This is a genomic window from Natrialba hulunbeirensis JCM 10989, assembly GCF_000337575.1.
Classification (GTDB): Archaea; Halobacteriota; Halobacteria; order Halobacteriales; family Natrialbaceae; genus Natrialba; species Natrialba hulunbeirensis.
In genome coordinates, this window is record NZ_AOIM01000039.1 from 1 (window position 1) to 56,566 (window position 56,566).

Annotated in this window: 55 protein-coding genes, 1 tRNA gene and 1 pseudogene (1 of these 57 cut by a window edge); 22 read left to right on the top strand and 35 right to left on the bottom strand. The window is 63.1% G+C overall.

What is annotated here, in order from left to right; translation table 11 throughout:
- Positions 1-80: 80 nt before the first annotated feature.
- The 4 genes from C483_RS15305 to C483_RS15325 all read right to left on the bottom strand — a co-directional run bounded on the left by C483_RS15305 (position 81) and on the right by C483_RS15325 (position 4,032).
- A complete protein-coding gene (locus tag C483_RS15305) occupies positions 81-938 on the bottom strand; it encodes a class I SAM-dependent methyltransferase (RefSeq protein WP_006654270.1) in 858 nt (285 codons plus the stop codon).
- Positions 939-1,027: 89 nt separating this feature from the next.
- Complete coding sequence (locus C483_RS15310) at positions 1,028-1,927, bottom strand: thiamine-phosphate synthase family protein (RefSeq protein ID WP_006654271.1); 900 nt, start codon at positions 1,925-1,927, stop codon at positions 1,028-1,030.
- Positions 1,928-2,589: 662 nt separating this feature from the next.
- Positions 2,590-3,189, bottom strand: coding sequence for a dCTP deaminase (gene dcd / locus C483_RS15320; RefSeq protein WP_006654273.1), 600 nt, complete (start codon positions 3,187-3,189; stop codon positions 2,590-2,592).
- Between the two features lie 222 nt (positions 3,190-3,411).
- A complete protein-coding gene (locus C483_RS15325) occupies positions 3,412-4,032 on the bottom strand; it encodes a DsbA family protein (protein WP_006654274.1) in 621 nt (206 codons plus the stop codon).
- Between the two features lie 224 nt (positions 4,033-4,256).
- Between C483_RS15325 and pth2 the strand changes: the two genes are divergently transcribed.
- Positions 4,257-4,595: a peptidyl-tRNA hydrolase Pth2 gene (pth2, locus tag C483_RS15330; protein ID WP_006654275.1), complete on the top strand. Its 339-nt coding sequence runs from the start codon at positions 4,257-4,259 to the stop codon at positions 4,593-4,595.
- Positions 4,596-4,769: 174 nt separating this feature from the next.
- Here the strand turns inward: pth2 and C483_RS15335 are convergent, their stop codons facing one another.
- Together C483_RS15335 and C483_RS15340 are read right to left on the bottom strand one after the other, a co-directional pair.
- Entirely contained in the window at positions 4,770-5,189 is a 420-nt protein-coding gene (locus C483_RS15335; protein ID WP_006654276.1) for a DUF7344 domain-containing protein, read from the bottom strand.
- A gap of 159 nt (positions 5,190-5,348) precedes the next feature.
- Positions 5,349-5,648, bottom strand: coding sequence for a hypothetical protein (locus tag C483_RS15340; protein WP_006654277.1), 300 nt, complete (start codon positions 5,646-5,648; stop codon positions 5,349-5,351).
- Between the two features lie 116 nt (positions 5,649-5,764).
- On the opposite strand from C483_RS15340, the gene truD reads away from it, so the two are divergent.
- Positions 5,765-7,201 carry a tRNA pseudouridine(13) synthase TruD gene (gene truD, locus C483_RS15345; protein WP_006654278.1) on the top strand — a complete coding sequence of 479 codons (1,437 nt, stop codon included), beginning with the start codon at positions 5,765-5,767 and terminating at the stop codon, positions 7,199-7,201.
- Between the two features lie 106 nt (positions 7,202-7,307).
- Here the strand turns inward: truD and C483_RS15350 are convergent, their stop codons facing one another.
- The 4 genes from C483_RS15350 to C483_RS15365 all read right to left on the bottom strand — a co-directional run bounded on the left by C483_RS15350 (position 7,308) and on the right by C483_RS15365 (position 10,350).
- The gene (locus tag C483_RS15350; RefSeq protein ID WP_006654279.1) at positions 7,308-7,949 is read right to left on the bottom strand and encodes a 30S ribosomal protein S3ae; all 642 of its coding nucleotides are present in this window, start codon (positions 7,947-7,949) and stop codon (positions 7,308-7,310) included.
- The gene (locus C483_RS15355; protein ID WP_006654280.1) at positions 7,942-8,394 is read right to left on the bottom strand and encodes a KEOPS complex subunit Pcc1; all 453 of its coding nucleotides are present in this window, start codon (positions 8,392-8,394) and stop codon (positions 7,942-7,944) included. Before C483_RS15355 ends, C483_RS15350 begins: the two co-directional genes overlap by 8 nt.
- A gap of 2 nt (positions 8,395-8,396) precedes the next feature.
- A complete protein-coding gene (locus tag C483_RS15360; RefSeq protein ID WP_006654281.1) occupies positions 8,397-9,782 on the bottom strand; it encodes a hypothetical protein in 1,386 nt (461 codons plus the stop codon).
- A 97-nt stretch (positions 9,783-9,879) separates the two neighbouring features.
- Positions 9,880-10,350, bottom strand: a complete 471-nt coding sequence (locus tag C483_RS15365) for a 30S ribosomal protein S15 (RefSeq protein WP_006654282.1) — start codon at positions 10,348-10,350, stop codon at positions 9,880-9,882.
- A gap of 364 nt (positions 10,351-10,714) precedes the next feature.
- Here C483_RS15365 and C483_RS15370 point away from each other — a divergent pair.
- A tRNA-Ala gene (locus tag C483_RS15370) sits at positions 10,715-10,786 on the top strand.
- Positions 10,787-11,062: 276 nt separating this feature from the next.
- Here C483_RS15370 and C483_RS15375 read toward each other — a convergent pair.
- Together C483_RS15375 and C483_RS15380 are read right to left on the bottom strand one after the other, a co-directional pair.
- A complete protein-coding gene (locus C483_RS15375; protein ID WP_006654283.1) occupies positions 11,063-11,458 on the bottom strand; it encodes a PIN domain-containing protein in 396 nt (131 codons plus the stop codon).
- Positions 11,455-11,652 carry a DUF7557 family protein gene (locus C483_RS15380; protein ID WP_006654284.1) on the bottom strand — a complete coding sequence of 66 codons (198 nt, stop codon included), beginning with the start codon at positions 11,650-11,652 and terminating at the stop codon, positions 11,455-11,457. The genes C483_RS15375 and C483_RS15380 overlap by 4 nt, the downstream gene beginning before the upstream one ends.
- A 323-nt stretch (positions 11,653-11,975) precedes the next feature.
- Between C483_RS15380 and C483_RS15385 the strand changes: the two genes are divergently transcribed.
- Positions 11,976-12,902: a hypothetical protein gene (locus C483_RS15385; RefSeq protein ID WP_006654285.1), complete on the top strand. Its 927-nt coding sequence runs from the start codon at positions 11,976-11,978 to the stop codon at positions 12,900-12,902.
- Between the two features lie 167 nt (positions 12,903-13,069).
- Here C483_RS15385 and C483_RS15390 read toward each other — a convergent pair whose 3' ends face one another.
- The 9 genes from C483_RS15390 to C483_RS15425 all read right to left on the bottom strand — a co-directional run bounded on the left by C483_RS15390 (position 13,070) and on the right by C483_RS15425 (position 26,255).
- Positions 13,070-16,663, bottom strand: coding sequence for an ATP-dependent helicase (locus tag C483_RS15390; RefSeq protein WP_152419894.1), 3,594 nt, complete (start codon positions 16,661-16,663; stop codon positions 13,070-13,072).
- Positions 16,656-17,666 carry a hypothetical protein gene (locus tag C483_RS15395; protein WP_006654287.1) on the bottom strand — a complete coding sequence of 337 codons (1,011 nt, stop codon included), beginning with the start codon at positions 17,664-17,666 and terminating at the stop codon, positions 16,656-16,658. The genes C483_RS15390 and C483_RS15395 overlap by 8 nt, the downstream gene beginning before the upstream one ends.
- Entirely contained in the window at positions 17,663-20,131 is a 2,469-nt protein-coding gene (locus C483_RS15400) for a hypothetical protein (protein WP_006654288.1), read from the bottom strand. The genes C483_RS15395 and C483_RS15400 overlap by 4 nt, the downstream gene beginning before the upstream one ends.
- A gap of 300 nt (positions 20,132-20,431) precedes the next feature.
- On the bottom strand, positions 20,432-20,578 hold the full coding sequence (locus C483_RS19640) for a DUF1328 family protein (protein WP_004215463.1): 147 nt from the start codon (positions 20,576-20,578) through the stop codon (positions 20,432-20,434).
- Between the two features lie 312 nt (positions 20,579-20,890).
- Positions 20,891-21,295: a helix-turn-helix transcriptional regulator gene (locus C483_RS15405; RefSeq protein WP_006654289.1), complete on the bottom strand. Its 405-nt coding sequence runs from the start codon at positions 21,293-21,295 to the stop codon at positions 20,891-20,893.
- A gap of 259 nt (positions 21,296-21,554) precedes the next feature.
- Complete coding sequence (gene surE, locus C483_RS15410; protein WP_006654290.1) at positions 21,555-22,379, bottom strand: 5'/3'-nucleotidase SurE; 825 nt, start codon at positions 22,377-22,379, stop codon at positions 21,555-21,557.
- Positions 22,380-22,480: 101 nt separating this feature from the next.
- A complete protein-coding gene (locus C483_RS15415; protein WP_006654291.1) occupies positions 22,481-24,076 on the bottom strand; it encodes a small ribosomal subunit Rsm22 family protein in 1,596 nt (531 codons plus the stop codon).
- Positions 24,073-24,930: a prephenate dehydrogenase/arogenate dehydrogenase family protein gene (locus tag C483_RS15420; protein WP_006654292.1), complete on the bottom strand. Its 858-nt coding sequence runs from the start codon at positions 24,928-24,930 to the stop codon at positions 24,073-24,075. Before C483_RS15420 ends, C483_RS15415 begins: the two co-directional genes overlap by 4 nt.
- A 134-nt stretch (positions 24,931-25,064) precedes the next feature.
- Entirely contained in the window at positions 25,065-26,255 is a 1,191-nt protein-coding gene (locus tag C483_RS15425; RefSeq protein ID WP_006654293.1) for a M24 family metallopeptidase, read from the bottom strand.
- 137 nt (positions 26,256-26,392) lie between these two features.
- Between C483_RS15425 and C483_RS15430 the strand changes: the two genes are divergently transcribed.
- The 6 genes from C483_RS15430 to C483_RS15455 all read left to right on the top strand — a co-directional run bounded on the left by C483_RS15430 (position 26,393) and on the right by C483_RS15455 (position 33,688).
- The gene (locus tag C483_RS15430) at positions 26,393-27,562 is read left to right on the top strand and encodes a LolA family protein (protein WP_006654294.1); all 1,170 of its coding nucleotides are present in this window, start codon (positions 26,393-26,395) and stop codon (positions 27,560-27,562) included.
- Between the two features lie 132 nt (positions 27,563-27,694).
- Positions 27,695-28,990, top strand: a complete 1,296-nt coding sequence (gene aroA, locus C483_RS15435; protein WP_006654295.1) for a 3-phosphoshikimate 1-carboxyvinyltransferase — start codon at positions 27,695-27,697, stop codon at positions 28,988-28,990.
- Between the two features lie 56 nt (positions 28,991-29,046).
- Positions 29,047-29,880, top strand: coding sequence for a bile acid:sodium symporter family protein (locus C483_RS15440; protein WP_006654296.1), 834 nt, complete (start codon positions 29,047-29,049; stop codon positions 29,878-29,880).
- Positions 29,881-30,038: 158 nt separating this feature from the next.
- The gene (locus tag C483_RS15445) at positions 30,039-31,493 is read left to right on the top strand and encodes an alkaline phosphatase family protein (RefSeq protein ID WP_006654297.1); all 1,455 of its coding nucleotides are present in this window, start codon (positions 30,039-30,041) and stop codon (positions 31,491-31,493) included.
- A gap of 161 nt (positions 31,494-31,654) precedes the next feature.
- A complete protein-coding gene (gene aroC, locus C483_RS15450; RefSeq protein WP_006654298.1) occupies positions 31,655-32,806 on the top strand; it encodes a chorismate synthase in 1,152 nt (383 codons plus the stop codon).
- Between the two features lie 99 nt (positions 32,807-32,905).
- Positions 32,906-33,688: a PHP domain-containing protein gene (locus C483_RS15455; RefSeq protein ID WP_006654299.1), complete on the top strand. Its 783-nt coding sequence runs from the start codon at positions 32,906-32,908 to the stop codon at positions 33,686-33,688.
- Positions 33,689-33,763: 75 nt separating this feature from the next.
- On the opposite strand, the gene C483_RS15460 is transcribed toward C483_RS15455, so the two are convergent.
- Complete coding sequence (locus tag C483_RS15460) at positions 33,764-34,192, bottom strand: VOC family protein (RefSeq protein ID WP_006654300.1); 429 nt, start codon at positions 34,190-34,192, stop codon at positions 33,764-33,766.
- 544 nt (positions 34,193-34,736) lie between these two features.
- Between C483_RS15460 and C483_RS15470 the strand changes: the two genes are divergently transcribed.
- Both C483_RS15470 and C483_RS15475 read left to right on the top strand, forming a co-directional pair.
- Positions 34,737-36,641, top strand: a complete 1,905-nt coding sequence (locus tag C483_RS15470; protein ID WP_006654302.1) for a 2-oxoacid:acceptor oxidoreductase subunit alpha — start codon at positions 34,737-34,739, stop codon at positions 36,639-36,641.
- 9 nt (positions 36,642-36,650) lie between these two features.
- Positions 36,651-37,586, top strand: coding sequence for a thiamine pyrophosphate-dependent enzyme (locus C483_RS15475; protein WP_006654303.1), 936 nt, complete (start codon positions 36,651-36,653; stop codon positions 37,584-37,586).
- A gap of 208 nt (positions 37,587-37,794) precedes the next feature.
- Here C483_RS15475 and C483_RS21275 read toward each other — a convergent pair.
- Positions 37,795-39,009: pseudogene (locus C483_RS21275) on the bottom strand (LolA family protein).
- Between the two features lie 55 nt (positions 39,010-39,064).
- Positions 39,065-39,382 carry a hypothetical protein gene (locus C483_RS15485; protein ID WP_006654304.1) on the bottom strand — a complete coding sequence of 106 codons (318 nt, stop codon included), beginning with the start codon at positions 39,380-39,382 and terminating at the stop codon, positions 39,065-39,067.
- Positions 39,383-39,523: 141 nt separating this feature from the next.
- Here C483_RS15485 and lrpA1 point away from each other — a divergent pair, with 141 nt between their 5' ends.
- Positions 39,524-39,952 (top strand): HTH-type transcriptional regulator LrpA1, encoded by a 429-nt coding sequence (lrpA1, locus tag C483_RS15490; RefSeq protein ID WP_006654305.1) that lies wholly within the window; start codon positions 39,524-39,526, stop codon positions 39,950-39,952.
- A 171-nt stretch (positions 39,953-40,123) separates the two neighbouring features.
- Here lrpA1 and C483_RS15495 read toward each other — a convergent pair whose 3' ends face one another.
- The 5 genes from C483_RS15495 to C483_RS15515 form a co-directional block, all read right to left on the bottom strand.
- A complete protein-coding gene (locus C483_RS15495; protein WP_006654306.1) occupies positions 40,124-40,507 on the bottom strand; it encodes a DUF7511 domain-containing protein in 384 nt (127 codons plus the stop codon).
- 314 nt (positions 40,508-40,821) lie between these two features.
- Positions 40,822-41,481, bottom strand: a complete 660-nt coding sequence (phoU, locus tag C483_RS15500) for a phosphate signaling complex protein PhoU (RefSeq protein ID WP_006654307.1) — start codon at positions 41,479-41,481, stop codon at positions 40,822-40,824.
- A gap of 97 nt (positions 41,482-41,578) precedes the next feature.
- Complete coding sequence (gene pstA / locus C483_RS15505; RefSeq protein WP_006654308.1) at positions 41,579-42,565, bottom strand: phosphate ABC transporter permease PstA; 987 nt, start codon at positions 42,563-42,565, stop codon at positions 41,579-41,581.
- Positions 42,562-43,563 carry a phosphate ABC transporter permease subunit PstC gene (gene pstC, locus C483_RS15510; RefSeq protein WP_006654309.1) on the bottom strand — a complete coding sequence of 334 codons (1,002 nt, stop codon included), beginning with the start codon at positions 43,561-43,563 and terminating at the stop codon, positions 42,562-42,564. Before pstC ends, pstA begins: the two co-directional genes overlap by 4 nt.
- A 21-nt stretch (positions 43,564-43,584) precedes the next feature.
- Entirely contained in the window at positions 43,585-44,613 is a 1,029-nt protein-coding gene (locus C483_RS15515; RefSeq protein ID WP_006654310.1) for a PstS family phosphate ABC transporter substrate-binding protein, read from the bottom strand.
- Between the two features lie 411 nt (positions 44,614-45,024).
- Here C483_RS15515 and C483_RS15520 point away from each other — a divergent pair, with 411 nt between their 5' ends.
- The 4 genes from C483_RS15520 (at position 45,025) to C483_RS15535 (ending at position 48,438) form a co-directional block, all read left to right on the top strand.
- A complete protein-coding gene (locus tag C483_RS15520; RefSeq protein ID WP_006654311.1) occupies positions 45,025-46,029 on the top strand; it encodes a phosphate uptake regulator PhoU in 1,005 nt (334 codons plus the stop codon).
- A 115-nt stretch (positions 46,030-46,144) separates the two neighbouring features.
- The gene (locus tag C483_RS15525) at positions 46,145-46,675 is read left to right on the top strand and encodes an SRPBCC family protein (RefSeq protein ID WP_006654312.1); all 531 of its coding nucleotides are present in this window, start codon (positions 46,145-46,147) and stop codon (positions 46,673-46,675) included.
- 134 nt (positions 46,676-46,809) lie between these two features.
- Positions 46,810-47,439: a nitrous oxide reductase accessory protein NosL gene (locus C483_RS15530; RefSeq protein WP_049912820.1), complete on the top strand. Its 630-nt coding sequence runs from the start codon at positions 46,810-46,812 to the stop codon at positions 47,437-47,439.
- Positions 47,440-47,529: 90 nt separating this feature from the next.
- Complete coding sequence (locus tag C483_RS15535) at positions 47,530-48,438, top strand: DMT family transporter (RefSeq protein WP_049912822.1); 909 nt, start codon at positions 47,530-47,532, stop codon at positions 48,436-48,438.
- 28 nt (positions 48,439-48,466) lie between these two features.
- Here C483_RS15535 and C483_RS15540 read toward each other — a convergent pair whose 3' ends face one another.
- Positions 48,467-48,808, bottom strand: a complete 342-nt coding sequence (locus tag C483_RS15540; protein WP_006654315.1) for a cupin domain-containing protein — start codon at positions 48,806-48,808, stop codon at positions 48,467-48,469.
- Between the two features lie 142 nt (positions 48,809-48,950).
- On the opposite strand from C483_RS15540, the gene C483_RS15545 reads away from it, so the two are divergent.
- From C483_RS15545 to C483_RS15560, 4 genes are read left to right on the top strand one after another with little or no spacing between them, the layout of a single operon-like run.
- Positions 48,951-49,859 (top strand): ABC transporter substrate-binding protein, encoded by a 909-nt coding sequence (locus C483_RS15545; RefSeq protein ID WP_006654316.1) that lies wholly within the window; start codon positions 48,951-48,953, stop codon positions 49,857-49,859.
- Positions 49,856-50,956 carry an ABC transporter substrate-binding protein gene (locus C483_RS15550; RefSeq protein ID WP_006654317.1) on the top strand — a complete coding sequence of 367 codons (1,101 nt, stop codon included), beginning with the start codon at positions 49,856-49,858 and terminating at the stop codon, positions 50,954-50,956. Before C483_RS15545 ends, C483_RS15550 begins: the two co-directional genes overlap by 4 nt.
- A complete protein-coding gene (locus tag C483_RS15555) occupies positions 50,953-51,984 on the top strand; it encodes an ABC transporter substrate-binding protein (RefSeq protein WP_006654318.1) in 1,032 nt (343 codons plus the stop codon). Before C483_RS15550 ends, C483_RS15555 begins: the two co-directional genes overlap by 4 nt.
- Positions 51,985-51,992: 8 nt before the next feature.
- Positions 51,993-52,421, top strand: coding sequence for a VOC family protein (locus tag C483_RS15560; protein WP_006654319.1), 429 nt, complete (start codon positions 51,993-51,995; stop codon positions 52,419-52,421).
- 69 nt (positions 52,422-52,490) lie between these two features.
- Here the strand turns inward: C483_RS15560 and C483_RS20085 are convergent, their stop codons facing one another.
- From C483_RS20085 to C483_RS15575, 3 genes are all read right to left on the bottom strand, one after another.
- On the bottom strand, positions 52,491-52,943 hold the full coding sequence (locus tag C483_RS20085; RefSeq protein ID WP_152419895.1) for a hypothetical protein: 453 nt from the start codon (positions 52,941-52,943) through the stop codon (positions 52,491-52,493).
- 17 nt (positions 52,944-52,960) lie between these two features.
- On the bottom strand, positions 52,961-53,920 hold the full coding sequence (locus tag C483_RS20090; RefSeq protein WP_152419896.1) for a hypothetical protein: 960 nt from the start codon (positions 53,918-53,920) through the stop codon (positions 52,961-52,963).
- Positions 53,921-54,274: 354 nt separating this feature from the next.
- Positions 54,275-54,706 (bottom strand): methylated-DNA--[protein]-cysteine S-methyltransferase, encoded by a 432-nt coding sequence (locus C483_RS15575; RefSeq protein WP_006654321.1) that lies wholly within the window; start codon positions 54,704-54,706, stop codon positions 54,275-54,277.
- Between the two features lie 139 nt (positions 54,707-54,845).
- Between C483_RS15575 and C483_RS15580 the strand changes: the two genes are divergently transcribed.
- Complete coding sequence (locus C483_RS15580) at positions 54,846-55,562, top strand: molybdenum cofactor guanylyltransferase (RefSeq protein WP_006654322.1); 717 nt, start codon at positions 54,846-54,848, stop codon at positions 55,560-55,562.
- 30 nt (positions 55,563-55,592) lie between these two features.
- On the opposite strand, the gene C483_RS15585 is transcribed toward C483_RS15580, so the two are convergent.
- Both C483_RS15585 and C483_RS15590 read right to left on the bottom strand, forming a co-directional pair.
- Positions 55,593-56,435, bottom strand: a complete 843-nt coding sequence (locus C483_RS15585) for a BKACE family enzyme (RefSeq protein ID WP_006654323.1) — start codon at positions 56,433-56,435, stop codon at positions 55,593-55,595.
- On the bottom strand, positions 56,432-56,566 hold the 3' portion of the coding sequence (locus C483_RS15590; RefSeq protein ID WP_006654324.1) for a hypothetical protein. The gene runs 114 nt beyond the window's last position; only the last 135 of its 249 coding nucleotides appear in the window; the start codon falls outside the window, past its right edge; its stop codon occupies positions 56,432-56,434. Before C483_RS15590 ends, C483_RS15585 begins: the two co-directional genes overlap by 4 nt.

Consider the following 56,566-nt stretch of genomic DNA (forward strand, 5'->3'; position numbering starts at 1 on the left):
GAGAAAGGCCGACGAGCCGAGAACTGAGAGTCTCGAGGTGCAAACCGCAATCCGAACACCGCGAAAACAGCTATGTTGTGTCAGCGTGGGAGTTCGCCACCGGTGAGCCGAACCACGCCGAAGACGTGTGTCTCGTCGGCGATAGCGCGTGAATTCTCTCTGAGTCGGGTGTGTGCCGCGTCGATCCGGTCGTCGAGTCGCAGGTGCGGTTCGGTTTCGTAGCGCAGTTTGGACGTCGGCGGCGTCGAGAGAACGACAATCGCGCGGAAGACGGCGTTAACCGGGAGCGAATACCAGCGACCGTCGTCGCAGCGAGCGGCGTTCGCGAGGACGACGTGGCCGCCGGGACCGACGAGGTTACACCAGTCGTCGACCGCGCCGGCAGGGTCGTCGAGCATCCCGACGACGAACGTCGCGAGGAGTGCATCGATGTCGGTCCCGTCGCCGTTTTTGTCGTCACTGGTATCGGTATCGGTACCGCTACCGATACCGGCGCTGGGACCCACTCCAACGTCAGCGACGGCCGCGAACGGCGACTGCGTTGCATCGCCGCGGACCACGTGAACATTTTCGTACCCGCGGTCGGCGATCATCGCACGCGCCCGCTTGAGTACCGGCCGCGTGAAGTCGACCCCGATGACGGTTCCCTCGGGGCCGACCTGCTCTCGGAGGTACGGCAGGTTCGCCCCGGTTCCACAGCCCATTTCGACGACGGTGTCGCCGCGATCGAGTCGGCAGGCAGCGGCTGCTCGTCGTCTGAGGCGTGCGATGCCAGGTGTTCGGCGGGCGATCAGGTCGTACAGTCGCGCCCAGCGGCCGTAGAACTCCTGTGCAGACTCGGATTCGGGCCCCGATCTGGACTGGAATGTGGATGCGGAGCCGGAGCCAGAGTCAGAGCCGGATCCGGAACCGGAGTCAGAATCAGAATTAGAACCCATCGACATGGTATCGGTGCTCTGCTCGCGGAGTTCAACGACCGGACAAATAAATCGTCGTTTCGAATTGCCGCTCTGCGAAACCGCGAACGCTAGAGCAGTGACCGCACGTCGTCTGCGACGGATTCTGCATCGGCACCGAGGACGTAGATCAGCGGTTCGATCCCGGTGCCACCGGTCTGGTACAGCACGGTTGCCTCGGGTTCGTCGTCGATCGCCGCGCCAACGCTCGAGGCGATGTCGTCGACTTCGTCGAACTCGGCGGCAACGTGACCGCGTTCGGTGAGCGCAGCGAGGAGGTCGTCCTCGTAGGCGATGTTGATCGCCGCCGAGGCGTCCGCGCCGTGGCGACGCGCGGCCAGTAACACGGTCGCAACGTGTTCGGAGACGCCGAACTCGGGACCAGCGGGGACCGTCGTTCGCCCCTTTACGTCGAAGATACGACCGGGGACGCCGGCCACGTCGTCGATATCTTCCGCGTCCGGCGTACAGGCGACCAGGTTCGACCCGACTGCCGGGATGAGACGCGCGAAGCCGCTCGCATTTTCGAGAATCCGCAACCCGCGGCGCAGCGACGAGACGACGCGCTCGCTGGTCCGCAAGTCGCTTTCGGGGTCGTGTACCCGGAAGCTCGCGCCGTGATCCGCGAGTTCGGGCACCGCCTCCTCGTGGAGTTGGGCGAGCAAGTCGCCGCCCGTCTCGAGTTCGCGCACGAGAACCTCGAGTTCGATGAGCGCCTGGACGGGCGTCACGTCGCCGGTCGAGAGGCCGTCGGCGAGTTCCTCGATGGTGGCGCTGACGCGCTCGTCGTCGGCGATCCGTTCGTTGATCGTGACGTCGCCGTGGGCGTACTTCGAGACGGCACTCTGACTGATTCCGAGGACGTCTGCGACGTCGCTCTGAGTGAGGCCGCGCTCGCGGAGTTCGCCTGCCAACAACGACCGGATCGTCGGCAGGAACTCGTCGACGACGATCTCTTCGACGAATTGCATCTGTTAACTGTGCGTACGACCGCGTGGGGAATAACTTGTGGGTCTCGTTGTGCGTCTCGTCGGTCTCGTTATGCGTCGATTATCGACCTCGCGAGTGCGCTGGAGAACTCGCGGGTCTCGCAGGCGACTGGCGTCTCACAGTGGCACGACGGATCATTTATACGGTCGTCGCCGAAACCTACGAGAAACGGATGACAGACACTAGTTCGGCGCCTGTCCCCGCGCCCGCACTCGCGATCGCGTCCGGTTTCGCAACGTTCATCGTCGTTAGCGCTGCCGTCGAAGGACTCATCACACACATGATTGCGTTCTCGATGCTCCTCGCGCTGCCGATCGGGACGCTCGCGGGTGCAATTGCGGTCGCCGGCGTCGTCGCCGGACTCACCGGAGAGGTCTNGTGATGCATAGCCGGTCATCGGTCACGGTGTGAAAATCGTCGAGAAACATGCGCTTATGCCCGCTCAGAGATGTGTATAAGAGACAGGGCTGTCATCGCAGGTGTGAGTTGGGAGCTGTTTTCCGTCCCCTCCAGTCCCGGCTCCATCCAGACACCAGTGACGCGTTGGATTAGCGCTCGCCCGCAGACGATCTGCTATACGGTATTCTCAGAGCAATTGCGAACCATCCCACCGTTTTCCAGTACATCGGTACCGCAGCCCGACTCAGTCGCGATTCAGTTGGTCGCCGCCGAACTCGTGGTCGCTCTGAATACGCGAGGCCTGCGGTCCGTCCTGGTCCTGATACTTCGAGCCACGTTCACTGCCGTAGGGTCGCTCCGCTTCCGTCTTGAGCTCTGTAAACGTGAGCTGTGAGATCCGCATTCCCGGCGTGAGCGCGACCGGCGCACTGCCAAGATTCGAGAGTTCGAGCGTGATCTGTCCGCGGTAGCCTGGGTCACAGAGCCCCGCAGTGGCGTGGACGACGACTGCGAGTCGGCCCAGCGAGGACCGTCCCTCGACGTGGGCGATCAGGTCCGCCGGGATCTCGACGCGCTCGTAGGTCGTTCCGAGCACGAAGTCGCCCGGGTGGAGAATGAAGTCGTCGCCGTCCTCGACGACCGTCTCGGTGACGTACTCGTCGACCTCTCGCTCCGAGGTCGGGTGGATACACGGAATGTTCGTCCGCTGGAACTCGAGGAACTCCCGTCCCAGTCGGAGGTCGACACTTGCCGGTTGAATCTGCAGTTCGGGGTCGTCGAGCGGGTCGACGACGAGGTCGCCTTCCTCCAGTCGTCGGAGGATATCCGCATCGGAGAGGATCATATCCGACGAGTCGAACGGCGGGTGTGTAAACTGTTCGATCCAGCGTTTGGATAGGGGTGAGAGTTGGCGGCACTCGAGTAGCTGCTTCGGGGCAAGAGCAGGTGACAGCGGCAGAGTACGGACGGCTGGGTGTGACTGGCGAGGGACAGATTACAGTAACGGATTGCAGTAACGGATTGCAGGAACAGACTGCAAATACAGGCAACAGGCAAGCGCAGACAGTTACTCGAGTGCCGCGTCGATCGCCGCGGACGTCTCCTCGAGTGCCATCGCTTCGAAGTCCTCGGACTCGTAGAACTCGACGGCGTCGCCGTCGACGAAGACGGCGGGGGTGCCGCCGACGCTGTTAGAGTCGCCATAGGAGCGGTCCGCTTCAATCGTCGAGCGGTGGCTCTCGTCTTCGGCGGCCTCGCGGACTGCGCTTCCGTCGGCTCCGACCTCGTCGGCGACGCCCTCGATGGCACCGTAGTTGTACGACCCCTGGTAGGCGTAGATCTCGGTCGTAAACTCCCAGAACGCGTCGTTACCCGCACTCTCGAAGACCTCGCGGGCCGCGCTCGGAATCTCCCAGGACCACGGACTGTCGATGACGGGGAAGTCACGGTGCTCGTACCGAACGTCGCCTGGTTCGAGGTACTGCTCCTCGAGCTCGGGGAAGACGCCGAGTTTGAAGTCCCGACAGAACGGACAGGAGAAGTCTTCGTACACCGTCACGGTGACGTCTGCGTCCGGATTGCCGGTGACTGGTGGCTCGGGCGGATCCTCGCTACCGAGACAGCCGGCAACGACCCCGAGACCGACGGCGGTCGTCGTCCCGAGGAAGGCACGGCGCGTCTGATTCATGCTCGCGACTAGCGATGCTGCCCCCAAGTGTGTATCGTCTCGCACGACGGGATGAGTACGGGTCTGGATGCTGATGCTGACACCGGCACTTGCACCGGCACCGGAACTGGTACCGCCACCAGCACCGATACCGATACCACTACCACCACCACCGGCGACGGCAACAAGGGCGATAGCTGCCAACGATCGTCGCTGCTTTATCGGTTGCACTCGAGTACGGAGACATGAAGCAGGCCATTGTCGCCCGTACGGACATCGGCATGGGACAGGGAAAGCTCGCCGCGCAGGTCGCACACGCGTCGCTGTCGGCCTACGAAAAGGCGGATTCGCAGCTGCGCGACCAGTGGAAGCGAAACGGGCAGAAGAAGGTCGTGCTCAAGGGCGAGAGCGAACGGCAGTTACACGAACTCGCCGAGATCGCCGAGCGCGACGGCGTGCCGACCGCGGTGGTCCGCGACGCTGGTCACACCCAACTCGAGCCCGGGACGGTGACGGCGCTCGCAGTCGGACCGGCAGGTGACGACCGAGTCGATAGTATCACGGGCGAGCTCTCGCTGTTCTAGCGGTCGCGTCGAGACGGTCGAGAGGCCGTGTGAGGTAGGATGAGGGGCTGTGGTTCTGGCACCGGTATTGGAGTCAACGTCGGTGCTGATACGATTGTGGTGCCAGATTTGGTACTGGTACGGCTGTTAGTGTTAGTATTAGTGCCAGTGTCGGTACTGGTACCGCTATTGCTATCAGTCGGTGCCGGTGTCAGCATCGTTGTCGACGCCGACATCGAGAGTCAGGTGGTCGATATCAGCGAGTTCGAGATATGGGACGAGGACGTGCGAGTCGACGAGTAACTCGACGAGTTCGGTATCCGTATCGTACTGGAGCAGGCCGATATCGGCCAGTTTCGGGAGGTGAACGTGACAGAGGGCGACCAGCACGCGTTCGTACTGGTCGTCCGTCGAGTACGGTCCGGTTGGGGTCTCCCGCTCTTGTCGAGCGATGTACGCGGCGAGGTCTGTGATTGAAACCGGGACCCGGTGTTGTGTGAGATATGCGAGCGCGTACTGTCGCCGGCGGGCAGCAAATGCATCGAACAGGTCGGTCGTGTCGATCAATCGCGTCTCTGTTGCTTCATCAGTAGGATTGCGTGTCTGGGTCTTCATACTCGCTCCGTACTTCACCTACACTGCTCCCGGTCGCCGACAACTCTCTCCGTCCGACTTCAGCAGAGTACATGTGCCCATAGACGAGGAGCGATATAACCTTTATTGTCTCTATCTACACCGGAAAGAAATAGTCACGGCGAGTGAAGGGTTCGCTCATTACTCGACCGAAAAGCGGTCGTGCGGTGGATCAGAGTTCAAATCCTCGCGTTCGATCGTGACGATCCAGTCGGGTGCGTCCTCGATCGGCGTTTTGATCACCCACGTCGCCTCAATCGTCGCTCCGCGCGCGAACCCAGTCGTGACGAGCGTCTTTAGTTCGGACTCGAACGCATCAGTTGCGTCAGTCTGGTCTTCCGGAGAGTGGTTTGTGTCCATGATGGGGTTTCCAAGACAGATCGGCAGTCCGTAGTCGGTAGCCGGTAGCCGGTAGTCGATCGCCTGTCGCTGTGAGACCACCAGTAGTAATAACCGTATCGGCGATTCTACCATCGGTAGAGCGAGCAGGGTGGACCGAACGCCGATCACCGATAACGAACCGATTTACCGTCGGCACCCGAAGCCCCGCCATCAGCATGCGCCCAGCACACCCCACGGAACAGGCCGTCGGAATGCAGGCCTACGTCACCGACACCGACGGCGTCGGCGGCCGCCTCCGCGCGGCCGACGACCACTTTCGCGTTCGCGAACGCGAGCGCTTCTCGACCGAACCGATTGACGCCCCGACCGATGCCTACCCACACCTCGTCTTTCGTGCAACCCTGCGCGGCTGGGACACCAACGACTTCGCAACCCGCCTCTCGGACGCACTCGGCATCTCCCGCGAGCGCGTCAACTGGGCCGGCACCAAGGACAAGTACGCCGTCACGACCCAGCTCTTCTCCGTCTACGATACCAGCAGCGATACCGGTGCCACCGCGCTCCCCGACATCGACGGCGCCGACCTCGAGGTCCTCGGACGCGCCGGCCGGTCACTCGAGTTCGGTGACCTCGCGGGCAACGCGTTCGAGATCGTGGTGAGCGACGCCGACCACCCCAAAACGGCCTCGCAGATCGCAGATGAACTGTGTGAGTTTGGCGGTCTCGACGCCGCTACGGCCGGCGATAGTGGATCAGCAACGGAAACAACACCCGTCGGCGTCCCCAACTTCTTCGGCCAGCAGCGCTTCGGTAGCCGCCGGCCGGTCACCCACGAGGTCGGCCTCGAAATCGTCCGCGGCGACTGGGAGGGCGCGGTAATGGCCTACCTCGGCGCGCCGGCCGACGCCGAACCCGAGGGCACCCAGGAAGCTCGCCGATTTATCGAGGAGACGCGAGACTGGCAGGAGGCCCTCGATCGGTTCCCGAACCGACTGCGCTACGAGCGCTCGATGCTCCACGAACTCGCGGAGTGCACGGCCAGCAGCGACGGAACCGGCGACCCCGACCCCGCCGATTTCCGCGCCGCACTCGAGCGTTTGCCCTCGAATCTCCAGCGGCTGTTCGTCCACGCCGCCCAGTCGTACGCGTTCAATCTGATGCTCTCCGAGCGACTCGAGCGCGGGTTGCCGTTCGACCGCCCGGTCGCCGGCGATGTCGTGTGTTTCGCCGATACCGGCGACGACGTGCCTGAGGAACTCGTGCTTCCGGATACGGACCGCCTCCAGCGCGTCGACGAGCGCCGTGTTCGGTCCGTGACGCGTCACTGCGAGCGCGGCCGAGCGTTCGTCACCGCGCCGCTGGTCGGCACCGAAACAGAACTCGCCGATGGCGAACAGGGCGAGATCGAACGCGCCGTACTGGACGACCTCGATCTCGCACCCGAGGACTTCGACCTGCCCGGAGAGTTCCACTCGACTGGCACGCGGCGGGCGGTCCTCGTGCAGACTGAACTCGGGGTCGAGACGGCCGGAGATGAGCAGTCCGAGGCGACAGCAGACTCGCTCACCCTCTCGTTCGCACTGCCGAAGGGATCGTACGCGACTGTCGTTCTTCGGGAGTTCATGAAGGTCGATCCGATTCACCTCGGATAGGGGCTGCGACGGTTGAGTTGATCGACAGTCGTGCTGGACCTGCCGCTGTGACTTCAGTGTAAGAGCCGCGAAAAAACGAAATCGTCTCGAAACGGGACTCGAGTAGTTAGTCGTCGGCCGCGACGTCTTCGTCGTCGACGTCGACGGAGGTCGCTTCCTCTTCAGCGACTTCCTCAGGGTGAGCCTCGAGCGTTGCCTTCTGAATCTCGACGCGGCGCAGCGGGTAGATCGTCTTGGCTTCGCCGTAAATTGCCGAGGAGAGTCGACCTTCGACGACGCTGTCGATCAGTTCCTCGAAGGTGCGCTCTTCGGCTGCCTCTTCGATCATCTGCACCATCTGGTTGCGGATGGCCTTCTCCTGGCTCGCGTCGGCCTTCTTCGTCGTGAAGGCGACGGGCTGGATCTGGACGCGGTAGTCGTCCGTCGTGAGGACGGTGACGTAGGCCTCGATCTTCGAGGCACCGCGGCGGACGAGCGAGCGCAGGTAGTCACGGGTCAGGGAGTGTTCCATGAACTCCGTGTACGCGGCGTCGCTGCCAACGTCAGTGATCTTGAAGGTCAGCTTCGTGTTGTTCTCGCTGGCGTTGTTGTTGAGGTCGCCAAGCGTCGTTTCGATGGTTCGGTCGTAGACCTTTTCCGGTTCGTCAGCAGGGGTCTCGCCGAGCTCCGTCCGGTCGAACTGCTCCGGAGCGAGCACGGTGTACCACCGCTTTTCCTGTTTCGCACGTGAGACTGAACGTTCACTCATTGGTATCGTGTGTGTTGTCGGTGTCTGTGTCGGACACAGTACCCGTGTCCGTCGGGTTGTCGCGCTGTTCGTCGGCCGCGTCTGCGTCTGCGTCTGCATCCGAAGTGGATGAAGCAGCTGAAGCGGCTGAAGTGGCTGAAGCAGGTGGTGCTGGAGACTGCGCAGTCGCGTCAGTAGCAACGCCGGCCTCGCGTGCCGTACGAGCAACGTCGACTGCAACCTCGAGATTGACGACGTAGTCGTCGACCGTCGAGTGCAGCCCACTCGTCGACTCGCGCTCGATTCGCGTGACGACGCTGTCGCCGTCCGTGACGGTCTCCATCTCGTCAGTGTTGTCCGGGCGTAGCGCCCGCGCAACGAGATCGGGATCGTCGTGGGACGTGCGGATCGTCGCCGTCGCGCGTTCGAGCGAGTCGTCCGTATTCGTGTTCGTGTGTGCCGGCATGGTCAGTAGTGTCCTCTCACTGCCGCGATGATCGTCGATTCGTCCACCACTGCGTCCTGCGGGTCCGGATCGGCATCCGACGCTGGCTCCGACGCCGACTCGGCTGCACCGAAGCGCAGATAGCCACGTCGGTGACCCACGTCGTACGTCGCCTGTGCGCCATCGTCGGCGAGGTCGCGAACGATCGCCTCCACGGTGGCTCCGATCGATCCCGAACCCGGCCCCGACTCGCGGGTCGCAAGCGCCGCCTCGCCCGAGCCCACGGCGAGCACCGTTGGCTCCGGCGAGCGGTACGCGAGTGCGATCTGTGCGACCGCTTCGACCGGCCCGTCGTCGATTCCGACGACGAACAGCCCGTCGTAACGTCCCATCGAGGCCGACTCGAGTGCGGCGTGTGCGCGCGAGCCGTGTGCGCGCCAGGCGGCGAGTGCCGGCTCCCGAGCGTCGAGTCCCATCGCCAGCGCGGCTCCCGTGCCGGGTTCCGCGCGAGCAGTCGCCTCGAGGACGGCGGCGTAGCCGCCGACCGTCGCGAACGCGTACTCGTCACTCGTGATCGCGTACGGCCGGAGAACGCGCTGGATCGACGTCGCCGCCGTTTCCGTCGCGTCGTCCGCGCCGACGACATCAAGTGCGACGAGCGAACCGAGCGTCCGGTGGTCGTCCGCGTCGAACGTCTCGGGCTGGTCGAGATCGAGTCCGGTCGGCGAGAGCGCCTCCCGAGTCGCCTCGAGGTCGCCTGACCACGGTGCACACAATCGGGTCGAGTGTGCCAGCCCGTCGACCGGGTCCGCGGTCGGCACCGCGACGCCCGACCGGCGTTCGACGAGTCCGCGTTCGCGTGCGGACTCGAGTACCCACTCGCTCTCGCCGGCACCGGGATCGACCCCGGCGGCGACGAGACCTGCGAGTGCGAGTACCGGATCGAGTGTGGGCTCGGGTCCGGGTGGTTCGTCGGTCGGTGTCCCGGCCGGGCTACTCGAGTCGCCCGAGTCACCCGAACCGAGTTCGCGAACCGTATCCGCCGCGGCGAGTGTGGCCGGCCGCTCGTCGGAATCGAGGCGGATGGCGTGCTCGTGCGCCGGCTCGTCGACCGTGCCGAGGACGACGGTCAGTTCGTCACTGGCGTCCCCAGCATCGGCGTCGGCGTGGCGCGTTGCGCGCTCAGTTCGGTCGGCAATCGTCCGACCGACGGTCACCTGAAACGGCGTGTTCGTCGCCGAGAGTGCTGCTGTAAGCAGGCCGCTGGCCGCGAGCGCATCGCCGTCGGCCCGCGTGATGACGCGGACGAAGCCGGCGCTCTCGATGGCGGTGGCGGCTGTCACAGCGATGTCGGCGTCGGAACCGAACTCGGTGTCCGATTCGTGATCCGGGTGGCCGTTCGTGGACATTGTGGGTGTCGTGTTCGCGGTCGCGGTTACCTACAGACTACGGACGCGGCGTCTAGGTTCCAGCTCCTCCCGTCTGCCGTCGCTCCCAGCTCAGAACTCAGTGCTCCTCGAGGAGGTCGACTGCAACCTCGTAGGAGTACGTGAAGTCCGGCTCGAGCTCGTTGCCTCGGTAGTAGTCGACGAGGCGGCGAACCTTCGACTCCGTGTTCTGCAGCGCGCGCTTGTTCTGGTAGTCCTGTGGGTTCTCCTGGACGTGCTCGCGCAGTCGGACTGCACGCTCCATCAGGTTCCGAAGGTCCTCGGGAACGTCCGCCTTGGCGTCGTTCTCCTCGAGAATCTCGGTGATCTTCTTGTCGGTCACCAGCTTCACGTCAGGGACGGGGGTGCCGGTGACGCCTTCGTCACGCAGCTTGATGCCGATCTGACTCGGGTCGTGCCCCTGTGCTGCCAGTTCGACGACCCGTTCTTCGACATCTGCTGGGTCGACGTCGCTCCACTCCGGTGGTTCGTCTGCCGATGGCTTGTCCGAACCGGACGAGCCACGACGGCGGGTATGCATTCGTGCCATTGGTGAGGATAGGAACCGCACTGACCGCTCGGAAGGATAGTGGTCGCACTGGATCGCATGACCCAGTCGACCGCAATCCGGCTCCGTGCAAGATGCACTTCCGCAATCCCAAGCCACCCAAGCGAGTGGCACTGTCAGATTTGCGGCCGTGCGCTTCCCACCGTCGCTTCCCGCGGCACGGACTAAAGGGTTTCTAGACAGCGGTCACAGTCGGTGTGGGTTGTAAACCGGACACCGTCGTGGGCGTGGTTGGGATGTGGGAAACGGTGGTGTACTCGAGGTACCCCTGTGTGACAACGACAGGGCCGACCCGACGATTTCGAGGGGTTTATCTATTCCCGTGGGAAAGTGCGTATTGCGAAGCGGGCTCGTAGATCAGAGGTAGATCACTCCCTTGGCATGGGAGAGGCCCCGGGTTCAAATCCCGGCGAGTCCACTATTCTGCGGCGCGAACAAATTCGTGAGTGTCGCAAATCGCCGTCGACACCGGGACTTGAAGCTCTGAAAGTCACAGCGTGAACGGATCGAGCGGCTCTCCCTGTTGAATTCCGGTGTGCCCTATATAGGGTCAAACACCACGTCTCATATGATCCTGAAGATACAATCCTCACCTGTAGACCATGTCATACTAAAGTACATACTAATGAGGATCTCTATCCCGAATTAACCCCTGAAGAGGTTCCGCCAGATCGGCAGTACAGGTAGGAATACTTCAGCCGACTCGAAGATTCGTGACTTCCATCTTATCTTCGAGCGCGACAGTCTGAAAATCCGAGTCAGCAACGACGAGTTGGTCACCGGTTGAGCGCGCGGTCGCTGCGATCATGAGGTCGCGAACGGCCAGCCGCTCACCGTCGGCGAGCAATTCATCCTGTAGTCGGGCGGCCTCGAGTGCAATTTGCTCATTGAACTCGAGTGCGCGGACGCCACCGAAGCGCTGTCGCTCCTCTCGTACGTCCGTCTCGCCGCGGCCGAGTGTCCCCGCGAGAACCTCGTAGACACAGATCGACGACGTAAGATACGGGGTGTTCTGTGATTCGACGTAGGCGACGGTGTCGTCAACTCCTTCGAGCATGTCGATAATAACCGACGAATCGAGAAACGTCATCGTTCGAAACTATCTCGTGATCGGGTGATAGCGTCACGAGCGCGCTCAGCGGTGTCGGAATCCCACGACCCAATTACAATCGGTTCTTCGTCGTCCGCTAATCGCTCGAGTAACTCGTCGAAACTCTCGTCGTCCTGCTTGAGACGATTGAGTTTCTCTTTCGTCTCTTCGGAGACACGAATTGACGTGCTCATATGTATGCAGAGTGTATGCAGAATCTAAGCCTTTTCGACGAACTCCAACGTTGCTAACAGCAAGCGCATCGACGAGGTGTACCACGACCGGAATCTGCTCGCGATTGCGTTCGCGAGAGCAATCCGTCTCACCTGGGGATCGGACACCGCAGGCTGGTACTGGCACAAGGATTGGCCGGTGATCAGGGTCGACATCATAAGGCAGGGACCGTGACGAGAACGGATTCGACACCCCTGAGCAGGCAACGACTCTCTCACAGAGAACTTAAAGAGGCGATAGGCTTCGGGATCACTACGAACGACGCTCGCGTCAACTGTTCAGTATGGACGTTCGACCGTGGGTACGCCGGAGCATCATTCTCGGAGCACTCGCCGCCGTCAGCTATGCGTGGTATCGCCGGCGGGTCGCGTCGACAGCGCACGAATCCCAGAACATCACTGAGCGCCACGCGAGCGCATTTCTCGTCCGTCGGTCCATCGACGGAGGCCGTCTTGAGCCCGTTCGCGAGGCAGTCGCCGAGCGCTGTGTCGACCCCGACGACCCGCGACCGCTGCTCGGGCTCGAGGGCGCGGCCACGGCGACGCTGTTTCTCGACGCTGGCGACGACCCGGAGCTGATCTGGTACGTCGAGGTGCCACACACCACGATGGCCGGCTGGGAGAATCCAGAATCACGAATCGAGGCGGCGTTCCCACTCGAGGACGACGCGCTCGTCGCCGAGGAAGCCCGCGTCGACCGCGAGCTGCTCGTCCACGCGGTCAACCCACACCGACCTCGGACCGCGACGGGGACCAACGACGGCCCCCTCGTCGTCAGCGGTGCAGCACTCGAGAACGGGGTCGATGTCGACCTCGTCCAGTTGCACCTGAAACCGGGACTGGCCGAACGGCTCGCGGACCGATTCGCCGGACTCTCGCGGCGCGTCACAGCAGGTGAGATCGAGCTCGGCTCCGTCGAGCGGTGGAGCGCGGCGATGCTCGAGGCCGAATCCATGTACACTGAGTCGGTGGTGCTCGAGCGACGACCCGAAGGGTATGTGCTCTGTGGGTACATGGAAACTGCGGAGATGGCGGGCGTCTACGACGCCTACTACGATACCTGGAACCCGGTCGCACGAGCGTCTGAGCTGGTTTTCGGACGCGTGCTTGAGGAGCCGGCGGCAATTCTCGAGTACCCGCTCGGGACAGGACTCGAGGTGCTTGCGCACGCGGTCGATCCGGACCGACCGCGTCGGCCCGAGAATAGTTGAATCGGGGTGTCCGATACGGCGTCGTCGTCGTAGTTGTAGTAGTTGACAGGACAAGTTCGATATGCAGAGCAGGTCGGACAACTCGAGTTGGTGCTGTTAGAGCCGCGGTGAATTTGACCGGACATGGAGAAGATAGCCCGCAGAAACGAACCTAATCAGTCCAACGCTCACAATCCATCGATCTGGAACGCATCCAGAGACGGTGACTCGTCCTCGCCCTCGGAACAGCCGAGCGACCGATGCGGACAGAACTGACAGTGCGGCCCCGGTGTCGCGTTCGCGAACGACGAACTGTCCGCTGCCGACAGGTCCTCGAGTACCGACTCCCACAGCGTGGCCAGTTCGTCGACCGAGAAGAGCTGGACTGCTGGTCCGGCGTCACCGACGTAGACGTAGCCGGCGTGGCTGATCGGCTCGTCGAAGCGGTCCCGACAGGCGCGGACGTAGAGCTCGAGTTGGTGGCTCGTCTCGAGTTCCTTCTGGGCCTGGCTTGTCTTGTAGTCCAGTACGACGAGGCCACCGTCTGGGTGGCGGCGAACGCTGTCGACGTAGCCGGTTACGTCGCCCTCGATAGCCGCGATGCCGTCGTCATCGTCGTCCACAGCCGTGATGTCGCCGTCCACCTCCGCAATCTCGTCGCCATCGACAGCAATCGGCACCTCGGCTCCGACCGCCGGCCACTCCGGCACGTCGGTCTCGAAGTAGCGGTCGATGCACTCGAGTGCTGGCTCCAGCGCGTTCGTCAGGTCGCGGCTGCGGGCAACCCACTCGCAGGCGTCGCGCCACTCGGTTTTGCTGTCGTAGCCGCGCCAGTAGGCGAGTTCGGCGACGTCGTGGAAGAGCGAACCCACGTCGGCTTGCGTCACTTCTGCTGACCCCCCGGTAGCGGGGGTTGGGTCGGGGAACGCATCCACCACGTGATCGAGGACGTGCTTTCGCTCGCAGTTGCGGACGGACTCGAGTGCGGTGTGGCTGTGCTGGCGGGCGAGTTCGACGTCGACGCTGGTGCCGAGGGGGGCGTCGGCGAAGCGGGCGGTGTTCGAATTTAAGGCACTGTCGCCATCAGCGAGCGTCCCGGCGACGACCCTGTCGGCGAACTCGAGTACCGTCTCGAGCGCTTCGTCGGTCGAGACCTCGGTCTGGTAGTACGTGATCGTCCCTGGGTCCTCGTCGACGCCGCGGTTGACGGCGTCCGTGTAGTCCCGGACGGCGTCGGGTGTGTCGGCCGCAATCTCGTCGTAGCTATCCATGAGGGCGTCCCAGACGGGGAACCGTGGTCCCTCGGCGGACCAGTGGATCGGCGTCTCGCTACGCTCGCCGGGCAGGTGCTCGTCCAGCATGTCGGCACCGGGGCCCTGCTCCTCGACGTCGTTACCGAAGAGGAACAGGTGCTCCTTCGCTCGGGTGAGTGCGACGTGGAGGACGCGCCACTCCTCTGCGATCTGGTCGTCGCTGCAGTCGGCCCGCAGGGGATCGGCCAGTTCACCCTGCACGTCGTCGACGAGCACATCGTAGCGGTAGAGATCTCGCTGGTAGTTCGCGAGGGTGATATGGCCGAACTCGGATTCGGTGAGGAACGGCAGCAGAACGGTGTCGAAGTCGAGCCCCTTCGCCTGGTGGATGGTCATGACGTCGACGGCATTCTCGGACTGCGAGCCGGGGCTGGTCGCCGTTTCGTCGTCGGCCGAGAGCAGGTGGGCCTGGCGCTCCAGGTAGTCGACGAACGCCGGCGTCAGCTCGGACTGGACAGGGCTGTCGTTGAACGCCTCGATCAGGCGCTCGACGTTGGCGAGGGCGTCCCGGTCGTGTTCCCGGAGGAACCAGTCGATACGCGTCTCTCGCTTGAAGTGGCGGTAGAGCTCGGAGATCGAGTGAGTGTCCGAGACCGAGCGAAGCGTGTCGTAGTCCGTGAGTGCCTCGCGAACACGGTCGGGACAGCGAAATTCGGCGGCCGGCTCTGCGAGCGCGTCGTACCCCGCCGGAACGGTCTCACCGGCTCGCAGCAATGTATCCACATCGGCCTCGGGGACGCGATAGAGATGCAGGAGGACGCGCTGCCAGCTCACGTCGTCGCCGGGTTCGATGAGAACCCGGAAGTACGACAGCACCGTCCGCACGCCGTGGCCGAGCTCGCCAGAGGCGTCACTCGACAGAGTGTAGGGAATGCTGTCTCGATCCAGCTGGGCCGCGATATCGCGGGCGTTCTGATTCTGGCGGACGAGCACCGCGATATCCTCGAGTTTGCGCTCTGGAACGTCCTCGAATCGACCCGTGAGGAGGTGTGAAATCGTCGTGCTCACCTGCGCCGGCGTGCGCTCGCCCTCGCTGTCGACTGTGACGACGCTGGGCGGGTTCGGCTCCTTGTACGCCTCGATTTCGTTCTTTTCGGGATCGAGATTCGTCGCCAGATCGAGAATCGGCTGGCGCGACCGGAAGTTCAGGTCCAGACCGATCTCCTCGAACGACTCGGGCAGTTTCGACATGTTCTCGGGGTCCTGCCCGCGCCACTCGTGGATGGCCTGATCGCTGTCGCCGACGACCATGATGTCGAGCCCGTCGCGCAGTTCCTCGACCAACTCGAGTTGGGACTCGTCCGTGTCCTGGAACTCGTCGCAGTAGACGGCGTCCCACTCGGCGAGGATGTCGTCGCGGACCTGCTCGTCACGAAGCAGGTCGACGGTCCGGTGGATCAGTTCGTCGTAGTCGAAGGCGTTGCGCTCGTCCAGCGCCTCGAGATAGGCCTCGTACGCGCCGACGAACGCCCGCGCCCGCCGGAGCATGTGGACGTAGTTCGACAGTCTCCCCATCGGTGTCTGCGTGATCGAGGTCAGTGGCCCGCACTCGCCCTCGAACATCGCCTCGGGGAGCCGAAACGCCTGCCACTCGAGTTCGGATTCAGTCCGGAGGTGGTCGGCCATGTTCTCGGCCGTTTCGGCCATTGCTTCGAGATGGGCGCTGACGGCGGAGTGAACCCGACCGTCGCCGTCGAACTGGCGGGCTTTCGCGCGGTAGACTCGCGGCAGGCGGTCACAGCGGTCGGCGAGCTCTTCGTCTTCCCACATAATGCCGTTCGCGTCGACGTTGATGACCTGATGGGCCATCTCTTCGAGGTCGGTGACGAGACCGAGCAGATCTCGCAGGTCCTCGTCGCTGGGGAGATACGAGCGAATATCGGCCGGGGTGACGGCCTCGCGGCGCATCGCCTCGATGAACGAGGTGAGCGCGGAGAGCGTCTGGTCGCTCGTGCCGCCGGCGGCGGGCGAGCCGGCTGCGACGAACGAGAAGTCGACCGCCTCGTAGACGGACTCGATCAGCTGCGGACGGTCTTCCTCGGTGACGAGGTCGAACTCGGGCGAGACGCCGACGTGGTAGGCGTACTCGGTCAGAAGCGTCGAGCTGAACGAGTGGTAGGTGTAGACGTCGATATCGAAGGCGACCTGCGGACCGAGCGCTTCGCGGAGTTTCTCCTGAATCGTGTGGGCGGCCTCGTTCGCGAAGGTGAGCACCAGCAGGCGGTTAGGCGCAACGTCGCGCGCCTCGATTTCGGCCTGCAGGCGCTTGACCATCGTCGTCGTCTTGCCGGAGCCGGCGACGGCCTCGACGGTGTGTGCGCCGCCGGTCGCGTCGATGACGGCCGGCTGGTTGCCCTTTGGCTCGAGAGCTGCGGCGTCGGGTTCGGCGTCCGTCTCACTGGTCGGTGCGACAGCGTCCGCGGTATCAGTCGTTGTCTCACGCTCACTCATTGTCTCACGCTCAGTCATCGATCTCACCTCGCCCACCACACTCACCGCGAGTCGGCTCCCGATCGACAAACGCGAGCTCGGCACCCATCCGATCGGGACAGGCGTCCTGATAGGCGCAGTACTGGCAGGCTGAGTCGATGATCTTCTCGAACCGCCACGCTCGCGGGTCGGTTTTCCCGTCGCCAATTGCTGTGGCTCGCTCCTCGATCAGGTCCACGAGATCCCGCGTCTCCTCTTCGAAGGCATCCTCGAAGTGCCGTTGCTCCACGTCGACACGCACGCCCGACTCGGACTCGTAGGCCGGCCGGCTCTCAGCCAGCGGCGCGACGTAAGCGAAGTCACAGGGCAGATCGAAGCCGTACTCGGCCTTCAGGCCCCGAATCGCAACGCCGGCTCTGACGAAGCTACCGATCTGTTGCGGGTAGTACGACTGGCCATCCACGAACTCCCGGACGTGCGTGTCAGACCAGCTCACCTGCAACACGCCGTGTAGCGTCGGGACGTACCTGATGCCGAGATAGCCCCTGTCGCGCTCGACCACGGCGTCAACGGTCGCCTCGTACCGGATACCGTCGCGCTCGTAGCTGACCACGCTATCCGCCTCGACCAGCCGCTCGGCGTGCTCGTGTCCGCCGTTCGCGAAGTACGCCTCGACTGCAGCCGCCAGCGCGTCTGCATCGTACTGCTCCTGTGCGTCTGCAATGTACGGCTGCCGGTCGCCGGCGCTGGCCTGTCGCCACTCGTGATCGAGCCACTCGAGTGCGGCCTCGACACGCCCGTCCTCCGTTCCTGCGTCTGATCGGAGCCCAGCGATGATCGACCGCCGGAGGAGTTGCCGACGACGGTCACGAACCCGGTCCGTACTCGTCTCGCGCGCCGAGAGCGGGCGTTCGAACGCGAACTCGTACTGGCGCGGGCAGACGATGTGCGTCGCGAGCGCGTCGGCGGTGACGACGGGCTGGTCCGCTTGCGGATCCGACTCGCCATCTCGCTCACTCTCAACAGACGGGGGCGGCGTCATCGCGTCTCACCTCCGCCGTTTCCGCTCCGTCCATGTTCGTCCGCTCGCCCGCTCTCGCCACTCGCCGGCCGAATCGCCCCTCTCGCCAGATCGAACTGCGTCTCGACCGCCCGCTCGAATCGCGGGTCCACGTCATCGCTCTCCTCGAGTACCCGCTGGATCGCGGCCAGCGTTTCTTCGGTGGACTCGAGTGCGACCTCGCCGCCGGTGCTGGCTTCGGCCTGGACCGTCTCGAGGGCGTTCCAGGGCTGGGACAGGATTTCGGCGGAGGCGCTGCCGAGGGTGTAGAGGTCGCGCGGCGGGATGGTCTCGTCCTCGTCCTCGCCGTCGCCGTCGCCATCGGCATCACTTTCGCCCTCGCTGTCGCCCACTCCGCCACCGCCGAGCGTCGACAGCGAGAGCGCGGGATGTGGGTGTTCATCAATTGCGTGGAGATAGCGCGAGCGGTGTTGGAAGCGGCCGACCGAGCCGTCCGTCTGGCGGTAAGTACAGAAATAGAGGTACTCCTCGGCAGCGCGCGCCCCGATCGCGAGCTGGCGGCGCGTCCGTTCGGCGTGATAGCGTTCGAACGCGTTGTCCGTGATCTCGTCGGCGTCGACGGTCGCGTACGTCTCCGCGACGGCCTCCGGACTCGGATTCGTGACGGCCGGGTAGCCGTCCATCCGTTTGATCCAGGCGGTCGGAAAAAGCGGCGAGAGCGGTTCACTTCCCGGGTACTCGCCGTCGACGACGTTGAGCAGGAAGACGGCGGACCGGCTATCGTGTTTCACGAGCCCCACGTCACCGACGGTGACACCACCTTCGGGGACGGCGACCTCGGCGGTATGAGCGTAGGGCGCGTCGTAGGTGATCGCCCGCTCGAGCATGGTGACGAACTGGATCCAGTCGCCCGCGAGGATATCCTGTTCGTCGACGAACTCGGCAATCGAGAGGAGTCGGGAGACGTTTCGGAACTGCTCTCTGGCGTCGATCGGGTCGGCGTCCTCGGCGATCCGTCGTTTGAGGTTCGTCGTGACGATCCAGCGCTTCAGACTCTTCGAAACCGAGTTCCTGACGACACAGCGCTGGACGAGGTCCTCGGTGAGATCTGGAATTCGCGCCGCGAGCAGGTCGTAGGCCCGCTCGCGGTCGTCGATGTGGTACTGGGCGAGCGCGTGCAGTTCCCGGACCGCGAGGTCCTGTTCGAGGCCGTTGACGCCCGCTGAGGCCGTCGGCACGCCGGCGTGCTGGAGGACTCTGCGAACGCGCGGCGCGGGGTTTCCGATGGATCGGAGCAGGACGGCTACGTCCTCGTATTCGAACCCGTGCTCCTGTCGGAGATACTCGATTTCGTTCGCGACGGTCTCGACTTGCTGGTCGAGCGTGGGTTCGCTGATCACGCGCGCAGCAGTGGTTGAATCGTGGCTTTCCATTTCTGCAGGCTCGCCGTTCTCTCCCCGGGGAGTCAGCCGCCCGGTCGCCAGAAACGCGCCGAACGGCTGCCCGACTCGTTCCGGTTCGGATACGGCAGTCGGCTGTGCTGCTGCCGTTCCCCCATCCGAGGCAACACCGGGTATCGCGTCAATATCTCGCTCTCCTGCCCCGTCAGCGGTGTGATCGACGATCTCGAGTTCGTCCGCGAACCGCCGAACCGATCCCGCCTCGGTCTTCGTCCGCTCGATACTCGCGTGCACCTCGGCGACACAGATCAGGTCGACGTTCCGGGTGAGCGTGCGCAGGTACTCCCGGTCGAGGTCGCCACACTCCTCGTACTCGACCACGAGCACCGCGTCGAACTCGCGCTCGATCCGCTCGCGAATCGCCTCGCGCTCGAGTGCCGCGATCGCGCGTTCGATCGTCTGGGCCTGCTCGGCAAGGTTGCGCTCGGCGAGGTGGTCGTGGAAGGAGGCGTTGACGTCGGCCAGCTCTCGGAGGTAGTCGTCGTAGTCGTGACCGTCGTCTGTGTCGGCGTCGTCGCTCTCACTGGCATCATCACTCTCGGTGTCCGCAGCCCCATCGGCATCCACACCGAACCCACCGTTCCACGTAGCATCCAACAACAACTGCCCCACGTCCCGACCGAACGAATCGTGCTCGCTCGCCCGCTCGAAGTACGACGACCAGTCGTAGCCATCGAGCACCCGCGCGAGAAACTCGATCCGCTCCTCGTAACTGAGTCGGGTCAACTCCGGTTCTGCCTCCTCCACGACCGCCGTCGCGTGCCGGGGCAACGACTTCACGTTCGGCCGCCCTTCGAGCCCGACTTCCTCGCGCAACGACGCCGCAAACTCGTCGATCGACGTCGGCAAGCGCTTGAGCACCAGGACGTTCCGCGGGTCACCAGCGACTGCGTCGTGATCGAGGGTACTCGAGTAGATTTCTGCGACACGCGCGGCGAGCGAGCCGCCGCCGAAGGGGAGGATGTGGAGCGTGCCGGTGAGGGGAGGGGCTGCTGTGTCTGAAGCGGGTGGTTGAGACTGAGACATGTGGGGACGAAATCGTATTCGTCCGGACGGTCGGCTGGCGGGTACTTATTGATTCGGGAGAAACTCGCGGTGGACAGATGCTCGTGTCTAACGCCCATAGTCGACGTTAGCGCGGGTGTAGGCGACTGGAGAGCCAGTTATTGCTGACTGTGCCAGTGATACTGTGACCATGAAAAGGAGAGTTTGGTATCGCAAGTATCGATTTATGACGCCCCCTCGCAGGTTGGTGAGCGGTACTACGGGTCCGATAAAAGCAGTCGCTATGGGTGTGTACGGACACGGTAGCGCGGGTGGTGCCGGTCAGAGCAGCAACGACACGACGGCCAGCACCAGGAACAATAACACGAGCCACTTCGCGATCGACATCGTCAGTCCGGCGACGCCACCTGCGCCGAGTGCACCGGCGATGATCGCGATCACGAAGAACAGGAGTGCAAGTTCTAGCATGGGGAGACATATGCCAGAGACGTGGATATGAATTCGGCATGCATACGCCAAACCACTGGACATCACTGCTATTCTGTTCTCGGTCGGCGTTCTCTCACGTACTGAGGGGTACTCGAGAGGAACTCTCTGCAGCGGCTGACTCTCTATAGAGGAAACCAAAGCGAGACACGTCTATTCGAGGTGGTGTCGGGAGGCGTCATCCGATAATACAGAAGATCGAAGAAATCGTTTGCAGACGAGTAGCGCTGTGCCGCGTGTCTCGTTCCACCCGTTGAGTAATTCAGGGCGTTCTACGCGTTGTCTGCTGTCGGTTCACTCACCGAGGTGTGACCGATACCCCTTCGGCTCGAAGCCGCGCCGGCAAATGACGCGCTTTCGGCCGACCGTGATCGCGCTGATCTGGTCCTCGTCCTCCATGCGATCGATCACCGACTCGAGTCGGTCGGCGGACCAGCCGGTTTCCTCGCGGACGGTCGACTCGTCGACGCGCCCGCCGCGTTTGACGAGGAGTCGAAGAACCTTGTCCTCGTCAGGCAGGTCGCGCTCGTCGACGCCGTACTCGATTTCCTCGGCATAACTGAGTGTCTCATTGTCGCTCTCGTCTGTCGATTCGTCGGTCGCAGTCGATGTCGATGTGGACTCGCGTGCGTCGCTCTCGTCCGTCGAGTCCCCCTGCCAGAGAGACGAGAGGCGAGCCCAAAGTGTACTGAATACCATTGTCGATCACCCATTTCGTAGGTTTCGGAGCTGCGTGTCGCGCACCGTTGTCGGTACTCTCTTCTTCTGTCCTATCGGTTATATATCTGTGCTCTGCCCGAGCAACGCGGCTGTCTGTCGGCCGCGTGTAGCGTCCGGTGGTTTTCGCCGCTGCGGTGGTTGAACACCGACGCCACTCCCACGATAAGTACGGTATCTGATACGATTGTGGGCTACGCCCGTGAGAGTCGTGTTCAGACGGAAGTCATCGGGAAACCCCTCAGTCACCAGCCGTCGCAACGCGGTCGTGGTAGGTCTCGGCGAGGTCAGTGAGCACCTCGTGGTGGTTCGTCGAGTGGGGCGCAGTGAGCGGAGAGATACTGATGCGGCCTTCGGCGACCGTGCGGCGGTCGGTTCCCTCGGGGTCCGGAATCGTCTCGGGATCCATCGACTCCCAGACGCGGTCGTAGAGGGTGACCTGGTCACCATCCGACTCGGCGTCCATCTCGTAGCGCTTCGAGGGTCGCGTGATCTCGATCGGTGCAGGGCCGTCGTTGGCGTCTGCCATCGGGACGTTGACGTTGAGATACGCCGCGTGCTCGAACGCACCGGCAGCGAGAGCGTGCTCGGCGAGATAGGTCGTCACGCGCTGGGCCTCGCGGAAGTCGTCGACCGTAAGTTCGATCTCACCGAGTGGCACGTCGTTGACTGGGACGTACATCGAGGTCGCAATTGCAGGAACGTCGAAGAACGCGGCCTCGACGGCGGCGCTGATCGTCCCCGAACGACCGAGGACGTACTCGCCGAGGTTCGCACCCCGGTTGCAGCCAGCAACGACGAGGTCCGGGTCGGGGCCGAGTTCTGCGAGACCGGCGACGACACAGTCCGCCGGGGTCCCCTCGACGGCGTAGCCGAGTTCGTGGTCAACGAGTCCGATCTCGCCGTTGTGAGAGAGCGAGCGGCCACAGGCGCTCTGGTCGCTCGCGGGCGCGACGACGGTGACGTTCGCGTTCACGTGGTCGACGAGTGCGTCGTGAATCGCGCGGATACCGACGCTGTCGATCCCGTCGTCGTTGGTCAGCAGGATCTCGAGGGAGTCGCTCATATCGGTGGGTTGGAGGCCGGCGCGAAAAGCACTCTGGTTTCGGAGATTCGCTCGCTCGGTTCCGGCTGAACACCAGCGACGAGAGCCTGATTCTGGACCGCTCAGCCGATTCGGTCGACGATCGTCTCCTCGTCGACCACCAGATTGTACGCCTCCTCGTCGTCGTTCCAGAGCGCGAGAATCTGTTCGAACGAACAGACCTCGCCGTACTCGGCCTCGAGTAGGGGTCGGTTGAGCGAGGTCTCCTTCGTGAGGACGGCGTAGTGGTCGGTCGCCTCGCTGCCGTCGCTGATCTTGAACAGCGGGTTCGACGAACTGCCGTACTCGGCGTCCTCGTCCGAACTCAGCGAGTGGCTCAGCTTCGCCGCGACGAGGTCGATCCGGTTCGGAACGTGGCGCTCCATATCGGCCATCTTTGCCCAGTCACCGTCGTCGAGTTCGAGGTCGATCCGGCGAGTGCCGTCCAGGCGCAATAGCGAGTGTGAGAACTGCACGTCGACGTTGATGAACTCGCCGGGTGCGTGCTCCTCGTCGTCCGCAGGGGTCGCTTCGTCCAGTTGGCGCTGAAACTCGGGAACCTCGAGGTCGGGGCGGACGTCGAACGACCAGCCGCGATCCGTGGGCCGCTCGTCGGGCCAGAGGCGAACGGTCGGGCCGTAGACGGTGACGAGCCCGTGGCGGTCGTCTCGGCCGGCGGCGGTCGCACTCTCATCGTCATTATCACCGTCACCGTCACCGTCACCGTCACCGTTGCCGTCGCCCTCATCCGACTCCTCCGAGAACTCGCTCGCGTCTCGAATCCGCTCGTCCTCGAGTGTCCGCTCGAGTTCGCGCAGGCCGACGCTCGTGTTCTTGTCGGCCGGCTCCATCGCGAGGACGGTGCCATCGGGGGCGAGTGCGTCGAGCAGCGAGCGAGCGACAGTCGTGGGATCTGCGAGCTCGTTGAGGACGTTGCAAGCGAGGATGAGGTCGAACGGTTCATCGTCACCCTGCGTAGTAGTGCCGAGCGCTGCCGGATCTACGTCTTCGATCGCTTCGCGGTGAATCGTCGTATGAATGTTCTGCCCCGTCTCTGCGAGCAGGGACTCGAGTACATCGGCGGCGGCGCTCGGCTCGACGGCGTGGTACTCGACGAGCGCGTCGTCGGGGAGGTAATCACAGAGTCCGAGCGCGGGGCCGCCGACGCCTGCACCGACGTCGAGGACGCGGAGGGTGCGGTCGAGCAGTCCGCGTTCGGCCAGGTCATCGAGTGCGTACTGGATCGCGGCGTAGTAGCCCGGCAGGTGGTAGATCGCGTAGCCCGATGCCACGTCCTCGTCGTACGTCACTGCTCGGCGTTCGAGGTACTGGGCTTTGAATCGGCGGATCGTCGACCGGAGGAGGTCGCCCACGCTGTCCGTGTGCCAGTTCACACCGTAGCGCTCGACGAGGAGGTCCTCGAGTGCTCGCGCGTAGCGGTCCGGGAACGCCTGAACTGGCCCCCGGTTCGGTGGAATTTGATCGTCCGAGACGGGGACGAACGTGCCATCGTCGCGCTCGATCAGTCTGAGATCCAGCGCCTCCTCGCGGAGATGCTGGCGAACGACGGCCGGATGTGGCGTGCCGGTAACGTATTCAGAGATCTCGTCGGGGTCGATCGGCCGGACATTGCGCAGATACTTCGCGTTGGATCGGATGGCTTCTCGTTGGTCGGTCATTGGTCTGCTCCCTCTGCGGGCTGGTCGGCAGTCGCCGGGCTGTCGGCCGCGGTCTCGCTATCGTCGTGCCATCGGGCCCCCGCCTTCTGGTAGAGGGACTCGAGTTCGGCTGGGTCGGCGTCGGCAATCGTGCGTGCAGCGTCGGCGATCGCCTCGGCACCGTCGAAGGTGGCCTGAATATCGGCGTAGACGCGGGGCGTGCCGCCGGTCATCTGTTCGGCGAGCGTTTGCAGCTGCTCGTAGATCGGGGTTTCAAAGCCGTCAGGAACTGATTCGGCAGCGAGAGCGAACGAGAGCACGGTTGCGTGGGTCATCGCCTGGACGGTTTCCATGGCGTCGTCGTGCTCGGCCGCCGTCGTTTCGACGAGTGCGTTCCCGCGGGCGGCGAGCGCTGCGAGCAGGTCGTCGGTGACCGGTCCCTCGGCGTCGCGAACGACGGCGATCGAGCCGGGGGCGCGTTCGGGGGCGAACAGCGGGTGGAGACTCACGCGTTCGCGGTCGGGTGCGTGTTCGCGCATCGCTGCGAGCGGCGGAGCCATGACGCCGGAGACGTCGATGACGGCGTGGTCGGCTCGCGAGGCCTGCTCGGCGATTGCCTCGGTGACGTGGGCCATCGGGACGGCGAGACAGACGGCGTCGTAGGTGTCCTGTTCCTTCTGGGTGTCCTCGCCGGCGACAGTGTCGTCGCGGCCGGTATCGTCACCGTCGAGCGTCGTTACGGAACCGCCAGTCGCCTCCGCCGCTGCAGCCGCCGCCTCCCGGTCGACGTCGGCGTAGGTGATCGTCGCGTCGCTCCCGATGGCGGTCCCAAGCCAGATCCCCATCGAGCCAGCGCCGACGATCAAGACGTCCATCGGTGGCTCCTACCGTCTGCCGTTGCAAAAGCCGTTCGATCGATCAGTTCGTGTGAGTGTCACGCGCGCCAGTAGCTCTGCTCTCACCGCCACCACCACCGCCACCCTCACCGCCGCCTCGCCGTCCGCCAGGACTACTCGGCGACCGGCTCGAGTCCGACCCGATACTCAGTCAGGTTCTCGTAGCCGTCCTCGGTGACCACAACGAGGTCCTCGATGCGGACGCCGCCGACGGCAGGGTCGTAGATACCCGGCTCGATCGAGATGACGTGGCCTGGCTCGAGTTCCCCGCCGCTCGGAGAGACGCGCGGTTCCTCGTGAATGTCCAGTCCGACGCCATGGCCGGTGCTGTGGATGAAGCCGGTCTCAGTGTTCGGATCGCTGCGCAGCGTCTCGTAGCCCGCGTCCTCGATCACGTCACAGACCACGTCGTGGACAGCCTCGCCGGTAACACCCGGCTCGACCGCTTCGAGCCCTGCCTCGTAGGCTTCTCGCGTAACCTCGTAGCGTCGCGTCATTTCCTCGCTCGGCTCGCCGCGGACGAACGTGCGGGTCATGTCGCCGAAGTAGCCGGTCTCCTTGTCCCGCGGGAAAATGTCGATCACGATGAGATCGTTTGCCGTCAGCTGACCGCTGCCGCGGTCGTGGGGGTCCGCACCGTCTGCGGCACAGGCGACGATCGTCTCGTCGAGTCCGCAGCCGTGGCGCAGCAGTGTTACCTCGATCTCCTCAGTGACGCGCTCGCTGGTGAGCGGCGTGCCGTCCAGGACGAGTCCGCCGTCGTCATCGACCTCCGCGCTCGCGATGAGTCGCTCCGCGGTCGCCATCGCGGCCTCGTTCGCCTGCTGGGTCGCCCGAATCTGGTTGACCTCCCAGGGTGTCTTGGTCGCGCGAATCTCCTCGACGATACCCTCGCTCTCGACCGTCACCGTTAGGCCCTGCTCGCGCAGGCCGTCCGCGGTCCCGGTCGGGAACGAGCGCGGAACCGCGACGGACTCGACGTCGTGGTCCGCCAGAAACGCCGCGAGCGTGTGCAGTTTCCCGCCGTATGGGCCGTGCTCGGCGCGGTGGTCGTGATAATCGTACGCCGACAGCCGGGACACCGACTCCGCGGCGGCCTCCGACTCCGCGCGGCCGTACTCGAGTCCCGACACCAGCAGGTGGACGCCGTCCTGTGTGACGAGCGTCTGGTAGGGATCCGGCGCGGTGAAGCCGGAGACGTAGCGCTGGTCAGAATCGGATGCGTCGGCGTCGATGAGGTAGCCGTCCAGGTCGTCGGTCTCGAGTGCGGCCCGCAGCGGGGTGAGGTCAACGGGGTCGTTCATACGTTCTCGTGTGATCGGCCCGTACATAATGGCGAGGGTCTCGGCTGGGGTCGCCGCTGCCCGTGGGTCCCCCGATATATTCACTACCGACCTTCACGGAACCATAGACTTATACCCGATGGTTCCAACCCACGAGTATGCGCCGCCGCCGGCTCCTTTCGACGGGTGTTGTTGTCGCGCTCGCAGGCTGTGTCGCAGTCCCTGCGGACGAAGACGAAACCGACGAGCAGACCGGCGAGAAGTACATCACAGACGCGATCGAGACCCGTATCGCGCTCACCGATCTTCAGGCACGACGACGGGTGACCGTGGAGACACCCGACGAGACGACGACACAGGTCGAGGAGATCTACCGCAAGCCGCCGGCCGAGAAGCGACGCGCAGTTCGTCGGTCTGACGACGATGACCCGGCCGCGGGAACGGTGTCAGTCACGAACCGAGAGATCACCTGGGACTATTATCCCGAAGAGAATCTCGTGATGAAACGCCACCACCCGAACCGGGTCGTTGCCGACGGGCCGCGACTCGCACTCGAGAGCCTCCGTGAAAACTACGACCTCAGCTACGACGGTCTGGATACCGTCGACGACCGCGACGTTCACCGGATCGAAGCGAGTCCGATCGACCCTGCGGGCGACGATGCCGGGCGTTCCATCGACCTGCTGGTCGGCGAAACGGTGTATCGGATTCCACTCGAGACGGTCTCCGAGTCGGAGTTGGACGAGGCCACCGTCTCGCGGACGGTCTGGATCGACGACGAACGCCGGTATCCGATCAAGGAGCGCGATGACGTCCGAAGCGGCGATGGTGAGTTACTCCATCGGCTGACGGTGACCTACGAGGGGCTCGAGATCGACGCTGGTCTCGATCCCGAGACGTTCGTCTACGAACCGCCCGAGGACGCCGAAGTCGTCACGATCGGACTCGAGCCGAGCGGAATCTACGACTCGCTCGAGGCGGCCGCGGCGGACGCACCCTACGACCTCCCCGACCCCGACGTGCCAGCACCGTATGAACTCGACCGGGTCACCCTCGTCGAGAAGGAGCGACAGAGCGGCCCCACAACGATGCTGTGGTATCTCGACCCCGAACGACCGGAGCGCGAACTCTACGTCGCCGTCCGAACCGATCCCCGGTTCAATCCGGACGCACTCGAGGAGACTGCGGTGAACGGCCACACGGCCTACCGTCGAGAAGGTCGAATCGACAGCCTGTTCTGGACCTGTTCGGCGCTGAGTTACGAGGTCTCGAGTGCGACTGGCGAGGAGTCGCTTACCGAGGTCGCGTCGTCGGTTGGCTGTCCGTAGCTGCTGGACCATGGCGGAGACACGAAGTGGTGTGGTGCGCTGTGGTGCGGTGTATTGCCACCAACCGACAGCACGAGCACAGATACTGGCGCGACCGGTACCGGTATAGGCCGGCCGGCCCACACCCCGAGCATGAACGGTACGAACGTCACGATCACGCCCTCGCGCGTCGCGGGAACTGCGCGAGCGCCCCCCTCGAAGAGCTACACGCACCGGGCGATTCTCGCCGCCGGCTACGCCGACAAGACGACCGTCCAAGACGCCCTCTGGAGCGCCGACACGCAGGCGACCGCCCGTGCCGTCGACCTGTTCGGCGGCAGCGTCGAGCGCCAGGACGGCACGCTCGAGATCGACGGCTTCGGCGGCCGCCCCGGCGTCCCCGCGGACGTCATCGACTGTGACAACAGCGGGACGACGATGCGCCTCGTCACCGCCGCGGCCGCACTCGCAGACGGGACGTCGGTGCTCACTGGCGACGAGTCGCTTCGCTCACGTCCACAGGGACCGCTGCTCGAGGCCGTCGCCGATCTCGGCGGCGAGGCGGCGAGCACCCGCGGCAACGGCCAGGCACCGCTCGTCGTCACCGGTCCGCTCTCGGGTGGCGAGGTCTCGATTCCGGGCGACGTTTCCTCGCAGTACATCACGGCCTTGCTGATGGCTGGTGCGGTAACCGAAGAGGGACTCGCAATCGAACTCGAGACGGCACTCAAATCCGCACCCTATGTCGACATCACGCTCGAAGTGCTCGAGGCGTTCGGCGTCGAGGCGCGCAAAACGGACACTGGGTTTGCGGTCGAAGGCGGCCAGACCTACGACGCAACCGGCGGCGAGTACGCCGTTCCGGGCGACTTCTCGTCGATCTCCTACCCGCTCGCGGCGGGCGCTATCGCGGGCGACGACGGCGTTCGCATCGAGGGGGCACACCCGAGCGCACAGGGTGACACCGCCATCGTCGACATCGTCGACCGAATGGGCGCAACTGTCGACTGGGATCGAGCGGGCGGAACGATCGACGTGCGAACGGGTGCACTCGAGGGCGTCGAGGTCTCGGTGGAGGACACGCCGGATCTGCTGCCGACTATCGCGACGCTCGGAGCCGTCGCCGACGGAGAGACACACATCACGAACGCCGAGCACGTCCGCTACAAGGAGACCGACCGCGTGAGCGCGATGGCGGAGGAACTCGGGAAGCTGGGCGTCGAGACGACCGAAGAACAGGACTCGCTGACGGTCCACGGCGACGAGTCGGTACTCGAGGGCGCAACCGTCGAGGGCCGGGGCGACCACCGGATCATCATGGCGCTCGCGCTGGCGGGGCTGGTCGCGGAGGGCGAAACGACGATTCGCGGCGCGGACCACGTCGATGTCTCGTTCCCTGGCTTCTTCGACATGCTGGCGGAGCTCGGTGCGAGCATCAACCGGGCGTGAACCGCCTGTAAATCGAGGGCTCTTTCACACCGAGCGACCGAGTACTCGACGACTGAATGGAGACCGTTCCGATCGGCGCCGCTATCGATTCTCTGACGATTTTCTTCGTGCTCACGACGATGCTGTCGATGGGACTCGAGTTGACGCTCGAGGAGATTCGGGCGTCGCTTGAGCAGCGGCGGCTGCTCGCGCGGGCGCTCGTTGCGAATCTGGTGCTCGTGCCGCTGCTCGCGTTCGGACTCGTCCTCGCCGTGCCGATGCGGACCGAGTACGCGATCGGCCTGGTGCTGATCGCGATCGCCCCGGGCGCGCCGTTCGGGCCGAAACTCGCCGAACTCTCGCGGAGTGATATCGCGTTCGCCAGCGGGCTCATGGCCGTGCTGGGCATCGTGTCGGTCGTCTCGATTCCGCTCTCCGTGAGCGTGCTCATGCCCGCGGGCGTCGCCGTCGATCCGATCGCCATCGCGGAGCTGGTGGTCGTGGCCCAGCTCGTGCCGCTCCTGCTTGGGCTGGGTATTAACGCGCGCTCGGCAGGTCTCGCAACGCGGCTGTATCCGCCGGTCCAGCGGCTCTCGACCGTTTCCCTGATCCTCCTGATCGCGTTGCTGGTGGCCGTCAACGGCGAGGAACTCCTGGGGCTGGTCGGGACCGGGACGCTGTTCGTCTCGGTCGTCGTCGTGGGGAGTTCGCTGCTGCTCGGGTACGCATTCGGCGGCCCGGCGCGCACTACGCGGGAGGTGCTCGCGACGACGACCGCGGCGCGAAATGCGGCCATCGCGCTCCTGATCGCGACGGCGAGCTTTTCGAATCCGAGCGTGCTCACGATTATCGTCGCGTTCAGCCTCATCAGTCTCGTCATGTCCGTGCTGCTGGCGGGCGAGTGGCGATAATCGGCAACGTGGCTGACCAGTGGTATATCGGATCTCACCCCGTCTATCGGGGGTACAGCGCGATCGAGAACACTCGCGACAGCGATGGCCGCTTGTGTCATGCGACTTCAAACCAGACCACCGGCAGGACTTATTGTCGGGATGACGAATACCAGGTTATGCTCCAGGAGTCGGTAGAACGACGACTGCTCGAAACACAACGGGAGCGCGGTCATCCCACCAGTGGCGACGGGAACGTCAGTGAGGGAGCCGGCAGTGGTGGTGGCGCTGGCGACGGTGAAGACGCTGACGAGGGCAGAGAGGCTGGCGAGGGAGGATACTGGTTCCCTGCATACGACAGCTACTGCGTCGCCAACGTCCCCGAAACCGCGCTCTCGCTACTTTCACACTCGAGTTCGGACGCCTTCGAGCACCGACTCCCGGAATCCGTCTTCGACGGCGTCGACCTCGACGGCATCGACACCGTCGTCCTGTTCCTCCTCGACGGCTTCGGCTACGAACACTGGACGCGCGACTATCGCGACCACGAGCTGCTCGCCCGGATTACTGACCAGGGAACCGTCACGCCGCTCACCTCGATCTATCCCTCCGAAACCGCCGCAGCGATCACGACCCTCCAGACCGGTGCGCTGCCCGTCGAACACGGCCTTCTCGGCTGGTTCCAGTACCTCGCATCCGCCGACCAGGTAATCACGACGCTCCCGTTCCTGACGACGAGCGGCGAGCCACTCGAGTCGGCCGCGCCAGCCGCGGATCCAGACGATCTGTTCGACGCCGAGCCGGTGTACTCCCGGGCGGCCGACGAGGGAATCGACAGCTACGCGATTCAACCCGAGGCATATGCGGAGTCGGGTTACAGCCGCGTAAGTACGGCCGGCGCAGAGCGGATCGGCTACGGCGATCCGGCCGAGCTCGCGGCGACTATCCGGGAAGTGTGTGAGTCGTCTGGGTCGGGATCAGAGTCGTCGGCGACATCGGCGCGGACGCCGACCTACGTCTACGCCTACGAACCGACCATCGACGCGGTGTCTCACGTCGAAGGGACGACAGCCGACCGGTACCAGGACGAGCTCGGCACGATTACGACGCAGCTCCAGCAGGAATTTGTGGCGGCACTCGAGTCCTCGGTCGCCGAGCGGACGCTCCTGCTAGTGACGGCAGATCACGGACTCGTCGATACCGTACCGTCGGAGAACATCGAGATGGAGGCCTGGGAGGACTGGCCGGCCATTCGTGAGTCGTTCCGGCGCGACGAGCACGGCGAGCCGCGGCTGCCGACCGGCAGTCCGCGAAACGCCCACTTCCACGTGCAGCCTGATCGAGTCGCAGACGTTCGGGAACGACTCGCGGCCCACCTCGGGGACGAGGCGATGATCGTTACTCGTGAGGAGGCACTGGAGCGCGACCTGTTCGGTCCCAGCACGCCGTCGTCGCTGTTCGACTCGCGCTGCGGTGACCTGCTCGTCATCCACCGCAATCGCGGGCTGTCGTGGCCGCTGCCGGGCACCGACGAGAGTGCGGTTGGGGACCAGATCGGCCTGCACGGCGGGCTCACGCGCGAGGAGATGCTCGTCCCGCTCGCGGCGGTGCGACTGGATTCGCTTCGCGGGTAGGGTGGTGGGTGGTAGGTGGTAGGTGGTGGGTGGTAGATTCTGGGTGGTGAGTGGTAACTGTCTGGAATGGGACTCGACTCGAGTACCACCGACCACCGGCAGCGGCGAAAATTCGCAGGGATCCTGCAGGGCTAAGTGTCCGCGTCTCCGAGGGGGAGCCAATGAACGGCAATCGGTTCGGTCGCCTCTTTCAGGTGACCACGTTCGGCGAGAGCCACGGCGAGGCGATGGGGTGTACCATTTCCGGCTGCCCCGCCGGTCTCGAGCTCTCCGAGGAGGATATTCAGGCCGATCTGGACCGGCGCAAGCCGGGCCAGTCGATGATCACGACCAGCCGCGGCGAACCCGACGACGTTTCGATCAAGTCCGGGATCCAGGACGGCTACACCACCGGCACACCGATCGGACTCGTGATCCAGAACAAGGACGCGCGCTCGGGCAAGTACGAGCCCTTCATCACCGCGCCGCGGCCCTCTCACGGGGACTTTACCTACTCGGCCAAGTTCGGGACGCGAAACTGGGGCGGCGGCGGTCGCTCCTCGGCACGGGAGACGGTCAACTGGGTTGCGGCGGGCGCAATCGCGAAGAAACTGCTCGCACGTGAGGGGGTCGAACTCAAGGCCCACGTGAACCAGATTGGCGACGTCGAAGCGCCCGAGGTGAGCTTCGAGGAGATGCTGGAGCACTCCGAGGAGAACGACGTGCGCTGTGTCCACCCCGAAACGGCCGACGAAATGCAGGCACTGATCGAGGAGTACCAGGAGGAAGGCGACTCGATCGGCGGTTCGATTTACTTCGAGGCACAGGGCGTTCCCGTCGGACTCGGCGCACCGCGTTTCGATTCGCTCTCGGCGCGACTCGGACAGGCGATGATGGCGGTGCCGGCGACGACGGCGTTCGAGTTCGGCCTCGGAACGGAGGCCGCGGAGTGGACCGGCAAGGACCGAAACGATGACTGGGAGTTCGATGAAGAAGGAAACCCGACGCCCGTCGAGAACGACCACGGCGGGATCCAAGGTGGCATCAGTTCGGGCGAGCCGATCTACGGCGAGGTGACGCTCCACGCACCGACTTCGATCCCGAAGAGCCAGCAGACCGCCGACTGGGAGACCGGCGAACTGAAAGAGGAGAAGGTCATCGGCCGCCACGACCCCGTTCTCCCGCCCCGCGGCGTGCCGGTCGTCGAGGCGATGCTCGCGCTGACGCTGGTCGACTTCATGCTGCTCTCGGGCCGGCTCAACCCCGACCGCGTCGACGACCAGCCCGGCGAGTACGATACCGACTACCACCCGAGCAACCCGCAGAACGAGTAGTCCCGGGCCGTTTGCAGTCTTTTCTGGACGATGACGATTCACAAAACGAGTACGTACGTCGGTCACAACACCTAACCCATCGTTCGCCGTGTCTCCGATATGCACGACTTCCACGTCCACTCGAACTACTCGGACGGGAGCTTTCTTCGAGGCATGGTCCGCGCCGCCGAATCCGCCGGCCTCGATGGTATCGGCTTCGCAGACCACTGTAACGTCGCCGACCGAACCGGTGCAAACGGCATGCGCACACTGTACGGCTTCAATCTCGATCTCACCTACGAACGCCGCCGCGAGGGCATCGAGCGCGTCCGCGAAGAAACGTCGATTCCGGTCTACGACGCCGTCGAAATGGACTACAACCCGCGCGACGAGGCCGAAATCAAGGCCTTTCTCGACGACGCTGGGTTCGACTACAGTATCGGCAGCGTCCACACCGTCGCCGGCGAAAACGTTCAGATACCCTCAGCGTTCGCCGATGCTACCGATGCTGAACTGAACACTGTCGTCGACGACTACTTCGACACCCTCGTCTCGCTCATCGAATCCGAGCTGTTCGACATCGCCGCCCACGTCGACCTGATCGAACGCACTCCGCCACTTCGGGGCCGCGCAACCACAGACCACTACCGCCGGATCGCCCAGGCGTTCGCGGACTCGAGTACCATCCCAGAACTCAACGCGGGTCGGGCGCTCACGGATGCCGAAATTGTCCACCCGTCGTCGACGTTTCTGTCGACGCTGCGGGAGTACGACGTGCCGTTCACGGTGGGCTCCGACTCACACCGCCCCGGAGAGATTGGCGAGCGGGCGACGTTCCTCGAGGAGTACGCCGCCGAACTAGGTCTGGAGCCGGTCGCGCCAGCGACGGTACTCGAGTCGTAGTCTCGACTGCGGTCGGAACCTGGGGGAAGGGAGTCCGGTTCGTGGGCACTACGAAGAGGCCGCGCGCTGGCTCCGCTATTGCTCCGGACCGACGACTTCGACAGTGATCCCAATCGGGTCCTCGCAGTAGAGCGCGTAGTAGCCGCCGGCGTACGGGTGTTGGTCATCGTAGAGAACGGTCGAATCCACCCGTTCGCGGATGCCTGCGGTGAGTTCGTCGACCTGCGCTCGGGACGCGGCGTGGAACGCGAGGTGGTCCAGTCCCGGCGCGTGTCGGTCGAACGTGTCGTCGGTGTCGGTCTCTTTGAGGACGATGTAGGTCGGACCGTTGATCCAGGAGCGGCCACCCGCCCACTCGTTTTTGGGTTCGTACTCGAGTGCACCGAGCAGCCAGTCCCAGAAGTCGACCGCCAACTCGAGGTCCGTGGTGCAGAGTTCGACGTGGTGGAGTTGGCCGGCGTATTCGGGTGTGGCGTGGTCGGGTGCGGTGTGTTCGGTGTCCATGCGCGTTCATTGCGTCGAACTGTCAACCAATGAACGCCCCGGTGAGCAATGAGGGGAAGACGCGTCAAAGAAAATGGCAGTATGTTTATGTTGGTGTTGAGACATCACGACTAATGGGGCCTCTTCGAGCGAATCGCTGTGACGGACCTGCAGTTCAGACTGATACTCGGGACTGCGACGGTCGGATACGCGTGGACCCTCGTTGTGGTCGTTCGGATGGTCGGGCAGGACGATGGCGTCCGTCTTGGGTCACTTGCCGGACTCGTGGTGGCAGCGGGTCTCGGGTATGGAGTATACAGGCTGCTCCGATGAGTGTCTCACGCGCGCTCGTTTTCAGCGCAAATCGTGACAAATACCGGACTGTATAGGGGGCAAAAATGTGGACAATTCTGCACAGTTACGCCCACTTAGTAATGATTGTTCGTAGGGGTTAGCCGGCCGAGTATGGATTCTTCACGATAGATCCTTGGTAATCTATAGCAAAGGCTTTAGGGCAAGTGGGGCAAATCTCCGCTACGGTTGGCCCACCGGCCACTGATTTACTATGAGCGACGACGAACTTATCTGGCGAATCGCAGGGGGTTCCGGTGACGGGATCGACTCGACGAGTCAGAACTTCGCAAAAGCGCTGATGCGTTCGGGGCTCAACGTATTTACCCACCGCCACTATCCATCGCGGATCCGGGGCGGCCACACGTACGTCGAGATCCGAGCCGCAGAACACGAGGTACAGTCACGTGGGGATGGCTACAACTTCCTGCTCGCGCTGGGTGACTCCTTCGCCCGCAACCCGCAGGAAGAGGCCTACTACGGCAACGAGGAGATCAAGCCCCTCTCGGAGAACCTGGACGAACTCCGCGAGGGCGGTGTCATCATCTACGACGAGGGTCTCGTCAGCGAGGACGACGTCGAGGCGCTCAACCTGGACGAACGCGCCGAGGAAAACGACTGGCACGTCTTCCCGCTCGACCTGCGCGGCCTCGCCAAGGAACACGGCCGCGAAGTCATGCGCAACACCGCCGGCGTCGGCGCGACCGCCGCGCTGCTCGATATGGACCTCGAGCACATCGAGGACCTCATGTCGGACGCCATGGGCGGCGACGTACTCGAGGCGAACCTGGACATTCTCCACGAGGCCTACGAGGACGTCAACGAGGAGTACGAGTTCGAACACGACCTTCGCGTCCCAACGGGCGAACACGACACTGAGCAAGCGCTGCTGTCGGGCTCGAACGCGATCGCCTACGGTGCGATCGACGCCGGCTGTCGCTTCATCGCCGGCTACCCGATGACGCCGTGGACGGACGTGTTTACCATCCTCAGCCAGAACTTCCCAGATATGGGCGGGATCTCCGAGCAGGTCGAAGACGAGATCGCTGCCGCTGCGCTGGCCGTCGGTGCCAGCCACGCCGGCGTGAAGGCCATGTCCGGTTCCTCGGGCGGTGGCTTCGCGCTGATGAGCGAACCGCTCGGTCTCGCCGAGATGACCGAGACGCCGCTGGTGCTCGTCGAGTCGATGCGTGCCGGTCCGTCGACCGGGATGCCGACGAAGCCAGAGCAGGCCGACCTCGAACACGTCCTCTACACCAGCCAGGGCGACTCCCAGCGCGTCGTCTTCGCGCCAGGGAACATCGAGGAGGCCTACGAGCAGACCCGTCTCGCGTTCGACATCGCGTGGGACTACCAGATCCCAGTCATGCTCATCTACGACCAGAAGCTCTCCGGCGAGAACAAGAACGTCGACGTCGAGTTCTTCGACCGCGAGCCGTCGCCTGACCTCGGCTCGACGCTGACCGAGGAAGAGCTGAAGGAGGCCGCACACGACAACTCCGGGAAGTTCAAGCGCTTCAACTACGAGGACGCCGAGGACGGCGTTGCACCGCGCTCGCTGCCCGGCCAGAAGAACGGGCGCTACCTCGCAACCGGGAACGAGCACAGTCCAGTCGGCCACATCAGCGAGGACCCAGACAACCGCGTCGCCCAGATGGACCGGCGTCTCGAGAAGCTCGAGGCGATCCGGACCGAACTCAACGAGGAACGCGACTCGACACAGACCTACTTCGGCGAGGAAGATGCCGAGTACGGTATCATCACCTGGGGATCGAGCCAGGGTGCCGTCGAGGAAGCCGTCGATCGTCTGAACGCGGACGGTCACTCCGTCCGCGGCCTCAGCGTCTCGGACATGATGCCGTTCCCAGAACAGGAAGTGACGGCGTTCCTGGAGAGCGTCGACGAGGCGATGGTCGTCGAAATGAACGCCAGCGCGCAGTTCCGCGGCCTGCTGCAGAAGGAACTGGGCCGCTTCGGCGAGAAGCTCACCAGCCTCCTCAAGTACAACGGCAACCCGTTCGAGCCCGCCGAGATCGTCGAGGGCTACGAGGTCAACGTTGCCGAGGAAGAGCGCGAACCGACCGCACAGGTCCGAATCGAACCCGCTGCAGGTGACTAACACAGACCCATGAGTGCTTTCAACGCAATCGGAGACGAACGAGAGATCGACCGGGACGAGTACACCCCCGGTGTCGAACCGCAGCCGACCTGGTGTCCGGGCTGTGGCGACTTCGGCGTCCTGAAGGCGCTGAAGCAGGCCCTCCCGGAGGTCGGCAAGACCCCCGAGGAAGTGCTGACCGTCACCGGGATCGGCTGTTCGGGCAAACTGAACAGCTACCTCGATACGTACGGCTTCCACACGATTCACGGCCGTTCGCTGCCCGTCGCTCGCGCCGCCAAACTGGCCAACCCCGACCTCGAGGTCGTCGCCGCCGGCGGAGACGGCGACGGCTACGGGATCGGTGGCAACCACTTCATCCACTCGGCCCGCGAGAACCACGACATGACCTACATCGTGTTCAACAACGAGATCTTCGGGCTGACGAAGGGCCAGACCTCCCCGACCAGCCCCAAGGGCCACAAGTCGAAGACCCAGCCATCCGGCAGCGCGAAGACGCCGCTTCGCCCGCTATCGATGTCGCTCAACGCCGGCGCGAGCTACGTCGCCCGCACGGCCGCAGTCAACCCGAACCAGGCCAAGGAGATCATCAAGGAGGCCATCGAACACGACGGTTTCGCCCACATCGACTTCCTGACCCAGTGTCCGACCTGGAACAAGGACGCACGTCAGTACGTCCCCTACATCGACGTCCAGGAGTCCGACGACTACGACTTCGACATCCACGACCGAGCCGAAGCCGCTGAAATGATGCGCGAGACCGAAGACGTGCTCAACGAGGGCACTGTCCTCACCGGCCGGTACTACGTCGAGGAAGACCGCCCATCCTACACGCAGGAGAAGAAGGCAGTCGGCGAACTGCCCGACCAGCCGCTCGCAGAGCGGTACTTCGACGACGACACCGAGTGGGAACGCAGCTACGACCTGCTCGACCGGCACAAATAACCCGGCAACTAAGCGAGCCGTCTGGTCGGGTTTTGATTCGGACAGCAGAGAGGTACTCAAGTTCGTTTTTTCGTATCCACCGTACACCACCGAGCAACAGCTGTTCAGGTGCGCGAGACGACAGGCTACTCGAGTACGCGAGTCCAGTCAGTCGGAGATGCCGTACAAGGAGAGTAGGTCGTACAAGGCACAAACCTAAACAGTTGTGTCAGGGACAGCCGAGTTGCTGGCCGATCTCGAATGCAGTGTCGTCACCGAATTCGTGATCGGCGTAGATAGAGTAGTACTGCTCGTCACAGGACCACTGCAGTTCCGTTCCCTGTGGAGTCTGTTCGAGTGAGCCGGTGGCGTCTCCGACGGGGACCTCGTGTCCGTTCGTCGCGAATTCTCGCGGACCATCGCTCGTCGTGACCGACACTGTGCCCTCGGTCTCGCTTCGGTAGAAGAGAGAGACCTGCGTGCGGTCTTCGTCGGGGAACTCGTAACTCGTGACGCCGTCGAAGACGACGTCGTCGGGGAGTGTACTCGGACGGGGTTCTGCGACTGCGAACGGAACGGTCTCCTCGGCATCTGTCTCTTATACACATCTNCCGCTCAGAGATGTGTATAAGAGACAGGTAGGCGACGGCTCGGTCTCACCCTCGCTCTGAGGGCCGCTCTCATCATCGCTTTCAGCGGGCGGCGTAAACTCGAACAGGTCGTCGTCGAATTCCTCGTCGACGGTGAGATCCGTGTAGGTCGTCTCGAGAAGCAGGTCGTCGCCTGCGATCTGGTGTTTGACCGGGAACAACGTCTCCTGGTCGAGCCAGACCTCGACGCGGTCGACGCCCAGTTCCGATGGCTCCTCAGTGGTCGAGAGCGGGAGTTCGTAGGCGGTTTCGCCGACGAGAATAGAGACGGACTGGTCGACGGTTTCGTTCGCCGGTGGCTCGAACGTGAGGTGGTAGCTGTCGCGGTCCTCGACAGTTGTCTCCACCGCGTCGGCGACGTCGTACGCCGCGAGGTAGCGCTCCTGTTGGTCGTAGAGACCCTCGAGCCACGACGACGCGTCGGGGTCGACTTCGATTGCCGTCGTCGAACCGGTGGCGTTGTCGTAGTACCAACGGGTTTCGCCGTCGCTGACGGTGAGCGTACCCGGATCGTCGGTCGAATCGCTGACCGGATCGATTCGGACGGCACCATCGTCGCGCAGCCAGACCTCCTCTGTGCGTTCGCGAACGTCGCCGTCGATTTCTTCGCGGATTTCGACGGTTGCACTCACCTCGGCAGGTGGGTCGGTCTCCTCGAACTCCGTTTCGAGATCACTCGCGGAGAGCTCGTCAGCGAGCGGCCCCGTACAGCCTGCGAGAAGAACCAGAAGCGGAACGAGAACGACCACCAGATAGTGGCGAGTAGGTACCCGACCGTCTGCTGGAGGGGACATACACGTTCGTTGAAGCGCGTCACCTATTAGCGCACCGATGGATCACCGCACGCACTTACTCACCGCGATACCCGTACCCGCGTGCGAACAGTTTCGTGACGTAACTCAACACGAGCAGCGCAACGATGAGGGCCCCGAGCATGAACGGGTCGAAGCCGTACAGCAACTGGTGGGTCGCGTAGGCGACGACGAGGCCGCCCATCACGAGCGCAGTGCCGCCAGCCCAGCGGGAGACGTACGCCGGATCGACCGACTCGTCGTACTCTGCGTGGAGGTCGGCACGGCCACGGACCGCGATGAGGTAGCCGAGATACAGGATCAACCCTCCGCAGACGTACCAGACCGCAGCGGCGATGACGTTCGGATCGACCATTCGTTGGTGAGGGTCCGAACAGCACCCGAATAAACCCGACGATACGCCGTCTGAGCGCCCGCTCTGACCCCCCTATCGCTAGCCTATCCGACCTTTTTCGTATACAAAAGATATTTTCCCATCCGAGCAAAAGTATCGCACATGAGTACCCAGGCGACGGAAGATCGAATCCTGGAGGTTCTCGAGCAGGACGCCCAGGCGTCCTACGCCGAGATTGCCGACCGGGCTGACGTCTCGAAACCAACGGTTAGAAAGTACATCAACCAACTCGAGGACGACGGCGTCATCGTCGGCTACTCGGCCGACATCGATCCGAAGAAGCTCTCGAGTAAGACCATCGCGCTGGTTGGACTCGATGTGGCGAGCGAACGCTACGTCGAGGCGACGAAGGCGCTCAAGGGGCTGCCGGAGATCGAAGCGCTGTACAGCTCGAGTGGTGACCACATGCTGATGGCGGAGGTGCGCGCCGCGGACGGCGACGAACTCGGCGAGTTTATCTCAGAGGAGATGCTCGAAATCGACGGTGTGACGGCAGCACACCCATCGTTCTTGCAGGAGCGACTCAAGTAAGTCTCACGTCTGGGTCACCCCGAACGCGACGAGCGGACGATACCGACCGCAGGGTACTCGGTTTCGACGTTGACCTCGGCCTCGGTCTCGGTTTTGGCCTCGACCTGCACCCGTTCTCAGATCGCCGAGTCGCTGAGCGGTACGACCCCTGTGGAGTGGGAACGTCCAGGACTACCGCATTGCCGAGCGATCGATGAAGACGTCCTCGTCCGCCGAGAGCCACGCCGTCAGTCGCTCGTCAGCTGTCCGCTCCTGTGGTACGAGCGTCCACCGGTTCGGCTCGTCTTCGTACTGGACGACGATTCGCTCCAGTGCTGCGCTGGGATTGGACTCGAGTGCATCGTCGGTCGAGGACGTGTGTGCAGTGGAAGCTGCTGATGGTGGGGAGCCGGTGAGGACGCGGGCGTTTGATCGTTGTCGATTGTGGCTCTCGTCGTGTTCGGGATTGAGTCTGGGATTGGTTGTAGATGTGGATTTGGACGCTGAGTCGGTGCCAGGTTCAGTATCAGTGTCGGTGATGCGCTCGCCGTTTCGCTCGCGGTGACTGTTTGTCATGGTGGCGTTTGGTGGTTTGTCTCTCGTATTGCGGTTCGTGTCGCGGTTCGTGTCGATGCAGACAGAGTGATGGATGCCGACGCGGCTCAAAGCCGCTTCTAGTTGGTGTATTGTGGGTTCGTGGCGACTATTGAGCACTGGGTAGCGGTAGAGGTCGGACCAAACGGAGTGTTCGTTCGGCAGTGGGTGACGGAAGGAACGAGATCGGAGTGTGGGTGCTGGAAGTGAGAGTGGGTGCGAGAGTGAGGATAGGTCCGGAGTATAAAGAACGGAAGCGAAAAACGAGAGCGAAACGACGACTACGAGCAGTCGCGTCAGTAGATCAGTTCGTCGTCGTTTTCGACCATATACAGCGTCCGTGCGGCGATATTGACCGCGTGGTCGCCGATCCGTTCCAGATCGCGGATCGTGAGCAACATCCGAGAGACGTCCTCGAGTAGCGCGTCGTCACCTGCTTCAGTATCGAGTAGGCTTCGGACGACGATCTCGCTCGCGCCTTCGCAGAGCTCGTCGATCCCGTCATCGCGGGCAGCAATGTCGTGGGTTGCAGCCGCGTCGTCGCTCGCGTAGGCGTCCATCGCGTCCGAGACCAACTCGATGACGCGTTCGCCGATGTAGCCGATGTCGATGTCGGAGTAGCGATCGCGGACAGCCTGCCGGGTATAGGTACCGAGGTTCGTCGCGAGGTCGGCGATCCGCTCGAGATCCGTGATGATTTTGAACGAGGCCGCGACGAACCGGAGGTCGCTCGCAACGGGCTGTTGCAGGGCGAACAGGTCGATGCAGTCTCGTTCGAGATCGAGGTACAACTGGTTGATCTCGTGGTCGCCTGTGATTACTCGCTCGGCGAGTTTCCCGTCTTTCGTCTCGTACGCCTCGAGTGCCTGCTCGAGTCGATCGCAGACGAGGTCGCTCATCGCGAGCACGTCAGCGCGAAGGGACTCGAGTTGCTCCTGGTAGGTGTGTCTGGACATTGTGTGGATGGTTGGTGTGGGTGTGACGTAGTGTGGTCGTGTGGTGTTGGTATGGTACGGTGTGTGGTTCTCCGCACTACCGCTCGCAATTCCGTGCTCAATACTCCGTTTCGTAGCGCGAGCGCAACACGAGCGCAATCGCGTTCATCGTCAGCATAAACGCGAGCAGAACCACGATGCCGACGGCCGCGAGATGCACGAAGTGTTGACTCGGTTGCTGTGCCCAGATGTAGATCTGAGTCGGCATGGCGCTGAACCGGTCGAACGGGCCGAGCGGGAGTCGGTTGGTGAACAGCGCACCGACCATGATCAGCGGGGCCGTCTCACCGATCGCGCGAGCCAGCGCCAGGATTGTGCCCGTCAGAATCCCTGGCATCGCAGCCGGAAGCACCACCTGCCGAATCGTCTGCCACTCCGTCGCCCCGGTCGCGTAGGAACCGTTTCTAACGCCGTCGGGAACCGCCCGCAGCGCCTCCTGACTCGAGACGATGATGATCGGCATGACCAGCAGGCCGAGGCCGATCGAACCGGCGAGCAGGATCGGACCCAACCCGATGCCGTTGACGAACGCAGCCAGCGCGAGCAGGCCGTAGACGATCGATGGAACGCCCGCGAGGTTCGCCAGGTTCGCCTCGATGAGCCGCGTGATGCGGTTGTCCGGTGCGTACTCCTCGAGATAGATCGCCGTTCCGACGCCGACAACGAACGAGAGAATCGTCGTCAGGAGCATCAGGATGACGGAGGCGACGATCGCGCCCCTGAAGCCGGCCAGCTCCGCCTGCTGGGAGCCGTCCCGCGTGACGAAGTCGACGAGGCTGACCTCGTAGGTCGTGAGCCCGACGTAGAAGTCGGTCGCGACGTCGAGCACCAGCAGCGCCAGCATGACGACGCCGAACAGCGATGCGGCGACGAGCACGCCGTGAAAGAGGCGGTTCTTCAGGTGTTCGTACTCGAGGTCGGAGCCGGTGAGGAGGCCGGTTGGTGTGTCGGGAGGGGTCGGGCCGGGACCGGAAGACGCTGAGTCGCTCAAGCCAGAACGTGACGGGCGGCTCGTCTCAGTCTCAGTCCCTGTGTCGCTGCTCATCGGTACTCCTCCTGGAAGCGGCGTTTGAACCAGTCGTTGAGCAGGTTCATCGCGAGAGTCATGAGGAACAGCACCAGGCCGACGGCGAACAGGCTCTGGTACTCGACGGTGCCGACGGCAGAGGTTCCCTGGGCCATCTTCACCATGTACGCGGTCATCGTCATGATCTCGTCGAACGGGTTGGCGGTGAGCTGGGCGTTCGCGCCGGCGGCCAGCGTGACGGCCATCGTCTCGCCGATGGCGCGAGAGACGGCGAGGATGTAGGACGCGAGGATGCCCGAGATCGAGGCCGGGAGCACGATCCGCGTCGAGACGTCGAGGCGAGTCGCGCCGAGGGCGTACGCGCCGTTGCGAAGCGAGTCGGGGACCGCCGACATGGAGTCCTCGCTGATCGAGGAGACCATCGGGATCGTCATGATGCCGACGACGAGCATACCCGAGAGCATGCTGTAGTGGCCGAGGGAGACGCCGAACACGGCGTCTGCGAGCGGATCCAGGACGACTGGGTTGATGAACGCGACCGCGAAGTAGCCGTAGACGATCGTCGGGATGCCGGCGAGGATCTCGAGCGTCGGTTTGAGTTTCGCGCGGACGCCGTCGGAGGCGTACTCCGAGAGGTAGATCGCGGTCGCGGTGCCGATCGGGATCGAGACGAACGCCGCGCCGACCGTGATGACGAGGGTGCCGTAGACGATCGGGACGATGCCGTGGGCCGGCGTCGCGTGGTCGGGTGCCCAGCGGGTGCCGGTGAAGAACTCGGTGAACGTGACCTCCTGTGAGAGCGACGCGCCGGCGAGCAGCTCGGTGATACGGGCACCGAAGAAGTAACTCGCCGCGTTGTCGATCAGCACGACGAAAATCGCGAGCGTCGTCAGGATCGTCACGAGGGCACAGCCGAAAAGCGCCCGCCGGGCACGTCGGTTTGCCGTCTGATCCTGTCGCGTCTGTCCACCGCCGGTGAACGGTGACGATGTGTCGGTGTTGGTGTCAGTGCGCATTGTGTCTGGCAGTGACCCGTGTTAGTCGCGCTGGACGGTGAGGTCGTCCGGCGAACTGCCGGCTTGATCCAGCCAGTCGTCGATCTTCTCGTGGTTTGCCGACTGCACGTCGTCCGTGGTCGCGTAGTAGCCAGCCTCGCGAGCGAACTCGTGCTGGTTGTTGACGAAAAAGCGGGCGAACGAGCCGATCACGTCGGGACGCTCGTCTAAGCTTTCGAGGTTGACGAACACGAAGAGCGGACGGGCGAGCGGCGAGTACAGCCCCTCTTCGATGTTCTCCTGCGTGGGCAGGTAGAACTCGCCGTCGGCGTCGCTTTCGACCGGCACGGCCTCGATCGGCTGCTCGTCTTCGATGTCTCGCAGGTATCCGAGTCCACCCCACCCGAAGGCGTGTGTGGTGCCCGCGACCGCGTTCATGATCTCGTTCGTCTGGCTGGTCGCGGAATAGCCGTCCCGGATGTCGCCCATTGTGCCGTTGATTTCGCGCGTGAAGTAGTCGAACGTCCCGGAGGCGCTGTCTCGGGCGTGCAGGTCGATTTCCTCGTCCGGCCACTCAGACCGAATGTCACTCCAGGTGTCGACGTCGGACTCGAACGCCCAGACCTGCTGGAGTTCGTCGAGCGTGATCTCGTCGACCCAGTCGTTCTCGCTGTTTTTCACGACTGCGAGGCCATCGAGGCCGACCTCGAGGAAGCCGTACTCGACGTCGTTGTCGTCACAGAGATCGACTTCCTCTTCGGTAATCTGCCGGCTCGCACTCTGTATGTCGGAATTCTGCTGACAGAACTCCTGGAATCCGGCACCCGTTCCCTCCGGTGCGACGTCGACGAGTACGTCTCGGTACTCGTTCGTGAACTGTTCGCCCGCCCAGGCGGTGATCGGTGCCACCGTGTTCGAACCGGAGGCGTCGATCGTCCCCGACAGTTCGCCCGCTTCGCCGCTCCCTAGACAGCCAGCGAGTCCCGCAACGGCACCGATCCCCGCGCCTGCGAGAACGTGCCGTCGTGATAGAACCCCTGTGCGACCGGTTTCGGACGTTTTGTCCGTCATCACCTGAATCGTCGCAATAGCTGTATAAAGACGATGCTAATTGCTATATACTCCAGACAGTATCTAATTAGTCACCTATGTACCGGACTATAGACCGCGGGCGAAACGGAGACAGTGACGCAGACGTGGCGAACACGCCGACTCTCTGCCGACCAATGGGACAGAAACGAACGGTCCAGAATCAGGACACTGTGGATTGTTAGGGTCTTTGCAGAGGCTATTGACCCATCCATCCGACGTATCTCAGTCAGGCACAGATCAGTACCGCTGTCTCGGTTGCCGAACGTACATCTATGGACAGCTCCATATTCTATAGTTCTCTATACTCTCAACAGCGTTCTCTGTAGCCAACAATTGCAATATCTATATAGACAAGGTCAGGTTTATGGTCTCGCGTCAGAAGCGGCCAGTATGGAGACTCGGAAGGTGCAGGTGACCGGCGGATCCACGTACACGGTGTCGCTACCCAAAGGGTGGGCACTCGAGAACGAGATCAGCAGCGGAGCGGTCGTCGAACTCTACTCGGATGCAGATACGTTGCTGGTCACGCCCCAGCGGGCGGCCGACCATCAGGAAGGAACACTCGATATCGCTACACTCGAGGGCGAGCGGCTGACTCGGGCCGTGCTGTCGATGTACGTCAGCGGTTTCGACATCATCAGACTCGAGGCCGGCCGGATCACGACGGACCAGCGCCGCGCCATTCGGACCGCGGTCCAGGGACTCGTCGGCGTCGAAGTCGTCGAAGAAGAAGCCGGTTGCGTCGTCGTCCAGGATCTGCTCGACTCCGCGGAGCTGTCGATCAGCAACGCAATCTCGCGCATGCGTCTCATCGCCACCTCCATGCTCGCGGATGCGGTCACCGCCCTCGTCGAAAACGACGACGAGATGGCTACCGACGTGATCGAACGCGACGACGACATCGACCGCCTCTTTCTCGTCGTCGCACGTATCTTCCGCGCGACGCTTCGCTCTCCTCGCGCGGCCGAGGGCCTCGGCGTCTCCCGCGAGGACTGCTTCGACTTCCACTCGAGTGCCCGCCAGCTCGAGCGGGTGGCCGACCACGCGGTGAAGATTGCGCAGCTCGCACGCAAGCTCGACGAAATTCCGGCGGACGTGGCGGATGCACTGTGTGCGCTCCACGAGGATGCGGCGACGATTCTGGAGCAGGCGATGGATGCCCTGTTCGCCGACGAGAGTGAGACGGCGACCGAACTGGGCCACGCTGCACTCGAGTCGGTGCTGGCGATCGACGAGCATACGCGAACGATCGACGATATGCTGCGGGAACTCGAGCCGGTACAGGCGCAGTCGCTGGGACTGATTCTGGATTCGCTCTCGCGGAGTGCGGATTACGGTGGGAATATTGCGGAGACGGCGTTGCAGAAGGCGGCGCCGCGGCCGTCGCGGGTGTAGGGTGTTCGTGGCTGTAGATGTCCGCAGGTGTAGGGTGTGTTCGCGGCTGTAGGTCCGTCACTCAAGCCCGCCGGTCGCCCACAGCGGTTTCGTGCTGGACGACGTACCGACTGCCATGGCCACCTACGAGCGCCGAACGACTGTCCAGGCACCACTCGAGTCCGTCTGGAAATTCCACAGCACCGTCGCGGGGCTCGAGGCGTTGACGCCGGACTGGCTCGGACTGCGCGTCGAGGCGGTGATCGGTTCGGACGGCGAGCGGCGGAAAGATCCACACTCAGTGATCCTCGAGGCCGGCACCGAGATTGCCCTGTCACTCCAGCCGTTCGGACACGGACCGCGCCAGCACTGGACTTCGCGGATCATCGAGCGAACGCGCGGGGACGACATTGCACGGTTCCGAGATACGATGGTCGACGGCCCGGTCGAGCACTGGGAGCACAGCCACACGTTCGCCGGCAATGACGAGGAGACGACGATCATCGACCGCGTGGACTACCGGCTCCCGTTCGGCCCGCTCGGAACGCTCGCGACGCCGGTTTCGGTCGTCGGCTTCGAGGGGATGTTTCGCCAGCGCCATCGTGAGACGAGACGGGTACTCGAGAGCGATCACCGGAACGAGATGGTAGAACGGAGGCAAGTGTGAGATCGGCGTGCGTGGTTTAGTAGAGGAGAGGGAGCTGGTAGTCCGGATCCATGGGTCAGCGATCCAAGAGTCAGAACTCGGAAATCGAGAATCGAACCACGGTCGTTTTGAGCGCCCACCGAGTACGCCCGTACATGACTGATCGCGCGGACCGTGTAGACGACGCGTTCGCACGGCGGACGGTGCTCGGATCGCTAGGTACGGGCGCTTCCGTGGGTCTCGCCGGCTGTCTTGGCGGCTTCGGTGATGCCGACGAGCCGGACGAAAACGGCAACGACCGCCACCCCTACGAGGCGCGAGTGATCGAGCACGGCGGCGGCGAGCCGCTCGAGTTCACGGACGACCAGAACTGCGCGGTGTGTAACATGACGCCGGCGGATTACCCGGCCTGGCAGAGCCAGCTAGCCCACGAGAACGGAGAGGGCGCGGTGTTCGATACGCCCGGCTGTATGGCTGCCTACGTTGCCGCACCGCCGGTCGATTCGCCGGTCGAGGGAGCCTGGACGACGGATTTCGAAACCGGTGACCTGATCGACGCGACCGAGGCTCACTTCGTCGTCGTCACCAACGAGGACGCGGTGAGCGGCGAGACGATGGGACTCAACCCGCGGCCGTTCGCAGACCACGAAGATGCGGTCGACTACCTGGACGAGTGGGATGGCGAGGAACTTTCCGAGGACGACATCATCGAGTTTCCCGACATCGACCGGGACGTTGCTGAAATTTACCGGACCGTTCCGGACGAGGACGCCGGCGACTCCTAACGCACCGTAGCACAACGCGGCGAGGCGTAACCGGCAGCCCGTTCAGCTTTCACAACTGGTTTAGTGCCTTCGTGCGGATGAGTGGACGACGTGAACAGGTCGGACCTCGAGGTGACGCCGTACGCCGCGCTCGCGTTCGCTATCTTCGCCGCGAGTACCAGCGCCATTCTGGTCCGCTGGAGCCACGCACCCAGTTCGGTCGCGGCCTTCTACCGCGTGCTCTTTACTACCGTGATCGTCGCGCCCATCGCCCTCTACTGGTATCGCGACGAGTTCGGCCGCCTCTCGCGGAACGATCTCGGCTTCGCGATCATCGCCGGAATCGCGCTCGCGGTCCACTTTGCGGCCTGGTTCGAGAGTCTGAATCACACGAGTGTCGCCGCGAGCGTGACGTTGGTTCAGACCCAACCGATCTTCGTCGCCATCGGTGCGGCGCTCGTCCTCGGCGAACGGGTCAACCGGGAGACGGTGATCGGCATCGTCATCGCGATGATCGGCGCGGCCGCGATGTCGCTCGGCGACGCGGGTGAGGCCCCGATTTCGGATGCGACGATGTACGGCAACGCACTCGCCATTCTGGGTGCGATCACCGTCGCGGGCTACGTACTCGCCGGGCGGTCGATCCGCCAGCGCGTCTCGCTGTTTCCCTACGTCACCGTCGTCTACACCGCCTGTGCGGTGACACTCTTGCTCCTCGTCGGCGCGCAGGGCCACGATATCGTCGCCTACCCGCCGCGGGAGTGGCTGCTCTTCCTCGGGATGGCGATCGGCCCCGGCATCTTCGGCCACACGATCGTCAACTGGGTGCTCAAGCATCTCGAGTCGGTCGTCGTCAGCGTGGCCTGGCTCGGCGAACCCGTCGGAGCGACGCTGCTCGCGTTGGCGCTGCTACGGGAGGTTCCGGACGCGATTACGGTTGTTGGCGGCCTGATCGTGCTCGCGGGGATCTACGTGACGACGATCGAGCGCGAGCGACGGCGACGGCCGGAGACTGACTGAGTTTGCAGATCTCAGAACCTGCCCGTTCCTACCGGTCTCGCCACTCCGGCCGATCCCGCGGCGGTGCGAGCACGCCCAACCCAACCGCCGGCTCGTCACTTCGATTTTCAGCCCCGTGATACTCGTTGCTCGGGAACCTGTAGGCGTCGCCTTCCTCGAGGAGGATCTCCTCGTCCTCGAGGATCGCTGTCAGTGTTCCCGAGAGGACGTAGCCGATCTGTTCGTGCTCGTGTTCGTGCGTCGGCAACGACGCGCCCGGGTCGATTTGCCAGTACTTCATGCTCGCGCGCTCGCCCATCGAGAGCGTCCCGAGAAAGACGCCGTCTGCGACCTCCTCGGTGACAACGTCGCCCGTCTGTCTATGGTCCATGTCACCAGTCACCAGTACCGTCACTTCACCGGTCCGATACGTGAATCTTGTTTCAGGATCTGATGACTGTATCCGCCGCCAACGGGCGTATAAAGGATTCCTAGAAACGTTTTATGCCGACCGTTATCGTGCAGTGTATTGCATGGCACAGAGTGACACATGTGACGGGATCCGGGTCTTTCACCTGCCCTTCTCGTTCATGCTGCCACAGCGGGTGGCAGCCGAGCGGGGCTACTTCGAGGCGGAAGGACTCACGGTCGACCTCTTCGAACGAGACCGGCGGCAGGTAGACTGGAAGTACGTGCCGGCAGACTGGACCCTAACTGGTGACGGCGATGTGGACCTCTACCCGGTCTGTAAATGGGAGAGTCTACGCCGAACCTGGTCGCTCGACGACGGGACAATCGTCGCCCACGGGGCGTTCGCCGACCTGCCCTACACGCTCTATACGCGACCAGAAACTGACATCGAGTCACCGACCGACCTCGCCGGCGTCCCCGTCGGCGTCAACCGCCGCACCGGTCAGGAGTACACCGCCGTCAAAGCACTCGAGGAGCACCTCGATCCGGACGAAATAGAACTCGCCCACCACGGGATGCCGACCGATCGCCTGCAGGCGCTTCGAGACGGCGAGGTGGACGCTGTAACGCTGCTCGACCCCCACAGCACGCTCGCCGAACACCTCGGCTTCCAGCGGGTACTCGAGTTCGAGAATCACATCGGCGTCGTGGCTGGCGACAGCCTCGCCGAAGACGACCTCGACGCGTTCATGCGCGCCTACGAGCGTGCCGTGGATGCGATCAACGACGACCCGCAGGCGTTTCGGGACGAGTATCTCGCGATGCTCGAGTCCGACGCGGAGGTCGCGCCGGACCTCTTCGCAGACGTGGACCTCGAGGCGATCCGCGAGTCAGTTCGGGTGCCCGAGTACGAGGTGCCCGAGTTCGCGGAGCCGTCCGAACTGGACGGGGAACTCGAGTGGATGAAGGATCGGGAGTTGATCGACAGCGAGGCGGAGATTGGGACGATGGTGGCACCTTCGAAGCAATGAGTACCGACACCGATACCGATACTGATACCGATGCAGGCACAGCAATGGACATCGAGACCCAGCAAGCGGCGCTGGACGAGTTACACGATAGTTCGGAGCGCGCGGACCGTGCAGACACCGACGGTGACCGTGACCGTGACCGTGACCGTGACCGCGACGGCCGCCCCGTCCTCCGCGCCCGCTTCGAACACAACGGAAGCCCCCGCTACATGCTCTACACCATCAAGCGGTTCGGCTTCGACCACGACCACGGCTTCCACTTAGACGTCGAACTCGTCTCGGACGAACTCGAGGACGGCTTAGAAACCGTCGAGGCCAAACTCCACGGCGGGGATGCGGACCTGATCGACATCGACTACATCTCGACGGCACGCGAGCGGGCGAACGGTGCACCGATCGTCGCGTTCCATCCCTACGGACGGACCGTCGGCGGACTCGTCGTCCCGGAGGAGTCGCCGATCGAGGATATTTCGGACCTTCCCGGCCACCGGGTCGGCGTCGTCCGCCGTCTCGACAAAAACTGGATTCTCACGCGGGCTGCCTGCCGCGAGTTCCACGGCTTCGACCCTGAGGACGAGGCCACGTCGGTCGAGGCTGGCTCGAAGGTGGGACTGACCCAAATGCTGCGCGACGGCGACGTCGACGCGGCCCTCCAGTTCTGGCAGATCATCCCCGAAATCGTCGAGACCGGCCCCTACCGCGAGGCGGTGCCGATGGCCGATCTCGTCCAGCAGCTGTCGGGTGTCGAGCAGACGCTACCGATCTCGACGTTCCTCACGAGCGAGGACTACCTGGCCGCAAATCCCGAGGCTATTCAGGGGTTCAAGCGCGCCTACGCGGACGCCGTCGAACGACTCCAGACGGACGACGACCTCTGGGACGAACTCGGCGACCAACTGATGTACGAGAACGATCCGACCGTCGTCCGGGGCATTCGGGACCACTGGCGCGAGATGGTCGTCACCGACTGGGACGCCGAGACGGTCGACGCGATGGAGCGGCTGTTCGACCACCTGCTCGACGTCGCCGGACCCGAGGCGCTCGGCGTCGATCACATTCCGGACGATCTGTTCCAACTCGAGGTGTCCTCGCGATGACGGCTGCAAACAAAAACCAGGCTGACGCCACAACTACGACTGTGGACTTCCAGCTCAACTGGGAACCGAACGGCTTCCAGGCCCCCTACTTCCTCGCACGTGACCGCGGCTTCTACGAGGACGAAGGGCTCGACGTGCGGTTCGTCGAGGGTCACGGCTCACCCTTTGCCGCCGAGCAGGCCGCGAAGGGACGCGCCGAGTTCGCCCTCGCGGGCGCAAGCGCCGTGCTCTCGATCCAGAGTCGTGGCCTCGATCCACTTGCCGTCGCCGCCGTCACCGGGAAGACGCCGGCCGCGATCTACACCTTCCGGGACGCGTTCGGCGAGCCGCTGACCGATCCCGCACAGCTCGCGGGCTGTACCATCGCGCCCTCGGCGACCAAGACGAGAATTCTGACCGCACAGCTACTCGAGGACGAGGACATCAGCGACGAGGTCGACCTGCTCGGCGTCGACGACCACACCCACCACCGAGTCCAGCACAAACTACTCGACGGGCGCGTCGACGCCGCCGTCGGCGTCGTGACGAACGGCTACGAACTCGAGGCCGAACACGACCGGCAGGCCGACGAACTCCCGATCGGGGACCACCTCGGCGTCTACGGCATGATGCTCGTCACGAGTCCCGAGTTCGCCAGCGAGGAGCCCGAGACGGTCCGCTCGTTCTTGCGGGCGACGGCCCGCGGCTGGGCGGCTGCGACGACGGACCCCGACGGAGCGATCGACGTGTTGGTCGAACGAAACGCGACACTCGAGCGGAATCGCCCGGTCGAGCAGCGCAAGTTCGAAACGGCGGCGACCGAGCTTCAGTTCACCGACCGTACTCGAGAACAGGGCTGGGGACTGCACGACGGCGAGCGCTGGCAGACGCTCGGGCGGACGCTCGCGGAGACGGACCTTCTCGAGGGCGAGATCGATCCCGACGCGGTCTGGACGAACGAGTTCATCGACACCGAGGACAACGTGATCGGAAACTACGCGGAGCGTGTCGGCAAGGCAACAGAGACGGAAGCAGAGCCGCGGACCTGACTCCACCTATGCACGCAGTCGACCACATCAACATCGACGTCGACGATCTCACCCCCTGCTACGAGTTCTACCGCGACGAACTCGGACTCGAGGTTCGCCGTCCGCCCTCGGATTTCAAAGGCGACCACGCCATGTTCCAGGTCGGCGACACCGTCGTCACGCTGGCCGAAACCGGCCGCGCCGACGGCTGGGACGAGCGCGGACTGGACCACCCGCTCGATAAGGCCCATATCGCCTTCGAGACCAACCGCGAGGAGTACGAGCGGATAATGGGTGAACTCGGCACGCAGTTCCCGAAGCAAGGACCCTACGACTGGGACGAGTTCGAGGGGTTCTACTTTCTCGATCCGGACGGGAACTTACTCGAGGTGATCACCGACGAGTCGCCAGCGGGCGAGCGCGAGCGGCCATTGCTTACACATGATAGCATTAATTGAGTGGGCAGTATACTATATTTCCACACATATCCATATTCTGTTTATACCTCCATTAATATCAATAATTTGTCAAATGTCGGGAAAAGGTGTGGGAGAAAATGCCTTCGAATTCTCCATTATCTCTTCATACATCAGCCATGTATTCTCCTCTCTGTGGAGTTCATATACATCTCTCTCCCGTTCGCTATTCACTCGAAAGGATGTCTCAATCCATGTTCGATCCGCATCTGATACGATCTCTTCGGGAAGATGATTTTCATCACCTTCCAGTGCGCTTATGACAGATACATCGTTCTCCTCGTAGAACATTTCATCTATACTCTCCAATCTGATATTTGACATAGGATGTATGTATTTTTCCGCTGTGCGTTTATCCCCTTCATTTAGCGCATCAAAGATTTTCTCAACGACATTTGTCGGTTTAACTCTATTATCAGTAAGTAGATTAAGACATCCGGACCCACTAACGAAGACACAAGTTAATCCAGTAGCGAAATACTGACGTCGGTTTATATCACTCATATAATTCATATAGCAAATCACTGCTCCCAAGATGGTTTTTTCAATGTTTTAACCTTTGATATGTTCGCTGGGTACCTATATACAACATCTTCCTCTGAGAGTTGCGCTATTTTCTCTGAACTCATTTGAACCATCTCCGGGTTTTCCTTAATGACTCCTCCAGAATATGCCGTAAGCCCTTCATAAATCTCTGGGAGATCAAGTCCTTTTACTCCTGCCTCATCAAGATCCTCAATCGTTGTCTCTTTCCCGATCTTTTCACCGATGGAATCGATCTCGTCTGGCATCTCCACTTCAAACTGGCCGCCAGTAAGCATAGAACTTGGATTGCCCAGTAAACTGATTGAATCACTTAAGTTGAAGGTAAATTGCTCTCCAGGTTCAAGTCGAACTAAGTAGTTTGTCCACCAAGTTGTTTGCTCTTGTCCTCCCCAATCCCACTCACGAGAATATTGTCCGGAACTTCCAGATGCGGTGTCTATATAGCCAATAAGAGAATCAACAATTACAGATGTTGAAAATGAGAGTGTCTTACTTTGTGGAAGACCACCAATTCCTGCGGAAATAAGACTAGTTACCGGGTCAATTCTTTCTCCATCAATATATTCATAGTATGCTCCAATAAAGACATTATCATCTTCAGCATATACTAAAGAATTGGCACCATCTGCAGAGTCCTCATCCCACGTTATCCCTTGTTCAGTATATGTGATATTGTCTACAATCTCATCATTAGTATTAAAAGTCACAGCATGGCCAGAGGTGCGTATTGGTATTTCATCCCAATCAAACAATGCTGCACCCTCTGCTTCTAATTCTCCAACTGAGAGAGACGAATATCCTTGGGCACCGCCTGCATAAGTGACATCGTCGTTAAGCACCCAGTTATTCACAAAGTCGCTACCTCCTCCGCCACCCGGTGGTGGAGCGATCGGATTTCTGTCCTCAGATTCAGGACTATTTTTGTCGGCCGCCACTGTCTGTGAAAATCCAGAGATTCCCAATCCTGATACGATTGCTGACAGGCAAAGGCGTCGTCGTGACGCAGTTGGTCGAGAGCTGCTCTCTTGTTGGCTATTTTTATTCACCATATTCTATAGTCGTATCTAGCAATAATAAATATTTTGTTCAGTTTAATACTTAAAATGAAGTGTGTTGAGTACAATTTACATGTGCCATTAAGATTTGGTTTGTCGTTAATGTTTTAGAATTAGCCGCATAGGTTCCTATTATATGATTTTAGTCCCATATCGGGATAATATAGTATTTGTGACAGGTATTGTGATCGTGGTAGCCTTCTCACACCTGCCCGAAGAGGCAGTACTGGAAGTCTAGAATCGCTCCGTCGGCAATCGCGTCTGCACCGCCCGCCCACTCTCGCGCGCCTCGAACTCGAGTAACCGCCGTTTCGTCGTGACACCGTCGGCCGCCGAGTAGCCGGTGAGCGCGCCGTCGCTGCCGACAACGCGGTGGCAGGGGACGACGATCGGGGCGGGGTTGCGCCCGCAGGCCTGGCCGACGGCGACGGGGCTCGTCTCGAGGTCGGCTGCGAGGTCACCGTACGTCCGCGTCTCGCCGTAGGGGATCGCCGCCATCGCGGCCATCACGTCGCCGGTGAGTCCGTCGAGATACGTCACGTCGAGGTCGAACGTGCGCCGATCGCCGCGCTCGTACTCCCGGACCTGCGTGCGGATCTCATCGGGCGACTCGGCGACGACCGACTCGTCGAACTCGAGTTCGGTGTCGAGTAGTACTAGGTTCATCGGTGCTCTCGTCTCGTTTCGTCTCTTGGGTTTTCTGGGGCATAAGTGTCGCTGCGGCGGGGAGCCAGCCGTGACCTCCGTTCTCGCTCGGCTGGATTGCGCGTCGGTGCTTTTGGCGGCAGTCGTCCAACCGCCAATTATGGCTGCCGATAGGGGTGAGAGTCAGTCCGAGTCCGAGCCCGAGCCCCCATCCGAATTCGAGTCACAGCGTGAGTGGGCGTCCAGTCCGACCGGCCGGAGCGCCCTGATCCTCGCAGGCGGCTACTCGCGTCGCTTCGGTGACGCGGACAAAGTCGTCGCCGAACTCGCAGGCACGCCGATGATCCGGCGCGTCGTCGACCGGCTAACACCCGTCGTCGAGACGGTGGTCATCAACTGCCGAGCGAAACAGCAGCCAGCGATCCGTGAGGCGCTCGCAGACAGTGGCGACCCGACGTTCGCCGTCGATCCCGTCCCGGACTGCGGGCCGATGGCAGGCATCCTGACCGGGCTCCGGGCGACCCACACCGATGTCGCCGCCGTCGTCGCCTGCGATATGCCGTTCGTCGATCCGGACTTCGTCTCGTCGCTGTTCGCACAACTGTCGAACGCCGACGGCACCGCAGAGCCGGAAGCGATCGTTCCCCAACTCGAGTCGCGTCACCTGCAACCCACCCAGGCCGTCTACCGAACCCAGCCGATGATCGACGCCTGCGAACGCGCCCTGTCCCGTGGCGACTCCCGTGTACAGGATGCGCTGGCCGAACTCGAGTACACCGTCCTCGACGAGAGCGAGGTTCGCGAGCGGACGGTACTCGAGTCGTTCGCGAACGTGAACACGCGGGCGGAGTTGGAGGCGGCGACGGAGTGTCTGTAGTGGTGGACGGGAGACGGGAGGCGAGAACCCCTACAGGTTCAGAATATCGCGTGCCTGCGACGGTGTCGCGACCTCGCGGCCGAGTTCGTCGGCAATCCGGGCGACCCGCTCGACGAGCTGTGCGTTGCTCGTCGCGAGTTCGCCGCGCTCGTAGTAGATGTTGTCCTCCAAGCCGACCCGGACGTGGCCGCCGAAGAGGATGCCCATCGTCACGAACGGAAGCTGGTGGCGGCCGAAGCCGAGCGTGTTGAACTGTGCGCCCTCGGGGAGGTTATCGATCGCATTGATGAAATTTCGCGGTTTTGGAGGCGTGAGCGTCCCGGGACCGAAGATGAGCGTCCCGTAGACGGGCTCCGCGAGGTCGCGCCGCTCGAGTAGCCCGTAGGTCTCGTTCATGTGGCCGTCGTTGAAGATTTCGAGTTCGGGTTTGATTCCGCGCTCGACCATCTCTTCGTGGAGCGAGTCGACGAGACCGCGGGTGTTCTCGCTGGTGAGGTGGTCGTACCGGTTCATGGGTCCCATATCGAGCGAGGCCATCTCCGGTGCGGGATCGGTCCGAAGCGGGAGGTGACGGTCCTCGTCCGATGCGCCGGTCCCACCCGTCGAGTGCTGGATGATCACGTCGTCCGCCTGTCGGCGGATTTCGTCGTCGATTTCCTGGAAGCGCTCGGTCGCGAACGTGCGCTCACCGTTGTCTTTTCGCGCGTGGACGTGGACGACGGAGGCACCGGCTTCTTCGGCCTCCGCTGCCGCTTTGCCGATCTCCTCGGGCGTCTCTGGGAGGTGTGGCGTCGCCTCCTTGCCCTGCACGCCGCCGGTGAGCGCGGCGGTGATGATAACCGGTTCGCCGGCGAGGTAGTTCTCGTAGCTCATGCGCCATCACCGGCGGACTGCCCTGTGTTCTCAGTTTCGTTCCCGTTCTCGTTCCCAGCCGACACCTCGTCTGCGTGCTCCAGATAGATCTCACAGTGCTCGTCGTGGGCAAGGTCGTAGCGGTTGTTGCA

Coding starts and splice junctions, on each gene's coding strand:
- C483_RS15305 (WP_006654270.1), bottom strand. CDS start 938: ATGGGTTCTAATTCTGATTCTGACTCCGGTTCCGGATCCGGCTCTGAC.
- C483_RS15310 (WP_006654271.1), bottom strand. CDS start 1,927: ATGCAATTCGTCGAAGAGATCGTCGTCGACGAGTTCCTGCCGACGATC.
- dcd (WP_006654273.1), bottom strand. CDS start 3,189: ATGATCCTCTCCGATGCGGATATCCTCCGACGACTGGAGGAAGGCGAC.
- C483_RS15325 (WP_006654274.1), bottom strand. CDS start 4,032: ATGAATCAGACGCGCCGTGCCTTCCTCGGGACGACGACCGCCGTCGGT.
- pth2 (WP_006654275.1), top strand. CDS start 4,257: ATGAAGCAGGCCATTGTCGCCCGTACGGACATCGGCATGGGACAGGGA.
- C483_RS15335 (WP_006654276.1), bottom strand. CDS start 5,189: ATGAAGACCCAGACACGCAATCCTACTGATGAAGCAACAGAGACGCGA.
- truD (WP_006654278.1), top strand. CDS start 5,765: ATGCGCCCAGCACACCCCACGGAACAGGCCGTCGGAATGCAGGCCTAC.
- C483_RS15350 (WP_006654279.1), bottom strand. CDS start 7,949: ATGAGTGAACGTTCAGTCTCACGTGCGAAACAGGAAAAGCGGTGGTAC.
- C483_RS15355 (WP_006654280.1), bottom strand. CDS start 8,394: ATGCCGGCACACACGAACACGAATACGGACGACTCGCTCGAACGCGCG.
- C483_RS15360 (WP_006654281.1), bottom strand. CDS start 9,782: ATGTCCACGAACGGCCACCCGGATCACGAATCGGACACCGAGTTCGGT.
- C483_RS15365 (WP_006654282.1), bottom strand. CDS start 10,350: ATGGCACGAATGCATACCCGCCGTCGTGGCTCGTCCGGTTCGGACAAG.
- C483_RS15375 (WP_006654283.1), bottom strand. CDS start 11,458: ATGACGTTTCTCGATTCGTCGGTTATTATCGACATGCTCGAAGGAGTT.
- C483_RS15380 (WP_006654284.1), bottom strand. CDS start 11,652: ATGAGCACGTCAATTCGTGTCTCCGAAGAGACGAAAGAGAAACTCAAT.
- C483_RS15385 (WP_006654285.1), top strand. CDS start 11,976: ATGGACGTTCGACCGTGGGTACGCCGGAGCATCATTCTCGGAGCACTC.
- C483_RS15390 (WP_152419894.1), bottom strand. CDS start 16,663: ATGACTGAGCGTGAGACAATGAGTGAGCGTGAGACAACGACTGATACC.
- C483_RS15395 (WP_006654287.1), bottom strand. CDS start 17,666: ATGACGCCGCCCCCGTCTGTTGAGAGTGAGCGAGATGGCGAGTCGGAT.
- C483_RS15400 (WP_006654288.1), bottom strand. CDS start 20,131: ATGTCTCAGTCTCAACCACCCGCTTCAGACACAGCAGCCCCTCCCCTC.
- C483_RS19640 (WP_004215463.1), bottom strand. CDS start 20,578: ATGCTAGAACTTGCACTCCTGTTCTTCGTGATCGCGATCATCGCCGGT.
- C483_RS15405 (WP_006654289.1), bottom strand. CDS start 21,295: ATGGTATTCAGTACACTTTGGGCTCGCCTCTCGTCTCTCTGGCAGGGG.
- surE (WP_006654290.1), bottom strand. CDS start 22,379: ATGAGCGACTCCCTCGAGATCCTGCTGACCAACGACGACGGGATCGAC.
- C483_RS15415 (WP_006654291.1), bottom strand. CDS start 24,076: ATGACCGACCAACGAGAAGCCATCCGATCCAACGCGAAGTATCTGCGC.
- C483_RS15420 (WP_006654292.1), bottom strand. CDS start 24,930: ATGGACGTCTTGATCGTCGGCGCTGGCTCGATGGGGATCTGGCTTGGG.
- C483_RS15425 (WP_006654293.1), bottom strand. CDS start 26,255: ATGAACGACCCCGTTGACCTCACCCCGCTGCGGGCCGCACTCGAGACC.
- C483_RS15430 (WP_006654294.1), top strand. CDS start 26,393: ATGCGCCGCCGCCGGCTCCTTTCGACGGGTGTTGTTGTCGCGCTCGCA.
- aroA (WP_006654295.1), top strand. CDS start 27,695: ATGAACGGTACGAACGTCACGATCACGCCCTCGCGCGTCGCGGGAACT.
- C483_RS15440 (WP_006654296.1), top strand. CDS start 29,047: ATGGAGACCGTTCCGATCGGCGCCGCTATCGATTCTCTGACGATTTTC.
- C483_RS15445 (WP_006654297.1), top strand. CDS start 30,039: ATGCTCCAGGAGTCGGTAGAACGACGACTGCTCGAAACACAACGGGAG.
- aroC (WP_006654298.1), top strand. CDS start 31,655: ATGAACGGCAATCGGTTCGGTCGCCTCTTTCAGGTGACCACGTTCGGC.
- C483_RS15455 (WP_006654299.1), top strand. CDS start 32,906: ATGCACGACTTCCACGTCCACTCGAACTACTCGGACGGGAGCTTTCTT.
- C483_RS15460 (WP_006654300.1), bottom strand. CDS start 34,192: ATGGACACCGAACACACCGCACCCGACCACGCCACACCCGAATACGCC.
- C483_RS15470 (WP_006654302.1), top strand. CDS start 34,737: ATGAGCGACGACGAACTTATCTGGCGAATCGCAGGGGGTTCCGGTGAC.
- C483_RS15475 (WP_006654303.1), top strand. CDS start 36,651: ATGAGTGCTTTCAACGCAATCGGAGACGAACGAGAGATCGACCGGGAC.
- C483_RS15485 (WP_006654304.1), bottom strand. CDS start 39,382: ATGGTCGATCCGAACGTCATCGCCGCTGCGGTCTGGTACGTCTGCGGA.
- lrpA1 (WP_006654305.1), top strand. CDS start 39,524: ATGAGTACCCAGGCGACGGAAGATCGAATCCTGGAGGTTCTCGAGCAG.
- C483_RS15495 (WP_006654306.1), bottom strand. CDS start 40,507: ATGACAAACAGTCACCGCGAGCGAAACGGCGAGCGCATCACCGACACT.
- phoU (WP_006654307.1), bottom strand. CDS start 41,481: ATGTCCAGACACACCTACCAGGAGCAACTCGAGTCCCTTCGCGCTGAC.
- pstA (WP_006654308.1), bottom strand. CDS start 42,565: ATGAGCAGCGACACAGGGACTGAGACTGAGACGAGCCGCCCGTCACGT.
- pstC (WP_006654309.1), bottom strand. CDS start 43,563: ATGCGCACTGACACCAACACCGACACATCGTCACCGTTCACCGGCGGT.
- C483_RS15515 (WP_006654310.1), bottom strand. CDS start 44,613: ATGACGGACAAAACGTCCGAAACCGGTCGCACAGGGGTTCTATCACGA.
- C483_RS15520 (WP_006654311.1), top strand. CDS start 45,025: ATGGAGACTCGGAAGGTGCAGGTGACCGGCGGATCCACGTACACGGTG.
- C483_RS15525 (WP_006654312.1), top strand. CDS start 46,145: ATGGCCACCTACGAGCGCCGAACGACTGTCCAGGCACCACTCGAGTCC.
- C483_RS15530 (WP_049912820.1), top strand. CDS start 46,810: ATGACTGATCGCGCGGACCGTGTAGACGACGCGTTCGCACGGCGGACG.
- C483_RS15540 (WP_006654315.1), bottom strand. CDS start 48,808: ATGGACCATAGACAGACGGGCGACGTTGTCACCGAGGAGGTCGCAGAC.
- C483_RS15545 (WP_006654316.1), top strand. CDS start 48,951: ATGGCACAGAGTGACACATGTGACGGGATCCGGGTCTTTCACCTGCCC.
- C483_RS15550 (WP_006654317.1), top strand. CDS start 49,856: ATGAGTACCGACACCGATACCGATACTGATACCGATGCAGGCACAGCA.
- C483_RS15555 (WP_006654318.1), top strand. CDS start 50,953: ATGACGGCTGCAAACAAAAACCAGGCTGACGCCACAACTACGACTGTG.
- C483_RS15560 (WP_006654319.1), top strand. CDS start 51,993: ATGCACGCAGTCGACCACATCAACATCGACGTCGACGATCTCACCCCC.
- C483_RS20085 (WP_152419895.1), bottom strand. CDS start 52,943: ATGAGTGATATAAACCGACGTCAGTATTTCGCTACTGGATTAACTTGT.
- C483_RS15575 (WP_006654321.1), bottom strand. CDS start 54,706: ATGAACCTAGTACTACTCGACACCGAACTCGAGTTCGACGAGTCGGTC.
- C483_RS15580 (WP_006654322.1), top strand. CDS start 54,846: ATGGCTGCCGATAGGGGTGAGAGTCAGTCCGAGTCCGAGCCCGAGCCC.
- C483_RS15585 (WP_006654323.1), bottom strand. CDS start 56,435: ATGAGCTACGAGAACTACCTCGCCGGCGAACCGGTTATCATCACCGCC.